At 45.6% G+C, this 57,671-nt stretch carries 44 protein-coding genes, 1 tRNA gene and 3 pseudogenes (2 of these 48 cut by a window edge); 37 read left to right on the top strand and 11 right to left on the bottom strand.

Annotated elements, in window-relative coordinates; all coding sequences use genetic code 11:
- The 7 genes from ACTQ50_RS03540 to ACTQ50_RS03510 form a co-directional block, all read left to right on the top strand.
- Window positions 1-871, top strand: partial view of a SpaA isopeptide-forming pilin-related protein gene (locus ACTQ50_RS03540; protein WP_441482988.1) — the 3' end only. Its footprint begins 13,160 nt before the window's first position; the window shows 871 of its 14,031 coding nt (coding positions 13,161-14,031); its start codon lies off the left edge, out of view; its stop codon occupies window positions 869-871.
- 137 nt (window positions 872-1,008) lie between these two features.
- The gene (locus tag ACTQ50_RS03535; RefSeq protein WP_441482987.1) at window positions 1,009-3,123 is read left to right on the top strand and encodes a SpaH/EbpB family LPXTG-anchored major pilin; all 2,115 of its coding nucleotides are present in this window, start codon (window positions 1,009-1,011) and stop codon (window positions 3,121-3,123) included.
- Window positions 3,124-3,278: 155 nt separating this feature from the next.
- Entirely contained in the window at window positions 3,279-4,145 is an 867-nt protein-coding gene (locus ACTQ50_RS03530) for a class C sortase (RefSeq protein ID WP_441482986.1), read from the top strand.
- Window positions 4,146-5,243, top strand: coding sequence for a class C sortase (locus tag ACTQ50_RS03525; protein ID WP_441482985.1), 1,098 nt, complete (start codon window positions 4,146-4,148; stop codon window positions 5,241-5,243).
- A 35-nt stretch (window positions 5,244-5,278) separates the two neighbouring features.
- Window positions 5,279-6,235 (top strand): AAA family ATPase, encoded by a 957-nt coding sequence (locus ACTQ50_RS03520; protein WP_441482984.1) that lies wholly within the window; start codon window positions 5,279-5,281, stop codon window positions 6,233-6,235.
- The gene (locus ACTQ50_RS03515; RefSeq protein WP_441482983.1) at window positions 6,228-7,277 is read left to right on the top strand and encodes a DUF58 domain-containing protein; all 1,050 of its coding nucleotides are present in this window, start codon (window positions 6,228-6,230) and stop codon (window positions 7,275-7,277) included. Before ACTQ50_RS03520 ends, ACTQ50_RS03515 begins: the two co-directional genes overlap by 8 nt.
- Window positions 7,210-9,750 carry a transglutaminase-like domain-containing protein gene (locus ACTQ50_RS03510; protein WP_441482982.1) on the top strand — a complete coding sequence of 847 codons (2,541 nt, stop codon included), beginning with the start codon at window positions 7,210-7,212 and terminating at the stop codon, window positions 9,748-9,750. The genes ACTQ50_RS03515 and ACTQ50_RS03510 overlap by 68 nt, the downstream gene beginning before the upstream one ends.
- A gap of 364 nt (window positions 9,751-10,114) precedes the next feature.
- On the opposite strand, the pseudogene tnpC reads toward ACTQ50_RS03510, so the two are convergent.
- Window positions 10,115-11,212 (bottom strand): annotated as a pseudogene (tnpC, locus tag ACTQ50_RS03505) (IS66 family transposase); the annotation flags it as partial.
- Between the two features lie 265 nt (window positions 11,213-11,477).
- Between tnpC and ACTQ50_RS03500 the strand changes: the two are divergent.
- The 8 genes and pseudogenes from ACTQ50_RS03500 (at window position 11,478) to ACTQ50_RS03465 (ending at window position 20,244) form a co-directional block, all read left to right on the top strand.
- Window positions 11,478-11,675 (top strand): type II toxin-antitoxin system PemK/MazF family toxin, encoded by a 198-nt coding sequence (locus ACTQ50_RS03500; protein ID WP_441482981.1) that lies wholly within the window; start codon window positions 11,478-11,480, stop codon window positions 11,673-11,675.
- 264 nt (window positions 11,676-11,939) lie between these two features.
- On the top strand, window positions 11,940-13,226 hold the full coding sequence (locus ACTQ50_RS03495; protein ID WP_441482980.1) for an IS110 family transposase: 1,287 nt from the start codon (window positions 11,940-11,942) through the stop codon (window positions 13,224-13,226).
- A gap of 742 nt (window positions 13,227-13,968) precedes the next feature.
- Window positions 13,969-14,151 (top strand): annotated as a pseudogene (locus tag ACTQ50_RS03490) (tyrosine-type recombinase/integrase); the annotation flags it as partial.
- Window positions 14,152-14,644: 493 nt separating this feature from the next.
- Window positions 14,645-16,360 carry an McrB family protein gene (locus tag ACTQ50_RS03485; protein ID WP_441482979.1) on the top strand — a complete coding sequence of 572 codons (1,716 nt, stop codon included), beginning with the start codon at window positions 14,645-14,647 and terminating at the stop codon, window positions 16,358-16,360.
- Between the two features lie 119 nt (window positions 16,361-16,479).
- Window positions 16,480-16,695: a hypothetical protein gene (locus ACTQ50_RS03480; RefSeq protein WP_441482978.1), complete on the top strand. Its 216-nt coding sequence runs from the start codon at window positions 16,480-16,482 to the stop codon at window positions 16,693-16,695.
- The gene (locus tag ACTQ50_RS03475; protein ID WP_441482977.1) at window positions 16,689-17,834 is read left to right on the top strand and encodes an McrC family protein; all 1,146 of its coding nucleotides are present in this window, start codon (window positions 16,689-16,691) and stop codon (window positions 17,832-17,834) included. The genes ACTQ50_RS03480 and ACTQ50_RS03475 overlap by 7 nt, the downstream gene beginning before the upstream one ends.
- A 38-nt stretch (window positions 17,835-17,872) precedes the next feature.
- Entirely contained in the window at window positions 17,873-19,213 is a 1,341-nt protein-coding gene (locus tag ACTQ50_RS03470) for a DnaB-like helicase C-terminal domain-containing protein (protein WP_441482976.1), read from the top strand.
- Window positions 19,214-19,227: 14 nt separating this feature from the next.
- Window positions 19,228-20,244 (top strand): hypothetical protein, encoded by a 1,017-nt coding sequence (locus tag ACTQ50_RS03465; protein WP_441482975.1) that lies wholly within the window; start codon window positions 19,228-19,230, stop codon window positions 20,242-20,244.
- 251 nt (window positions 20,245-20,495) lie between these two features.
- On the opposite strand, the gene ACTQ50_RS03460 is transcribed toward ACTQ50_RS03465, so the two are convergent.
- From ACTQ50_RS03460 to ACTQ50_RS03450, 3 genes are all read right to left on the bottom strand, one after another.
- Window positions 20,496-21,875 carry an aldehyde dehydrogenase gene (locus tag ACTQ50_RS03460; RefSeq protein WP_441482974.1) on the bottom strand — a complete coding sequence of 460 codons (1,380 nt, stop codon included), beginning with the start codon at window positions 21,873-21,875 and terminating at the stop codon, window positions 20,496-20,498.
- Between the two features lie 96 nt (window positions 21,876-21,971).
- Entirely contained in the window at window positions 21,972-23,189 is a 1,218-nt protein-coding gene (locus ACTQ50_RS03455) for an iron-containing alcohol dehydrogenase (RefSeq protein WP_441482973.1), read from the bottom strand.
- 15 nt (window positions 23,190-23,204) lie between these two features.
- The gene (locus ACTQ50_RS03450; protein ID WP_441483041.1) at window positions 23,205-23,345 is read right to left on the bottom strand and encodes a DUF6783 domain-containing protein; all 141 of its coding nucleotides are present in this window, start codon (window positions 23,343-23,345) and stop codon (window positions 23,205-23,207) included.
- Between ACTQ50_RS03450 and ACTQ50_RS03445 the strand changes: the two are divergent.
- The 6 genes and pseudogenes from ACTQ50_RS03445 to ACTQ50_RS03420 all read left to right on the top strand — a co-directional run.
- Window positions 23,283-23,438: pseudogene (locus ACTQ50_RS03445) on the top strand (DUF6783 domain-containing protein); the annotation flags it as partial. The gene ACTQ50_RS03450 and the pseudogene ACTQ50_RS03445 overlap by 63 nt on opposite strands.
- Window positions 23,439-23,661: 223 nt before the next feature.
- A complete protein-coding gene (locus tag ACTQ50_RS03440; RefSeq protein WP_441483040.1) occupies window positions 23,662-26,550 on the top strand; it encodes an NYN domain-containing protein in 2,889 nt (962 codons plus the stop codon).
- A 96-nt stretch (window positions 26,551-26,646) separates the two neighbouring features.
- A complete protein-coding gene (gene greA, locus ACTQ50_RS03435; protein WP_295309243.1) occupies window positions 26,647-27,147 on the top strand; it encodes a transcription elongation factor GreA in 501 nt (166 codons plus the stop codon).
- A 478-nt stretch (window positions 27,148-27,625) separates the two neighbouring features.
- Complete coding sequence (locus tag ACTQ50_RS03430; protein WP_441482972.1) at window positions 27,626-29,395, top strand: Na/Pi cotransporter family protein; 1,770 nt, start codon at window positions 27,626-27,628, stop codon at window positions 29,393-29,395.
- A 246-nt stretch (window positions 29,396-29,641) separates the two neighbouring features.
- Entirely contained in the window at window positions 29,642-30,328 is a 687-nt protein-coding gene (locus tag ACTQ50_RS03425) for a response regulator transcription factor (protein WP_441482971.1), read from the top strand.
- Window positions 30,325-31,659, top strand: a complete 1,335-nt coding sequence (locus tag ACTQ50_RS03420; RefSeq protein ID WP_441482970.1) for an ATP-binding protein — start codon at window positions 30,325-30,327, stop codon at window positions 31,657-31,659. Before ACTQ50_RS03425 ends, ACTQ50_RS03420 begins: the two co-directional genes overlap by 4 nt.
- A 121-nt stretch (window positions 31,660-31,780) precedes the next feature.
- Here the strand turns inward: ACTQ50_RS03420 and nagB are convergent, their stop codons facing one another.
- Window positions 31,781-32,506, bottom strand: a complete 726-nt coding sequence (gene nagB / locus ACTQ50_RS03415) for a glucosamine-6-phosphate deaminase (protein WP_441482969.1) — start codon at window positions 32,504-32,506, stop codon at window positions 31,781-31,783.
- Window positions 32,507-32,879: 373 nt separating this feature from the next.
- Here nagB and ACTQ50_RS03410 point away from each other — a divergent pair, with 373 nt between their 5' ends.
- The 4 genes from ACTQ50_RS03410 to ACTQ50_RS03395 all read left to right on the top strand — a co-directional run bounded on the left by ACTQ50_RS03410 (window position 32,880) and on the right by ACTQ50_RS03395 (window position 36,677).
- On the top strand, window positions 32,880-33,806 hold the full coding sequence (locus tag ACTQ50_RS03410) for a nucleotidyltransferase family protein (RefSeq protein ID WP_441482968.1): 927 nt from the start codon (window positions 32,880-32,882) through the stop codon (window positions 33,804-33,806).
- Window positions 33,807-33,845: 39 nt separating this feature from the next.
- Window positions 33,846-34,928: a phosphotransferase enzyme family protein gene (locus ACTQ50_RS03405; RefSeq protein ID WP_441483039.1), complete on the top strand. Its 1,083-nt coding sequence runs from the start codon at window positions 33,846-33,848 to the stop codon at window positions 34,926-34,928.
- A 104-nt stretch (window positions 34,929-35,032) separates the two neighbouring features.
- Window positions 35,033-36,049, top strand: coding sequence for a UDP-glucose 4-epimerase GalE (gene galE, locus ACTQ50_RS03400; protein ID WP_441482967.1), 1,017 nt, complete (start codon window positions 35,033-35,035; stop codon window positions 36,047-36,049).
- A 19-nt stretch (window positions 36,050-36,068) separates the two neighbouring features.
- On the top strand, window positions 36,069-36,677 hold the full coding sequence (locus tag ACTQ50_RS03395) for an HAD family hydrolase (RefSeq protein WP_441482966.1): 609 nt from the start codon (window positions 36,069-36,071) through the stop codon (window positions 36,675-36,677).
- A gap of 68 nt (window positions 36,678-36,745) precedes the next feature.
- On the opposite strand, the gene ACTQ50_RS03390 is transcribed toward ACTQ50_RS03395, so the two are convergent.
- A tRNA-Phe gene (locus ACTQ50_RS03390) sits at window positions 36,746-36,818 on the bottom strand.
- 245 nt (window positions 36,819-37,063) lie between these two features.
- Between ACTQ50_RS03390 and ACTQ50_RS03385 the strand changes: the two genes are divergently transcribed.
- The 5 genes from ACTQ50_RS03385 to ACTQ50_RS03365 all read left to right on the top strand — a co-directional run bounded on the left by ACTQ50_RS03385 (window position 37,064) and on the right by ACTQ50_RS03365 (window position 41,540).
- Window positions 37,064-37,948 (top strand): NAD(P)/FAD-dependent oxidoreductase, encoded by an 885-nt coding sequence (locus ACTQ50_RS03385; protein WP_441482965.1) that lies wholly within the window; start codon window positions 37,064-37,066, stop codon window positions 37,946-37,948.
- A gap of 107 nt (window positions 37,949-38,055) precedes the next feature.
- A complete protein-coding gene (gene trxA, locus ACTQ50_RS03380) occupies window positions 38,056-38,358 on the top strand; it encodes a thioredoxin (protein ID WP_118582321.1) in 303 nt (100 codons plus the stop codon).
- Between the two features lie 4 nt (window positions 38,359-38,362).
- The gene (locus ACTQ50_RS03375; RefSeq protein WP_441482964.1) at window positions 38,363-40,093 is read left to right on the top strand and encodes a B12-binding domain-containing radical SAM protein; all 1,731 of its coding nucleotides are present in this window, start codon (window positions 38,363-38,365) and stop codon (window positions 40,091-40,093) included.
- 132 nt (window positions 40,094-40,225) lie between these two features.
- Window positions 40,226-40,930, top strand: a complete 705-nt coding sequence (locus ACTQ50_RS03370; protein ID WP_441482963.1) for an AIR synthase-related protein — start codon at window positions 40,226-40,228, stop codon at window positions 40,928-40,930.
- A 109-nt stretch (window positions 40,931-41,039) separates the two neighbouring features.
- The gene (locus ACTQ50_RS03365; RefSeq protein ID WP_441482962.1) at window positions 41,040-41,540 is read left to right on the top strand and encodes a tRNA (cytidine(34)-2'-O)-methyltransferase; all 501 of its coding nucleotides are present in this window, start codon (window positions 41,040-41,042) and stop codon (window positions 41,538-41,540) included.
- A 265-nt stretch (window positions 41,541-41,805) separates the two neighbouring features.
- Here the strand turns inward: ACTQ50_RS03365 and ACTQ50_RS03360 are convergent, their stop codons facing one another.
- From ACTQ50_RS03360 to ACTQ50_RS03350, 3 genes are all read right to left on the bottom strand, one after another.
- The gene (locus ACTQ50_RS03360) at window positions 41,806-43,311 is read right to left on the bottom strand and encodes an ATP-binding protein (protein ID WP_441482961.1); all 1,506 of its coding nucleotides are present in this window, start codon (window positions 43,309-43,311) and stop codon (window positions 41,806-41,808) included.
- Entirely contained in the window at window positions 43,308-44,009 is a 702-nt protein-coding gene (locus tag ACTQ50_RS03355) for a response regulator (protein WP_441482960.1), read from the bottom strand. The genes ACTQ50_RS03360 and ACTQ50_RS03355 overlap by 4 nt, the downstream gene beginning before the upstream one ends.
- Window positions 44,010-44,163: 154 nt before the next feature.
- Window positions 44,164-46,545: an endonuclease MutS2 gene (locus tag ACTQ50_RS03350; protein WP_441482959.1), complete on the bottom strand. Its 2,382-nt coding sequence runs from the start codon at window positions 46,543-46,545 to the stop codon at window positions 44,164-44,166.
- A gap of 190 nt (window positions 46,546-46,735) precedes the next feature.
- Between ACTQ50_RS03350 and ACTQ50_RS03345 the strand changes: the two genes are divergently transcribed.
- The 4 genes from ACTQ50_RS03345 (at window position 46,736) to ACTQ50_RS03330 (ending at window position 52,358) form a co-directional block, all read left to right on the top strand.
- A complete protein-coding gene (locus tag ACTQ50_RS03345) occupies window positions 46,736-47,683 on the top strand; it encodes a 3'-5' exoribonuclease YhaM family protein (RefSeq protein ID WP_441482958.1) in 948 nt (315 codons plus the stop codon).
- A gap of 5 nt (window positions 47,684-47,688) precedes the next feature.
- Entirely contained in the window at window positions 47,689-49,065 is a 1,377-nt protein-coding gene (gene rlmD, locus ACTQ50_RS03340) for a 23S rRNA (uracil(1939)-C(5))-methyltransferase RlmD (RefSeq protein WP_441482957.1), read from the top strand.
- 251 nt (window positions 49,066-49,316) lie between these two features.
- On the top strand, window positions 49,317-50,984 hold the full coding sequence (locus ACTQ50_RS03335; RefSeq protein WP_441482956.1) for a DUF6020 family protein: 1,668 nt from the start codon (window positions 49,317-49,319) through the stop codon (window positions 50,982-50,984).
- Window positions 50,985-51,011: 27 nt separating this feature from the next.
- On the top strand, window positions 51,012-52,358 hold the full coding sequence (locus tag ACTQ50_RS03330) for an MATE family efflux transporter (protein ID WP_441482955.1): 1,347 nt from the start codon (window positions 51,012-51,014) through the stop codon (window positions 52,356-52,358).
- Between the two features lie 52 nt (window positions 52,359-52,410).
- Here the strand turns inward: ACTQ50_RS03330 and ACTQ50_RS03325 are convergent, their stop codons facing one another.
- A complete protein-coding gene (locus ACTQ50_RS03325; protein WP_441482954.1) occupies window positions 52,411-53,667 on the bottom strand; it encodes a helix-turn-helix transcriptional regulator in 1,257 nt (418 codons plus the stop codon).
- Window positions 53,668-53,932: 265 nt separating this feature from the next.
- On the opposite strand from ACTQ50_RS03325, the gene ACTQ50_RS03320 reads away from it, so the two are divergent.
- Together ACTQ50_RS03320 and ACTQ50_RS03315 are read left to right on the top strand one after the other, a co-directional pair.
- Window positions 53,933-55,090, top strand: coding sequence for a glycoside hydrolase family 5 protein (locus tag ACTQ50_RS03320; RefSeq protein ID WP_441482953.1), 1,158 nt, complete (start codon window positions 53,933-53,935; stop codon window positions 55,088-55,090).
- 91 nt (window positions 55,091-55,181) lie between these two features.
- The gene (locus tag ACTQ50_RS03315) at window positions 55,182-56,567 is read left to right on the top strand and encodes an MFS transporter (RefSeq protein WP_441482952.1); all 1,386 of its coding nucleotides are present in this window, start codon (window positions 55,182-55,184) and stop codon (window positions 56,565-56,567) included.
- Window positions 56,568-56,846: 279 nt separating this feature from the next.
- Here ACTQ50_RS03315 and ACTQ50_RS03310 read toward each other — a convergent pair whose 3' ends face one another.
- Window positions 56,847-57,380: a PadR family transcriptional regulator gene (locus tag ACTQ50_RS03310; RefSeq protein WP_441482951.1), complete on the bottom strand. Its 534-nt coding sequence runs from the start codon at window positions 57,378-57,380 to the stop codon at window positions 56,847-56,849.
- 247 nt (window positions 57,381-57,627) lie between these two features.
- On the opposite strand from ACTQ50_RS03310, the gene ACTQ50_RS03305 reads away from it, so the two are divergent.
- Window positions 57,628-57,671, top strand: the 5' end (the start) of a protein-coding gene (locus ACTQ50_RS03305) for an L-lactate MFS transporter (RefSeq protein WP_441482950.1). 1,189 nt of this gene lie beyond the right edge of the window; 44 of the gene's 1,233 nt are visible here — the first part of the coding sequence; it begins with the start codon at window positions 57,628-57,630; the stop codon falls past the right edge of the window.

Raw genomic sequence — 57,671 nt, 5'->3', positions numbered from 1 at the left:
TGGAAATTGGAATCCGGTCTCACTTAGTGGTATTACGGATGCAGATGGACAATGGACCACGGATGACACTGGGGCAGTGACCTTTAAGGGAGATAACTTTACTCCTGGTACTTATAAGTTGGAAGAAGTTTCAACCCCGGAAGGCTATAATCTCATTGCGGGACCACTGACCTTTATCATTGACCAGTCCGGAAAGGTGACAGAGGCAGCAGTAGGAAATGACTCGTTGGCTGGTTTGGCAGGAAACTCTTGGAACGCTAAGAATTTCACTATTACAAATCCTGCAGACGGAAAGCCGGGTGAGATTACTCTGAATGTTTCCAATGCAGCTTATACTGATCTGAAAATTATTAAGGAAGGATCGGACGGAGTACTTCTTAATGACGTAGAATTCCGATTAGACTATTGGGATGGTACGCAGTGGCAGTATGTAAATCTGGACAACAATGGAAAAGCAGTTGTAACAAACCATGTTTTAACATCGGGTGGAATAGAAAATGCAAAACGAACAACGGATACGAATGGCATTGTCATTTTCTCCGGCTTGCCTAATGGAAAATACCGACTGACCGAGCTTAAAACATCCCAGGGCTACAATCTGCTCAGTGCACCATTGGAAATTGAGATTGACCGTAACGGCGAGATTTACAAGGTTTCCTATAATGGCGGTACGGAACTGAATCTGACAAGAGAATCAGGAACGAACACCATATCCTTGACCGTCATCAACCAGAAAGGCTTTGTCCTCCCGGCTACCGGTACAACAACTCCACAGCTTCCAAAAGCAGTACTTGGATGGATTGCTTTGATGGAAGGTCTGGTGCTGTATCAATATCAATTACGTGGCAAACGCCGCAAAAGGAAGGGGTGATACTATGAATAGTCAGATACAATTACAACACATCCTTCTGTGGCTTAGCTACAGTGGCCTGCCCCGAATACGGGCAAGCCACAGCACCGGACATTCCGGAGCAAACAACCCAATATTACAAAAAGGAAACGATAAAAATGATGAAAATAAATGTAAAAAAAATGGTTGTTTATTTGTTTATGTTTGTCATGGTTATGACAATGCTTCCCTGCGTGGCATTAGCGGAAGATCCTGATCCTGCGTTGATTGATGAAACTAAAACAGGATCTATCACTGTAACCAAGTATGCAAACACAAATTCATCAGCCATTAAAGGTGACGCAACTGGTACGCAGAGTGATCAACCTACTGATCCAAACTATAAGACTTTACAAGGTGCAGAGTTTGTATTAGTAAAGATTTATGACGCAAATACTGTAATGAATTATTATAATGGTAAAGAAGATGCTTTAATTTTGAATACAACAAAATTGGTGGAGGATAGTTCTGGATGGAAGTACAACAGTAGCGCAGTTGATAGTAGTAACGTTAAGAAGGGGACAACAGATGCTAACGGTAAACTTATATTTTCCAATCTTCCTTTCGGCATCTATATCTTAAGAGAGATTACCGCCCCTGCTCAAATTACCGTTCCTTTGGCAGAGGACAGTCTTATTTCCATTCCTATGGTTAATACACAGTATAAAAGTGGTGGCGGAAGTAATAATAATGGCAACGCAGCATGGATGTATGATGTCTATGTTTACCCTAAAAACCATGAATCTAGCGGTACCGTTGAACTAATCAAACAGGATCAAAACAATCACAAGTTGCAGAATGTCGTATTTGAATTGTATAAAAAAGAGTTTCAGTCGAATGGTGAACTGACAACAGAAGATTGGAAAGATGTTACTACAACTACCGATAATGGTGGAGCATCTACGACTCTTACACTCAAGACGGATGCAGATGGTAAGATTACGTTGGCAAATTTGCCTGCAGGACTGTATGGAACTCAGTATAAACTGGTTGAGATTTATCAGGCAGGTACTTCACCTGAGGGATACATTATCAACAGTAATCCATTGTACTTCAAGGTGAACAAGGATAATACCATTTCATGGAATAACCCTTCTGGAGAGAAAGGCGACTGCAATAACACAAATACAGGTGTAATAGGTACAACTACGTCGACGACAGACACCAAGCTTACCATTACCCTCCGCAACGAGATACCTTCTCTGACCAAAAAGGTACATGAAAACGAACCTGGAGCAGGCTGGAAGTATGACGAGCAGTACCGTCTGGACGATGAGATTACCTATCGCCTGATTGCTTATGTCCCCAATAATGTTGCTGAACTTGGCACTTATGAAATTAAGGATATCCCTCAGATTGGAATTACTGATAGTGATACCAGTACTGACTACACCGTTACCTTTGGTAATGATCCTGATACATGTAATGTTGCTTTGGATACAACGGAATATACTAGGGAAAAAATTCCTGCCGACAGTTCCAATGGGCAAGGTTTTAAACTGACGCTTACCGCCTATGGTAAAAATGCGACTGCCGGCAAATACATCCAGATTGTCTACAAAGCACATATGAATGCCAGCGCAGTGATCGCAGGAAACGGCAACGGAAACACCGCAACTTTGACCTATTCCAAGTTTATTGGCGGTGGAACAGGAGACTATACTATTACTGACGAAGCCAGAGTCTATACCTATCAGTATCAGATCACCAAACGTAAGGATACTGATACTGGAGATTTAATACCGGGCGTGCAGTTTGAATTGCTGAATGCTAGTAAAAATAATATGTCTGTTATAGCATTGAAAGATCCTGGTGTATACCGTTTGGCTCTAGCTGGTGAAACTGGAAGCACAACGCTTACTACCGCTAACGATGGCACCATCCTGATTAAGGGTTTGGAAAACGGTACCTACTACCTGAAAGAAACCAAGACCATTGATGGATATAACCTCCTGAGTGCGCCTTTCCAAATTGACCTAAGCGTATCTGAGACACCAACATGGAATCCAGACACTGGATACACCTCCACAGGACGAGTTGTAAAGAGCTATGGAAACTCCACCACCTACAGTCTAGCTGATGCAAAAGGTACCAGTACCATCATCAACAAAAAAGGCTTTGTCCTTCCTCAGACCGGTGGTATGGGCTATCTGCTGTTCTGCACAGCTGGTATTCTCCTGATCGGAGGCGGTGCGGCTCTGATTTTTGGCGGACGCAGGAAGAAAATCCGCTAGTTCCGGATATATGTAATCGGGAATGACTCTGGGGCGAACGTGCAATAGAGTTTTATCGAAAAAATGATATGAACAGTCAGGGTAATCATGATAACGGATATAGTTCCATTCCGTACTTTCATTTGATACCCTGACTGTTGTCAAAGGAGATTTTTATGACAAAATCCAGACAAATCGTGATTCTTTTTGCGGTCCTGATGATTCTGACAGGTACCGCTATTTTTTCTTATCCCTTTATCAGTAATGCGTTGGAAAACCGAAATGCAACGGTGGCGGTTCAGGAGTATAATGAAACTGTCAGTACTCTTAAGCAAGAAGAGATTGATGCTATCAAAGAGGCAGCCAAGACGTATAACGATCAGCTGGAAAGCATTTTAAATAAAAACGCCCAGGGTGAGGGTATCATACAGGACAGCTACATCGACCTGGTGCAGTTAGGGGATGCGCTGGGCTATATCACGATTCCCAGAATCGATTTGAATCTGCCAATTTACGAGGGCATCGGTTCTGATGTACTGATGCATGGAATTGGGCATTTGACGGAGACCAGTTACCCCCTGGGCGGTGAAAGTACCCATTCTGCTTTGTCCGGACATCGGGGGATGGCAGAAGCGGAACTGTTTACCAACCTGGATAAGTTGGAACGGGGAGATCGGTTCTATCTGCATATCCTGGATGAAGTGCTGGCTTATGAAGTAGATCAGATTTTGGTTGTTGAGCCGGATCAGGTGGAAGCACTGGAGATTATTGAGGGAGAAGATCTGTGTACGCTGATCACATGCACACCGATCGGAATCAATTCTCATCGTCTTCTGGTGCGTGGGACACGTGTGGAATACGAGGGAGAGGAAACGGCCGGTTCTAATGTTCTGTATCAGAATGTTCATACAGGTACGGCGGTTCGTCGTCTGGTGGAGATCTGGCCTTGGCTGACACTTGCTGCCATCCTTGCCATTGGAGCGGAGGCATTTCTGATGCTGGCACTTCTGAAGCGCATAAGAGAGCAAAAGGAGGATGATTAAATGGCACGGCGCGTTCGGCAATGGATCGGCTTTCTGATTATGCTGGCCGGTCTCGGGCTGCTGGCCGGTCCATTTCTGATTGGAGCCAGGGGAGAGAGGATCCAGGAGCAAGTGGTGGATTCCTTTTATCAGGAGATTGACCGCTCTGGTGTCAATCCGGCTGCGGAAGAAAACACATCTGAGGAAGAGATATCGGAGAAGGACTCACCTGAAGAAGAAACATCTGATGAGACGGATATACCTGAGGAAGAGGAGACCCGGCCTGCCAAGGAGAATCTGGATGCCTTCCATCAGGCGGCAAAATCCTATAATAACTCCTTGTCTTCCTTTGGGCAGGATGCTATGATGAGCCGGGGGGATGTGGAGAAATTCGCCCTTTGCGCCCTGGACTATGGATTCTCAGAAAATATCATCGGAACGATTCAGGTTCCACGGATGGAAATTGAACTGGGGATGTATCTGGGAGCCAATTCCGAGAATATGGCGAAGGGCGTGGCGATTTTTGGCATGACATCATTGCCTCTGGGAGAGGAAAGCGAAAACGTGGCGATTGCCGGGCACCGGGGCTGGAGCGGTACACCTATGTTTCGCGATATCCAGAAGCTGCAGATAAATGATCCGATTTATATCACGACGCCGTGGAAAACACTGACCTATCGGGTATGTGAAATCAAAATCGTCACACCGGAGGATAACACCTGGTGCAAAATTCAGCAGGGCAGAACCCTGATTTCGCTGATGACGTGCCATCCCTATGGACATAACTATCAGCGCTATATCGTCTTTGCCGAGCTTTGTCAGGAGGAGAAGCCCTCTGAGGAAGAAATCATCGAGAATAACATCCAAAGCTATGATTCCTCACCCAGAGCAGTCAAACTGGTCAATTCTGATGGAACAAGCGAGACGGTCATGGTCGATCCGGCGACCATACAGCCTGACGGCAGCGAATACGGTTCGGTTATGTCAAATTTCGTTATCCTGGCGGAGGATAAAATGAAAATAGCCGCAGGGGTCGCTGCTGTGCTGGTGGCACTAATGGGCATCCGGCTGACGGTTCAGACCCTTCGCGATTTCCGGAAAAGACAGAAGAAAGGCTAGAAAATGGCCGTGTAACGATGGAAGGAGAGAGATCTATGAATCAGAATGAAAAAGCCGCACGAATCATCCGGGAGGTTTCCAAAGCGATTATCGGCAAGCATGAATGTATTCGTACCATCCTGTGTGCGATCCTGTCCGGTGGCCATGTGTTAATTGAGGATATCCCGGGCGTAGGAAAAACGACTCTTGCACTGGCCTTTGCTGCGGCAATGGGGCTGGAACAGAAGCGTATTCAGTTTACGCCGGATGTTCTGCCTTCCGATATTACCGGGTTTTCCATGTATCAGAGAGAGCAGGAGAAATTTGTTTATCAGCCCGGTGCCATTATGTGTAACCTGTTCCTGGCAGATGAAATTAACCGAACTTCCCCGAAAACTCAGTCCGCGTTGTTGGAGGTTATGGAAGAAAATGCGGTCACAGTGGACGGTGTCACCCGACCGGTACCTTCACCCTTTGTGGTCATTGCTACGGAAAATCCAATTGGATATACAGGTACCCAGATGCTTCCGGAATCTCAGCTGGACCGGTTTCAGGTCTGCATCGTTATGGGATACCCCGGTAATGACGATGAGATCGCTATTTTGAAAGCACAGGCAACGAGAAGAATGCTGCAGTCTGTCCGGCCTGTAATCAACAAACAGGAACTGCTGGAAATGCAGGAAGAGGTGAGCCGGGTAGTGATTTCGGATCCGATTTATCAATATATGGTCAGTCTGTGCGCCGAAACCCGGAAACATCCGGGAATTGAACTGGGACTTAGCCCCCGCGCAACTCTGGCCCTGGCGTCAATTGCAAGAGCCAATGCGTATATTCAGGGGAGAAATTATGTGATTCCGGGAGATGTAGCGGATATGTTCCCATATATAGCGGTTCATCGGCTTCGCCTGTCGACGGAGTCTAAGATGAATCACTGGAAAGCGGACGATATTCTGAAGCAGATTCTGGAGCATGTGGAGATGCCTCTGCCGGAAAGGATGAAATTCCGTGGTTAAGTGGTGGAAGCCTGTTGCGCTTATTTTTATAACTTTCATTTTTGCGGTGTCGCTGAAAAATGATTTTGTGTATTTCCTGCTTGGGTTTGAGATGATGCTTTATCCGGCTGCGTTTTGTCAGGTTCTCTGGCTGTCCGGAAAGGTAAAAGTACAGATCATAATCCCTGATTCGAGGGTGTTTCGGGGGGAAACTTTTCAGGTGCGTGCGGAACTGACGAACAGCAGTCGGTTTCCGATCCCGCAGCTGATGGTGCGGCTTGCGGTACGGGTGTTCCCGGAAAAGGAGGAATTGCTCCTCAAGGGAAAACTTATGCTTGACAGCAGGGAACAGGGCTGTCTGTGTTTTCAAATGGACAGTACTCACTGTGGCTGTCTGGAGATCCGGGCTGACCGGCTGATCGTCACTGATTTTATGGGAGCGTTTCAGCGCAGCTGCAAAATTGACAGCGAAAAGAAAGCTATGATATTTATTATGCCGGAAACTTCGATGGAAGGCCGGAGCTTTCCGGAGGTACAGGGCATTTTTAAGGATGAGGATGGAAACAGTGATAAACGGGGGGATGACATTCTTGATGTCTCAGAGATCCGAAGCTATCAGGAAGGAGATCCTCTGAAGCTGGTTCACTGGAAGCTCTCTGCACGGTGGGATGAACTGATGGTACGGGAAATGGTGGATCCTGCTGAGAGGCTGACATGGTTATACCTGAATCTGCAGGAAACTCCCAATCAACCCGGGATCCGGCGAAATCCGGATGCCTGGGATCATTTTGTGGAAACCGTTGCTGACGTGTCGGCGATGCTGCTGAAAACGGAAAAGCGGCACATGGTGCTTTGGATCGACAGCTTAGAAAGCAGGATCATGCGCAGCAGTGTGTCCGATGAAGTGAGCCGGCAGGAAATGCTGTGCAGGCTTTTGCTGACAGATACTTTCCTTACAGGGGATGATTCTCTGCTTCTAAAGGAGTTATACTTAGATGAAACGAAAGGCACATGTATCGAAATCAACTTACAGGGCAATCTTGTCCATTCAAAAAAGTCGTGATGAACCTTCGGGTTTATTTATTTCTGACCGCTTTTTTCAGCCGGAAAAGGAGCACAACCCTCATCATCTGCTTTGGTTTTTAGCGGATGTTTTTCTGCTTTCATGCCTTATGGGCGGACTGATGGTTCTGTTTTTCGCCGGTTTTTCTGTTCCGGTTTCCCTGTGGGTTTTTCCTGGCCTTCTCTTTCTGTGTATCGGGACAACAGCCCTGTTTCACAGTTCCTGGTGTCTGCGTCACCGGCTGGCGACAGGAATTACACTTCTCATTTTATATCTTTTTCTGTTGTTCCTCTGCCAGGATGCTTTTTTCACAGGCGTGCGTCAGTTTGCTGCTCTGGCGGGTGAGACTCTGAATCGTACATATAACGGGGAACAGGATCTTGCGGCCGCTGCAGGCGGCGATGAGGCAGGAATTTTTTTGATGCTTGCATCGATACCGGTTATGTTGTGGCTGGGGGTATCCCTGTTTCAGAAGAATTCCTTTCTGATGGCCGGTCTGCTGCTGTTTCCCCTGCTGGCTTTACTGGCTCTCTGCGGCGCTGCAGATCATGTGACGGCCCTGTTTCTCATGCTTCTCGGAATCGTGCTTTCCATGGCATTTACAGGACCAAAACGGCAGCATCGCATGTGGGGCGGAGCGAATCGGCAATTAAAAAAAGAAAACCAGATCCGTTTTCAGTCTGTCCAGAAAAAAAGCGCAGCAATTATGCTGAGTGCTTTTCTGCTTCTGTCTGTGCCGGGATTTTTCCTGGTACGGCCGCTGTTATCCGTTTCTCTGAAACCCGCCCGCCAGGTCTCTCTGGAGATACAGGGCAGATTTCTGACGAAGATGATGAAGCTTTTGCCGCAGATCAGTGCCGGTGAGTGGAATCTGAATGCAGAAGCAATCGGCGGCGGTGTGCAGGATGGCGCGATCGACAGCAGGGAAGGGTATCTGCTGGAAGAGGTAGAAGATCTGCGTCTGACACTGAGTACCAAACCGAAGGAGACCATTTTTCTGAAAGGTCACATTGGTACGGTCTATGAAAATGGTGCATGGGAGAATCACTACGGCACTACGTTTGACGGTGCGGCAATGAACTGGAATACGGAAGGTTCGCCCAGACTGTATATTCAAAATCTTCCGTTTCTTAGAACAGCCTATGCCCTGGCACAGGGAGAGTCCGAGGATCCGGATGTGGCTTCGGCAATGTCTGTATTTTCGGTTGAACCTGCGGAGATTCTGGTTGAGAGGATAAATGCAAATGATACCTATACCTATCTGCCTTATGGTACTTATCTGAATGATTACTATGAGGTGAATTTGGGGGATGGAGCGGTCGCTGGTCAGTCGGAGCAGGAAGACAGATTTTATTTCTTTTTTCGGGAGGATATGGAGAAGATACTGTCTGTGTGGAATGCGCTGGAAGATACCGGCAATGTGCTAGACAGGGTGGAGGAATCCTATCGGGCTTTTTGTGAAACAAATCATCAGACGGACTGTCCGGGTATGGACACCTTGCAGAAAGAAGTTGAGGATGTGATTGCGAAAAACCGCTGGAGTGCCGATCAGGATTTCGATGAGATCACCTCCTGGATTCGGCAGTACCTGGCGAAGAATTATCAATATCAGCTGAAACCGGAATCTGTGCCGGAAGGCAGGGATGCGTTAAAGTACTTTCTGTTTGAAACCAAATCTGGAAACAGTGTTCACTTTGGGTCTGCGGCGGTGGTTTTGTACCGCATGTTCGGTATCCCGGCAAGATATGTGGTGGGTTATGAGATCCCGGAATCTTTGTTTTCTGTACAGCCTGACGGAACCTATACGGCTGTTGTTCAGGGAGATAATGCGCAGGCATGGGCAGAGATCTATATCCCCGGGATCGGATGGACGCCGGAGGATATGACTCCGGGGGTGATTGGAACTTATGAGGAGGTCGGCCCCGGCGGTGAGAGAATAGGGGTATCCGGAGAGGAGAGCAGTGAGACGGAGACAGAAGCTGATACGGGCACGCAGGAAGCCGCGGCTGACAGTGAAGATGAGGACAGCCTTCGTTCTGGTTTTGGCGGACTTTACTTTAAACAATATTCTGTAGAAGAGATCATTACTGTATTGATGTATATTGGACTGGGAGTACTGCTTGTGACCGGACTTATATGTTCCGGGAGATTTTTTTGCAGAACGTTTGGCTATGATCCTTTTCACAGATACTCCCGGGAGCAGTGTCTGGTTTTTATCTTTCAATCTTTCTATGCCCGGATGCGCAGGCTCGGACTGCCCCGGAATGCAGACAGTCAGTCAGAGGCATTTCTTTTATTTTGCGAAGCAGAATTGAACAGGAGATGCCCGGAAGCTGTCAGTTTGCTTCGGCCGTCTGTTGACAAGCTGTACCGCAGCTGTTTTGGGGAGAAGCCGGTCTCAAAGAGTGATATTTCAGTAATGCGCAGGATTCTTCGTGCGAGCTATAGGACCGCATCCCGTCCCGGCCGGTAAAAAATTGGGAAGATCAGAGCGGATTTACTAAGAAGTTTACCAGATTCCAGAGCATAATTGCAGCAGGTTATGCCGGCTTATGCCGTACCGTTTTTGTAAAAAAGAAAAATTCAGCTAAAACAGTAAAACAGGAGGGTTTTTTTTACCCCTCCTGTAATACTTACCGGATATTGCAAACGTTTTTCATAATTCCACATAGATCAGGATTTCCCTCCTTCCCAGGTAAGCGCTTAATTTCCGACCGTTAGTTAACCCCAGGGCCTTTGCTCAAAAAGTAAATTTTTACTACGCAAAAATGCCCCAGTTGGGGTTAGCCAACGGAAGCACATTGACAATTCATATACGGTTCAACCAACAAAGGCTGCTATTCATTGTTTTGGCTGTCGACACGGTGCTGGATTTCTTCTTTGACTGCTCCATTCCATGGAGCAAGCTGATCCAGTTCTTCATCTGTCATCCTCTCGTTTGGCTGATGTTCAAACAGGAAATTAAGATAATGGTAAACGTTCACTTTGTTTGCCTTCGCCATCTCCACCATGGTGTATGCCATGGCACTTGCCTGGGCTCCTGCCGGGGTATCGCAGAACAGCCATCCCTTCCTTTCAACTACAAACGGGCGGATACTGTTCTCACTCAGGTTGTTGGAAAAACTGCAGCGCCCATCTTCCAGATAGGTTGCAAGGCACTCTCTGCGGTTCCGGATATAGGTTACCGCTTTATCCATTCTGGAGTTACGGATCGGATTCTGCTTATCAAGCCACGACAAAAAGCCTTCAATAACCGGCTTCTCCTGAACAAGCCGCGCTTCCTTGATGGCATCGAACGTTTTATATTTCTGTCGGATCTTATCCTCTTTGTCGAAAAGCTGGTTGACATACATGACTCCCTGTACCGGGGGCTGCGTGTAATCCAGCTGCTTACCCTTTGGTATTGCATCAATCAGGTATCTGCGGATATGTGCCCAGCATGCCAGCCGCTTTGCGGTCTTTACTTTATTGTAGCCGCTGTAGCCGTCACACATGAGATATCCCTGGAAGCCATCCAGGAAATCCACAGCCGTATCACCGGCCCGTGTTTCCGAAGACTTGTAAATGATGATCGGGACATCACCATCTTCGCCACTTCGGAAAAGCCACATGTAGGACTTTGTCTGGGCGCGGCGCTCCGGTTCATGCAATACCTGCACGGGCGTCTCATCAGCCATCGCAAAGCTTCTGGCAAGAAGTTTCCGGTGAAAGTACTCGTACATTGGTGTGAAAAATGCCTCTGTGTTTTTTATGGTCCAGTTTGCCAGTGTGGCACGGCTGACCTTTGCACCCAGACGGTCCAGATCCTGTTCGATCCGGTATAAGGGCATTCCGTTACAGTATTTCTGGTAAAGAACCCAGGCAACCGTAGAGGCAGATGCCATTCCATACATCATATGGGCTTTTCCATCCTTGCCTTTGACGATCGTCGGTATGAACTGTCGGAGCCTGCGTGCGGGAGCATTTGGGTTGTGATCTGGCGAATGCAGTCAGATAGGTTATTATTCCCTGCCTGCGTCAGCAGGATAAACGATTCGGGGTATCGAGGATAAATAGAATCGAGCGAGCACTGTTTAATAATCGAAAATTGGCTATAGAGGTTATGCGGCAGAGTGTTCATTTTGAATGTCTCTGCCGTATTCCTGTGTAGCTGATAATGGATGCTTTACGATTAAATTTCAGGATGGGAGGAACGAATAAATGAAAATTGAAAGAGGCGATATCCTTATGGTTAATTTGGGACAGGTTCCGGGTACTTCCCTTCAGAGTGGAATCCGTCCGGTAGTGGTTGTCAGCAATAACAAAGCGAATACATACAGTCCGGTGGTAACGGTAGTGCCGTTTACTTCAAGGGTGTACAAAAAGCATACGGTTAATATGTCGCCTGGTACATCCTAGAGTCAGTGCAGCTCTGTCCTTGTTTCCGTCTGGGTGATCTGCCAGAGATTTGATCACCTCGTATTTTAGTTGTTCGTTCATTGTAAGCATAACCTTTCTGATAATGATTTCCTCCTGTTCGTTATAAGTCGCAAGGAGCTTCCTGTATAATTCAAGTATAGGGAATTCCAAGAAAGAAGGTTGAGAAAAAAATACCTCAGAGTAAAATAAGATTACTGACTTTGCCGGTTAGTAAAAATCTTATTGAACAGAGAGGTATCTGAAATGAATTATAACACACAGAACGAAAAAATTGCATCCATTACTGAAAAAACTTTGATTGTTGGTATTGATGTCGGAAGCGAAACTCATTACGCCAGGGCTTTTGACTGGAGAAATTATGAGTATAGCAAAAAGCCGCTGGAGTTCAGTAACACAGAATCCGGATTCCTGGCTTTGAGAGCGTGGATGGAAGATATCGCAGAAAAACATGGCAAAACTACTGTGATTCCCGGAATGGAGCCGACCGGTCATTACTGGTTTGCGTTAGGGAAATTCCTGCAGGACAGCGGAATGAAGCCGGTACATGTGAATCCCCATCATGTCAAGAAATCGAAGGAACTGGACGACAATAACCCCAACAAGAATGACCGCAAAGATCCCAAAACAATTGCGGCACTGGTCAATGAGGGGCGTTTTTCCTATCCATATATACCCACCGGCATTTATGCAGAGATCAGGAGCCTTTCGAACCTGCGTTTCCAGACGCAGGAAGAACTTACAAGGATCAAGAACCGGATTGCAAGGTGGTTTTCCATCTACTTCCCGGAATATAAAGATGTCTACGTAGATTTGAAAGCGGTCAGCGGAAGAATGGTGTTGAAGGCAGCTCCGCTGCAGGAGGATATCGTAAAGCTTGGGGCAGAAGGTGTGAACCAGATCTGGAGAAATGCGAAGCTGAGAGGCGCTGGAATGAAGAGGGCAAAGACCCTGGTATCCGTTGCAGAGCATAGCATTGGGAGTAAGGAAGCGCCGGAAGCAGCGAGAATCGAATTAAAAAATCTTCTGAATGACATGGATGTATATGCAGCAAGGCTGGAGGAACTGCTCCGGAGTATAGAAGAAAAACTAAAGGAGATCCCATATATTGATAAGCTGATGGCGATCAAAGGGATCGGGTTGGTTACAGTCAGTGGTTTTATTGCAGAAGTTGGGGACATTGGACGTTTTGATAATCCCAAACAACTGCAGAAAATGGCGGGATATGCGATCGTGGCGAATGATTCCGGTAAGCATAACGGAGAAAGCCGGATCAGCTACCGCGGGCGGAAGCGCCTGAGATATGTGCTGTATGAGGCGGCGATATCGCTGATTGGAAAGAATGCGGAGTTCCGGGAAATACATGAATATTATCGGGGCCGAAAGGAAAATCCGCTGAAAAAGATGCAGTCAGTGGTAGCGATAGCCTGCAAGGTTATAAGGATATTCTACGCGATCCTCACAAAAGGTGTAGATTATGATGCGGAGAAACTGATAGGAGACATCAGAAGGCCGCAGATGCAGGCAGCATAACACCCAGAGACAAAACAGGTAATGTCCCTGCTACAGTTGAATTGAGCCTTTAGGAAACAATTCTGAGAGTTGAATTCAGCTGTGGCAGGAAAGCTGAAAAGTATGAGGAACAGGCCGGAAAAACGTCCACCGCAAGGTGCTGGTTTGAGGAGCATACAGAATAGGTCAGTAAAACTTAAGACAAAGAATGAGCCAGTAGTCGGCAGGAATAATTACCATAGGGCAAGACCCTGACAAGGAGCTAAGCTGACACCCTGGTTATGGACAGGCGGGACGAAGGAAGTTAGGACCCTGCAGAAATGCGGGTGATCCTGGTAGACACGGGAGGTTCGCTGCCGTAGATGGATGGGTATACACAAGGCCATGTAGAACGGAAAACCAAGACGTTTTACTTCGTGTACCCAGAACCAGCTATTTTCGTACCAGATACAGAGAAATGCCCATCCCAATGGCTCTTTCTTCTGAGATATTTATTGATAGTATATCGAAAAAACCTTGATTTTCAAGGAAAAAAGACTTGACTTAATAGGGAGGATATTTTACCACATCTGGGATATTTTCAAATGTGGTATACTGAGACATTATCATAAATGGCTTATATATTTTTAGGGCAGAGATAAAATGTTCTGGACAAGAGCGATTTTGTGGAAGATAATAAAAGTGCTGGGGTACCTGATTGGAATGGTCAGGTACTATCCGGCAAGAAAAAAGAAATATTTTTTTTGTCCCATACTTGACACGTCCACACATGCTGCGGCACACCTACATCACCAATCTGATTTACAAAGGTGTTGATCCAAAGACGGTGCAGTATCTGGCAGGCCATGAGAACAGCAAAACGACTATGGACATCTATGCGAAAGTAAAGTATAATAAACTTGAGGAATTAAGCAGCGTTGTGAATGCTGCATTCGGGCTGCGTTAAAATGCACCAAAAATTTCGCGATTTCGTGGGTTTACCTATGGGTTTACTGAGAGAGGAAAGCCCGAAAACCCGCATGAATACTGGACTTTTCGGATCAAGGTCAGGTGAATACGGTCTCAAAGCCGCTCGTCGCGCTCCACAGTTCTCCAAACGATAATCAGTTCTTACGAATTATTATATGGACATATTTCCCTCGGAATCAACATGGTTCCGGGGGATTTTTTGTACTATAAAATAAGAAGCAAGACACTATATCAACTGGCAATTTCATCAAATTGTTAACGAGATTAAAAAAATTGCCAGATTTGAATGTAGCAATTATAATCCATATAGGAATGATAGTAAACCTTTTCGCGAACAGTTTGATATGGGCTTTAAATATAAAAAACAAACAGATGAAAGAGATCCTAAGAGTATATGTATATATATTGAAAAAAATCCTCCGGAAACCAGAGCCTGCATTTATGTATCCTTGAGCATTAGACCAAGTGCTATGGATAAGAATAAAAAGGTGAATATTCCTAAATATAAGAAAGAAATCGAGAAATACTACAAATTCCTGGATTTAAATTATGATAAGGAATTTTTTCATTATGTAGTAAATTATAATTCTGGTAGTGAGAAGTGCAACGCTAAAATCCATCATGAAATCTATGATGGAGATACGGTAGATGTAGAGGAATTTAGTGAAATAAATAGGTTAAATAATGTGAACAAAGTTATTGAATTATGCCACATTATAGATGATGCAAATGGAACCAAATCAGAAGAAGAAATTTCCGAGGAAGTGAAAACTGCGGTAAAGAAATTGCTTCCGTATTATGATTACACGCTTGGAAAACCGAATTCGAAAGCTGTTTTAAAAGAAAGCTCGCCAGAAATTCCAGAAGTTCAGCCAGATAAGCCTGCAGAAGAAAACGCTTCCCAGGATACCTCTCAGGCGGATTCAGCAGAGAAGTCCGCTGAGAAAAGCGCGGAATCAGAGTTTGCTTGTCCATTTGACCATAATCTTATTCTTTACGGTCCTCCAGGAACAGGTAAAACATACAAAACGGTTTATTATGCTCTATCAATATGTACCGGTGCAAGCATAGAAGAGGTTTTACGAGGAGAACACTTGGGCTACGAGGACGTGAAGAAAGAATATGACGAGTTGGAAAATGAGGGCAGAATTTGTTTTACCACCTTTCATCAATCCTATAATTATGAGGACTTTGTGGAAGGAATCCGTCCTGTTCTGAATGAGAAGAGTTCAGAGGAAAAACCAAACGAAGAACCAAACGAAGAACCAAACAAAGAACCACATGGAAAACTGAACGAAGAGCTAAATGAAAAACCAAGTGAAAAACTCGAAGAAAATACAGCTGCCCAGTCCTTGAAATACAAAGTCGAAGCTGGAATTTTCAAGAAATTCTGTGAAGAAGCAGCAAAGAATAAAAAGAAAAACTATGTATTCATCATAGATGAGATCAACCGCGGAAATGTTTCCGAGATCTTCGGAGAGCTGATGACGTTGATCGAGACCAGCAAGCGTGACACAGCATCTGTAATTCTGCCAAATTCAAGAGAGCCCTTTACGGTTCCTTCCAATGTATATATTATAGGAACCATGAACACAGCAGACCGTTCCCTGACTGCTCTTGACGCGGCGCTTCGCCGTCGTTTTTCTTTCGAAGAGATCATGCCGGAGCCGGAAATGCTGCGTGAAATGAAGGCTGACAGCGTGCTCTACGAGGATATAGATGGTCAGACTGGCAAAGTAGATGTGGTGAAAATTCTGGAAACCATAAACAAAAGAATTGAGTTTTTACTGGACCGGGATCACACTATCGGACACGCTTATTTTAATGAAATGTGTGGGGAAAATGCCACTATGGAGAACCTGGAAAAAGTATTCCGAAACAAAATTTTCCCACTTTTACAGGAGTATTTCTTCGATGATTATGGAAAAATCCATATGATCCTGGGAGACAATGGAAAGCCTTCCAAATACCAGTTTGTGCAGAAAAAGTACCTCACAAAAAACGACTCAGCAAACGAAAATGAATATAGAAATCCCTTCATGGAAGACTATGACAGAACTGGTTATGCAGAGGATATCTACGAGCTTCCAGAGATCCGTTATGAGATTAACTGGGAAGCATTTCAGTATCCAGCGAGCTATGTCTGCATTTATCAGAAATATGCAGAAACACTGGCTGAGAATTAAGGCGGATTGTTTGTTGCTGACCATGAGCAACATTTGCTGGTCACGAAGTGAACAGCTGTGATTTTTGTCTGTAATAGGATTCAGGATAGTCGCAGACTTATAACAATTAAGGAAAAGACATGGAAAAAATACTTGAAGTAAAAGAATACGATCAGATCACCTGCAATGAACGGTATCGGAATTCTTCCAAATATAAGTTCCTGGAGGAGAAATTCTACCAGGAATTAAGAGACTACATAGAGAAAGTAACCAGGAATTCGGATAGCTATGTGAACCAGTCTTTTGGAAAAAAATCAGCGGTTCCAGAGCAGAGGAAGGCAAGCCCTTCATGCTGATCCATCAGGAATCCGGTGTGGGAGAAGTGATAGAAGCCCGGAATTTTGTAGGCCTGATCCAGCTGGAAAGTGGTATGAGAATCCAGATCCTGCCCAAAATAGAATTCGGTACAGGAGCGGACGAGACCAGGGAAGTCCTTCTGAAAATGCTGAAAGAGATGAAAAATTTCTCCGGCTGGAAGCTGTCAGCAGCAAAACTGGCAAGCGGTTCTACCAACCTTTATGACATTTTTATCGACATGTATCTTCAGGAAGCAAAGCTGCTTGTAAAGCGGGGATTGCGTTCGGATTATGAAAAAGTAGAGGGAAATCTGAAAAGCTATAAGGGAAAATTGCTGGTCTCCAGACAGCTCAGGGAGAACCTGGTACACCAGGAAAGATTCTATGTAAGATACCAGAAATTCACCCAGAACAGGGCAGAAAACCGTCTTATAAAAACCACATTATTAAGGCTAAAAAAGGCCGCTTCCAGGGAGAAACAGATACAGGAAATCCGAAATCTTCTGCCCGTTTTTGAAGAGATTCCGGTATCCTCTAATATCCGGAATGATTTTGAAAAAGTAAGAGCAGACCGGAATTCCAGGGAATATGAACAGATCATCCAGTGGTCCAAAGTGTTCCTGGAAGACGAAAGCTTTGCCTGCTTTTCCGGGAACGAAAAGGCAAAGTCCCTGCTTTTTCCAATGGAAGAACTATATGAAAATTATGTTGCCTGCAGGCTGAAAAAGCACAGGGGAAATACATGGAAGGTTTCCCCACAGGATGGTGGACATACTTTGTTTGATTCCCCGAAAAGGTTCCAGATCCGTCCGGATATTGTGTTAAGAAGAGAGGACAAATGCGTGATCCTGGACACCAAATGGAAGCTTCTTGAGGACAACCAATGGAACAATTATGGGATCAAAAGTGCGGATATGTATCAGATGTATGCCTATTCCAAACGCTATAAAGCCCAGGATATCTGGCTGCTTTACCCCATGACAGAGTGGATGAAAAAGCAGGAAAAAATCGTGTACGATTCTGGTGCAGAGGATGCTGGATTCCCTACCAGAGTCCACATTTTCGGAGTGGATGTGGCAGATATAAATGGAAGCCTGGACAAGTTACTGACGGCCATAGAAGCTGAGAAGGGAGCCTGATGGAGTCCCAAAAAGAATCAGGAGCGGAGAAACTACAAGTGGAAGAAAAGAATAGTAAAGAAAATAATATTGCAGAAAATAAGCCAGTTTCCTATATTTCTGTGGCAGAAAAACTGAATCTGTTCCGCCTAGGAAAAATTCAGACGGTAGAACATTATCCCACGGGAATCCGCCAGCTTGATGAAAGACTGGGCGGAGGCTTGTACTCCGGTCTCATCTTTCTTGGCGCCCGCCCTGGCATGGGAAAGAGTACCCTGGTGCTTCAGATCGCCTCTGAAGTGGCAGCAGGAGGAACCCCGGTACTGTTTTACTCCCTGGAAATGCCTGCAATCCGAATCGAATCCAAAATCCTGAACAGAGCGATCCACATGCAGAATCCGGAGGCAAAGATCACTTCTGACTGGCTGCTCCGCGAAGAGAATGCAGATAAAAAAGAGGAATGGGAGCTGGTTGAAAAAGTACAGAAAAATATGGGTCCCAGGTATGAAAACCTGTATATCAAGGAGCGGGATAAGATCTCTTTTTCCGCAGAAGATGTTGTGGCAGATGTGGAAAAATTCATGGAAGAAACAGACAGTAAACCAGTGGTATTTGTGGATTATCTGCAGATCTTATCTGCCTGTGCGTCCACAAGAGGTACAGCGGATAAGCAGAGAAATGATGAGAATATTAACGTATTAAGCAGTCTTTCCAATAAATATGATATGGCTGTTTTCGTGATCAGTTCCCTGAACCGTGAGTCTTATCGAAATGCCCAGAAACCCATTCAGCTGGATTCCTTTAAGGAGACCGGCGGTATCGAATATTCTGCCAGCGTGATCCTGGGATTGCAGCTGCGGAACGTTGAGATTGTGGGAGCAATGCATGAATCTGCCATGTCAGGCCCTGTGAGAAAACTGGAGCTGGTGTTTTTAAAACAGCGTTATGGAATGACGGGAACAGGCGCTAATGTGGCACTGGATTTTTATCCGGCAAAGGATCTGTACCTGGAATATGGAGCAGAAGAGAGTGGGAGAGTGAAGGCAGAAACACCGGCGGAGGCAGAAAAATTCCCGGGAGCAAGAAAGTCAGTGGAGGCAGAAACACCGACGAAGACAGAAAAATTTCTGGGAGCAAGAAAGTCAGTGGAAGCTAAAATACCGACAGAAGTAGATGAAATTTCGTTGACAGCGCCTCTGGAAGAGAAATCTGAGGGGATAAAATTAGAGAGAAAACATTCAGAAAAGAATAAAAAATCAGCTCATTCCACGGGAAAAGCAGATTCGAATAACAGGGAAAAGCCAGAAACCCAGCAGAACGAATTTGTCCCGGAGGATGAATACAGCAAGGCATTATTCGAGAAATTTATGAGTATGCCAGACAATCATGACAACGATTAAAAGGAGCAAATGCAATGTGGCTGCCGGAAAATACATACATTAATATATGCAAGCTGGCCCAGGAGATTTTCAAAAATCACTATAAAACAGGCTGCAAAAATACCATAGAAGTAGGCAGCAGGCATAAGTCCATGACCTGTACTTATATCCTGGATATGCCGGAAGAACTGGCAAAAAAGGGCTTCAATTATTTTGATAGTGTGGTCCATGATGCCATTTATACCTTGCAAAGATGTGGAAAAGAAAGGATCACCCTTACCGATATTTTGCGTATTATGGCATATGACAATTCTCTCCGGCTGTATTATCAGAAGGAGAAACCCCAGAAGCGTGAACTGCGGCTGCGTGAATCTGTGGAAAAACTTATGGGGACGGGAATCGCCATTGAGTTTAAAGATGAGGTAAGAAAGAGAAACCTGACAGATGCAGAAGGGAAACTTCTTTCCGGTATTCTGGTGGGAAAAATGGTACCTCTTGAAGCTGATGACGATGGGAAAACCTTCTGGTTTACAGAGGGGAAAAGCCTTCCTGTTTTTCAGTATGCAGAGTATATCAGGCAGATTATTTCAGTGCCAGGTGCACTGATGGCACCAGAAAAATATCCTTTTTCCAATACAGATGAAGTGATCCTTTTGCGGAGAATTTTGATCCAGAGACTTGAGGTTATGGCGAATGAAAAGAACCACTTAAATGGGAATAAAATCCGCTATTATGGAGCTGGTAAGGAGGATGGAATCCTGCCGCTACTGGGTATCCGGAAGGAGAATTTTGCCCAGGAAGAAGTTGCCCTGCGGGGGTCCTCCAGGGTTCGGTATCAGAGCCGTGGATGGAAAAATAAGGTGCATGAGATCCATAAAAAGGTGCAGATCATTCTGGATGCATACAAAAAAATGGGATATATTGAAGACTATCTGCCTCTTAGAAATGGCGTTCGGGAGCTGGTAAGAGGCGTTGAAATTACCGGTGAAATACATCGGGAAAGTATAAGAAATGAGAAGAAAATCCCGGAATCTGATGAAACAGATTTATGATATACGGGTGATGTTATAATCTATGAAAGTATTATGAAGGCGGACATGTTTTACGGATAGATAGTAAAACATGTCCGCGTGTTATATTAATGCTACCAGTATCAAAAGGTCAAAAAGCCTTTTTCAAACATGCTCTAGCACAATAAGGTTTTTGAACTTGGTGCACGTCCAATATGAGAAAGTAGCAATTTACGTAGTGAATCAGCAGATTTCCCATATTGGGAGGATTGCGTGAGCAGCTAGCTGCAATTTTATTTCAGAAAAATATGGATCAGCTTATCATAAATCCCTCTGTAAGGCTGATAACGCATAGGCAGATCAATCCATGTTTTTTTATCTACAATGCTCTTATAATGAGAGAAGGTCTCGAACCCTTTTTTTCCATGGTAGCTTCCCATACCGCTTTCCCCGAAGCCGCCGAAAGGCATTTCGCTGGTGGCAAGGTGGATGATCACATCGTTGATACAGCCGCCGCCAAAGCCGCATTCGGAGGTCACTTTTTCACAGACGGCTTTGTCCTGGGCGAAAATGTAAAGAGCTAGAGGATGAGCCATGGAGTTTACCTTACGGATCACTTCGTCGATAGAATCAAAGGTAAGGATCGGCATGACCGGTCCGAAAATTTCTTCCTGCATAACCGCATCTTCAAAGGTTACCTGATCCATGACGGTAGGCTCAATCTGTAAAGTTTCCGGACGGACGCTGCCGCCGCAGATAACTTTTGCAGGATCGATCAGGTTCTGAATGCGGTTGAAATGCTTTTCATTGATGATCTTTCCGTAATTTTTGTTATCCAGAGGAGATTTGCCAAACTGCCTGCGGATCTGTTTCTGGATCTGTTTTAAAAGCTCATCTTTTACTTCCCTGTGACAGTAAATGTAGTCGGGAGCCACGCAGGTCTGTCCGCAGTTCAGATATTTGCCAAAAACAATACGTTTGGCAGCAAGCTTGATGTTTGCAGATTTGTCTACAATGCAGGGGCTTTTGCCTCCAAGCTCCAGGGTGACTGGGGTGAGATGCTCGCTGGCATGGCGCATGACTTCTTTTCCCACAGCCTGGCTGCCTGTGAAAAAGATATAGTCGAAGTGCTCCTGAAGAAGACAGGCGTTTTCCTGGCGTCCACCCATGACAACGGCTGCAAATTCCTCAGGGAAACATTCGCGGACGATCTCGCAGATGATCCTGCTGGTGGCAGGAGAGTAGGCGCTGGGCTTTAATACTGCAGTGTTTCCTGCGGCGATAGCGTCTACCAGCGGATCAAAGGTGAGAAGGAAAGGATAGTTCCACGGGCTCATGATCAGGGTGACGCCGTATGGGGATGGCTTCATGTAGCTTCTGGAATGGAACTGGGCAAGTGGGGTGTGCACTGTTTTTTCTTTGGAAAGAGAGCGGATGTGCTTCAGCATGTAGGTGATCTCGCTGAGAACGAGACCGGATTCGCACATGTAGCTCTCGAAGCTGCTTTTTCCAAGGTCGGCTTTTAAGGCGGTATTGATCTGCTCCTGGTGGGACTGGATGGAGGCTTGCAGCTTCTTCAGGGCATTGATACGAAACTCAATGTCCAGGGTAGCGCCTGTGTAAAAATAGTTCCGCTGTCTGCGGATGATTTCCTGGATTGTGTCCTGAGTCATGAAAGTATCCTTTCTGAATTTGTATTCATCAATTTAAGAGTCAAATAGTTTACATAATGTAAGCGGCTGAGAAGTCTTGGAAAAAAAGTACCGATATTACTGAGCTGGGGTTTCTTCTGGCATCAGCATATAATAAAATTTCTCCAGCTCCTGCGCATCCATCAGCACTGGTACCGGATACAGGGGATTGGCTTCTTTGTCCGCATAATGGGACAGTTTGGGGATGTCTTCTTCCTGGATTTCCGGAATGGTATCGCCGATTCCGAAGCGGGCCTTCATATCCTTAATGGCCTGGATAAAGCTTAATGCAGCTTCCTCTTCCGGCGTTTCTTTGGTGGCAGTGCCAGCGGCAACTGCCAGGGCTGCCAGCTTCTTGTAGATGGTTTTTCCGTATGCTTCCAGAACATAAGGAAGAAGTACGGCGTTGGCGAGTCCGTGTGGAACGTTGTACTGTCCGCCAAGGGAATGGGCAACTGCGTGCACATAGCCGACATAGGATTTGGTAAAAGCGCAGCCTGCAAAATAGGAGGCGCGGAGCATATTCCGGCGGGCTTCTTTATTGGTACCGTCGGTGTAGGCGGTGTCCAGATTTTCATAAATCAGCTGTACTGCGTCCAGGGCATTTTTCCTGGTTCCTGGTGTGGTGGAATTTCCAATATAAGCCTCCACTGCGTGAGTGAGGGCATCCATACCTGTGGTAGCGGTAATAAATGGCGGAAGGCTTAAGGTAACCTTCGGGTCTAGCACTGCGTAGCGGGGAATCAGCGGGAAGTCGTTGATTGCGTATTTATGCCTGGTCTCGGCGTCTACAATGACAGCAGCCAGTGTAGTCTCGCTTCCGGTTCCAGCTGTGGTAGGGACTGCGATAAGAAGGGGAAGTTTTTTGTGGACTTTCAGGATTCCCTTCATTTTTGCAAGAGACTGGTGCGGTTTGGCAACTCGGGCACCTACTGCCTTGGCACAGTCCATACTGGAACCGCCGCCGAAACCGATGATCGCTTTGCAGCCTCCGGTATGGTAAAGTTCAAGGGCTTCTGCCACATTTTCGGTGGTAGGATTTGCCACTGTTTTGTCATAAAGGATATAGGAAATGCCGTTGTCTGTCAACGTTTTCTCCAGGCGGTCAGTCAGACCAAGCTTATGAATTCCGGCGTCTGTGATGATCAGCACGTTTTCGCATTTTTTCTTTTTTAATACATCAGGGACTGCCTTCAGGCTGCCGATGATCTCCGGATTCCGGTAGGGCAGAAATGGCAGGGCAAATTTGAATACATTCTGAAAAATCCGGCAGTATAGTTTCTTTAAGGGATTCATGGTATTTTCTCACTTTCATAGCTTAGAGCCTGTTTGAAAAATCATTCCCGCAATCTGCACGCCCCAATTTGCGGTATATTTCACCCGAATTCGGTTGCCGTAGCCCGCTACGGCGCCCTCATCCGGGTAAAATCTCCCAAAAATTGTGACGCACATCTTGCTGAAAGCATTTTTCAAACATGCTCTATTATACTTTTTTTATCACGTATGAATTATATCATGTTGTCAAATATTGTAAAGATAAAATAATTTTAAAATCAAAACAATATAAAACGAGATTATGCGCAATATTTCAAGTGCTGTGTCTCGACTGACGCTTCCTGTTGTGATATACTAAAAAGGTATTTTGTGCAGGAATCAGAGTGTGTCAAACTTTTTTCAGAAATAGTTTGGGAGGCGAGGTCACTGCACTTTCGAACGAGGAGGCGTTTACGTGAGTGAACAGTCAGAAAAAAGAAAGAAAAACATTTGTATGGGGCTGCTGGCACATGTAGATGCGGGAAAAACTACATTGTCAGAAGCGCTTTTATATTTAAGCGGCAAGATACGAAAATTAGGCAGAGTGGATCACAAGGATGCCTATCTGGATACCTCACCACTTGAGCGGGAACGTGGAATTACTATTTTTTCCAAGCAGGCGGTGTTGGAATTTCCGGAAACAAGAGTTACCATTCTGGATACACCCGGACATGTGGATTTTTCTGCAGAGATGGAGCGTACCCTGCAGGTATTGGATTATGCAGTTCTGCTGATCAACGGTGCGGACGGGGTGCAGGGACATACCGTGACTTTGTGGAAGCTGTTGGAGCAGTATGAGATTCCTACCTTTATTTTTGTAAACAAAATGGACCAGGATGGAACGGATCATGACGTACTTCTTGCAGAACTAAAGAAACGCTTGCATGAGAATTGCATGGATTTTTCGGAAACTGGAAATGCAGATGGTAATTCGCCATCAGAAGCACTGGCTGGGGAAAAAGAGCCGCAGAATTTGACTGCGGAGAAATTTTCAGATGAATTTCTGGAAAGCCTTGCCATGTGTGACGAGGAACTGCTGGAAAAATACCTGGAGACTGGGGATGTGTCAGAGGAAGAGATTACCAGCCTGATCGCGGATCGGAAGGTTTTCCCCTGTTATTTTGGCTCTGCCCTGAAAATGAACGGCGTAGAGGATCTGATCCGCGGACTGGATCGGTACACCAGATGTCCGAAATATCCAGAGGCTTTTGGCGCGAAGGTCTACAAGATCGCCAGGGACGATCAGGGAAACCGCCTTTCCTATATGAAGATCACAGGCGGGGCACTGAAGGTAAAAGAGCTTCTTACCACCAGTAAGGGAAATGTAGCAGCCGGGGACGAAATCTGGGAGGAAAAAGCCGACCAGATCCGGATTTATTCCGGCGCCAAGTTTGAACTGGTGAAAGAAGCACCAGCAGGAACGGTGTGCGCAGTAACCGGTCTTTCCCATACTTTTCCAAGTCAGGGACTTGGGGTGACGGAGAATTCCAATATGCCGGTGCTGGAGCCGGTGCTGAACTATCAGATCATTTTGCCGGAAGGCTGCGACGTGCATCAGATGCTAAAGAAGCTGAAAGAACTGGAGGAGGAAGATCCCCAGCTTCACATTGTGTGGGATGAGCAGCTGGGGGAAATCCATGCCATGCTTATGGGAGATGTGCAGATTGAGATCCTGAAAAGGCTGATCTGGGAGCGGTGCCATGTGGCGGTGGATTTTGGAACAGGAAATATTGTATATAAGGAAACCATTGCGGCACCCGTGGAAGGCGTGGGACATTTTGAACCTCTGCGCCATTATGCGGAGGTGCATCTTCTGCTGGAGCCAGGAGAGCCGGGAAGCGGAATGCAGTTTTTTACAGCCTGCAGTGAGGATGTGCTGGACCGGAACTGGCAAAGACTGATCCTTACCCATCTGGAGGAAAAGGAGCACCGGGGTGTGCTCACTGGGGCACCGATCACAGATATGCAGATCACGCTCCTTACCGGCCGCTCCCATCAGAAGCATACAGAGGGCGGCGATTTCCGCCAGGCCACATACCGGGCTATCCGCCAGGGGCTGAAAAAGGCGCAGAATGTGCTTCTGGAGCCTTATTATGAATTCCGGCTGGAAGTGCCGGTGGATGTGGTTGGGCGTGCCATGACGGATATCCAGAAAATGCAGGGAACTCTTCTTCCTATGGAAACTGAGGAGAATACTGCTATTTTGAAGGGAAAAGCGCCTGTTTCGACTATGCGCGATTATCAGAAGGAAGTAATTTCTTATACAAGAGGAATGGAAAGGCTGTTCTGCAGTCTGAAAGGCTATGAGCCTTGCAAAAATCAGGATGAGATCGTGGAGCAGATTGGCTACGATTCAGAGAGAGACCTGGATAATCCTACTGGATCTGTATTTTGTGCCCATGGAGCAGGATTTGTGGTGCCATGGTATGAAGTGGAAGAGTATATGCACCTGGATACCGGGATTATGGCGGAGTTTGAGGATGATCTTAGTGGAGAAGACTTGGATGATATGGAAAAAGGCTTTTCTAGTGCTGGAAATGCTTCGAGTGGAACAAGAATTGCTCAAAATGATGAAAATTCAGCACGCAGTGGAGCTGGCCGTGCAGGAACTTCCAGAAATACATCCGGAAGTGGAGGACGAACTGCAAACGGCTACCAGCCTCCGAAATCCGCCTACCGTGGAAGCTATGAGGATGACAAAGAACTTCAGGCTATTTTCGAGCGAACCTTTGGCCCGGTGAAACGGGAGCGCATGTCTTCCTATAAAAAAGTGGTAAGTGCCCCATCCTATTCGGGCAGCAGTTCTCCCAGAAAAAGAGATCAGGAAGAATACCTTCTTGTGGATGGCTACAACATTATTTTTGCCTGGCCAGAGCTGAAAGAACTGGCAGATGCGGATGTCCGGGCAGCACAGACTAAGCTGATGGATATTCTCAGCAATTATCAGGGATATAAGAAATGTACGCTGATCCTGGTATTTGATGCCTACAAGGTAGAAGGTCACCAGGAGGAAGTGCTGACCTATCATAACATCCATGTGGTGTATACCAAGGAAGCGGAAACTGCCGACCAGTACATTGAGAAAACCGTTCATAAGATTGGAAGACAGCATCAGGTGACGGTTGCTACCTCCGATGGCCTGGAACAGATCATCATTATGGGACAGGGCGCCAACCGTATTTCCGCAAGAGGCTTGAAAGAAGAAATCGAAGAGACCAGAAAGCAGCTCCGCCAGGAATGGCACCAGCACCGCCAGTCAAGCCATACCTATCTGTTTGACCATGCGGATGCGGAGACGGCGAAGCTGATGGAAGAAGTAAGGCTGGGTAAGAAGAAATTATAAGAATTAATGTTTGCCATTGGCAATTTGACAAACTCTTTGCCATCTGTTAAGGTAGTGGGCAAAGTGGTGTTGCAGCTATAAAGGAGATGTATAAAAATGAGAGAGAAGCTCACCGAAAAAGACGTAGAGAAAATTGAGCAGGAGATTGAGCACCGCAAGCTGGTTGTCCGCAAGGAGGCCATCGAGGCGGTAAAGGAGGCCAGAGCTCAGGGCGATTTAAGTGAGAATTTTGAATATTACGCAGCTAAGCGTCACAAGAACCAGAACGAAAGTCGTATCCGTTATCTGGAGAATATGTTAAAAACCGCCACCATCGTTTCTGACAAATCCAGCAGTGATGAGGTGGGAATGGATGATATTGTGGAGGTTTACTTCGAGGAAGATGACGAGATCGAGAAATACAAGCTGGTCACCTCTATCCGCGGAAACTCCATGGAGAACCGGATTAGCATTGACTCCCCAATCGGCATGGCATTAAAAGGCCATAAGGTTGGAGACAGAGTAGAAGTAAAGGTAAATGACAACTACAGCTACTTCCTGGAAATCCGCTCCATTGATAAGACTCATTCTGAGGAAGAGGAAATCAGAGGATTTTAAGTTACTGGCCAGGCCATGAAAGGTAACAATTCTAGAAAAAATCCAGATTTTATCAGTAGAGCCGCAGGGCCAGAATAGATTAGAAAACTTTGATGAGAAAATCCCTCATGAAATATGCAGCAATAATTGTAAAATTATCCTTCATATTTCATAGGGGATTTTTTTGCTCATGTGGATTTGAATCGGAAAAGCAGAATCCATTTGTAAAATGCCATTATGGCTTTGTAAAGAAGTTCTTTTGAATGTAAAATTTGGAAACCCCAGTAAAATCAACCTTCGAACAAAGATTTTACATTTCTAACCGCCAGATTTAACATTACTTTTGTAAAGAAAATCCCCCAAATGTAAAGAATTTTACACAGATTTAACATTGCCCTCACCTGAAACTTTACATAGCTCACTTATATTGGATTCGTAAACAAGAGAAATCAAGAACCCAATAAACTTTTAAAAGGATAAAAAAAGGAGAGGAAACGTAATGGATTTTTTTAGCATTCTGACAATGGTCGGAGGACTGGCAATGTTCCTGTATGGAATGCAGGTCATGGGCGACGGCCTGGAAAAGCTGTCCGGCGGCAAACTGGAAAAAATTCTGGAAAATCTTTCATCTAACCGTGTGAAAGCGGTTCTGGTTGGTGCAGCAGTGACTGCCATCATCCAGTCGTCATCGGCCACCACCGTTATGGTAGTCGGTTTTGTAAACTCAGGAATCATGCACTTATCCCAGGCAGTTGGCTTTATTATGGGAGCAAACATTGGTACTACGGTTACCGCATGGATCCTCAGCCTGGCTGGAATTGAGAGCTCCAACTTCTTTGTAAGACTGTTAAACCCAAGCTCATTTTCCCCGATTCTGGCACTGATCGGAGTGATCTTTATCGTATTTCTTCATGATGAAAAGAAGAAAGACATTGGAAACATTCTGGTTGGTTTCGCAGTATTGATGTTTGGTATGAACACCATGAGTGGTGCAGTAAAACCTCTGGCACAGGTACCGGAGTTCACAAACATCCTGCTGAAATTCTCCAACCCGGTTTTAGGTGTGCTGGCTGGTGCGCTTCTCACCGCCATCATTCAGTCCTCCTCAGCTTCAGTTGGTATTCTTCAGGCTCTCTGTGTAACTGGTGCAGTCCGCTACGGAACCGCATTTCCGATCATTATGGGACAGAACATTGGAACCTGTATCACAGCTATGCTTTCCTCCATCGGAGCAACCAAGAATGCAAAACGTGCAGCAATTGTTCATCTGTACTTTAATATTGTAGGAACCATTGCCTTTATGGTAGTTTTCTATGTACTCAATGGATTTTTACATTTTTCATTCATCAACGAAGTGGCAGGACCTGCAGGAATCGCTATCATCCATAGTGCATTTAACATCATCGCAACTGTTGTACTTCTCCCATTTGGCGATATGCTTGTAAAAATGGCATGTGCAACTGTCCGCGACACCAAAGAGGAAAAAGTTATTTCCGCAGAAGATCAGGAGTTTATGATTCTGGAGTCCCGTTTCCTTAGCAATCCTGGTATTGCTATTGAGCAGAGCAAAACAGCAGCGAAAAAAATGGCAGAGCAGTCAAGAAATGCCCTGAACCTTTCCTTTGGACTGCTGGATCATTTCCAGGAAGAAACCGCATTCCGTGTAGAAAAGATTGAGGCCAAGGTTGACCGTTACGAGGACGAGCTTGGAACCTATCTGATCAAATTAAACCAGAAGGATCTTTCCCTGGAGGACAGCCACAGTTTGTCTATTATGCTTCACTGTATCGGCGATTTCGAGCGTATTTCTGACCATGCCCTCAGCATTATGAAATCTGCGAAAGAAATTTCTGAGAAAAACACCAGCTTTTCAGATAAAGCGGTACAGGAGCTTCATGTAATGGAAAAAGCAGTGTCCGATATTGTAGACAAAGCCTACAATGTTTTTGCAAACCAGGATGTGCATCTGGCAGAAGAAATCGAGCCACTGGAAGAAGTAATCGATGAGCTCAGCCGTGAACTGAAACGACGTCATGTAAATCGTCTTCGTGCAGGAGAATGTACCATTGAGATGGGCTTTGTCCTTTCCGATATTACAACCAGCCTGGAGCGAATCGCAGATCATTGTTCCAACATCGGCGTCTGTGTGACTCAGGTGCGTGAGGATCTTTATGATACCCACAGCCACCTTGACACTGTAAAAAATGCGCCGGGAGAGCATTTCCACCACGAACTGGAAGTTGCCCGTGTGAACTATATGCTTCCGTAAAAGGAAAAATAAACGTTGCCAGTTGTTGCGCCGGGACAGAGTTTCCCGGAAAGCAGCAGCTGGTAACGTAATTTACAAGGATAAATGAGAAAATTTCGCAGTTTGTTTTTCGTTATTTTTACTGTGACTTTACATTCGCATACTTGTATAAGAAGTAAAAAGCACGTATACTGAGAAATAATGGTTATGATATACGAGCAATGTGAGAAGTGAGATTAGTAAGACGCGGGAGGAGAGAACTGGAAAATGATTTTTTGTGTTGAAGATGATAACAACATTCGTGATCTTTTAGTATATACGTTGGAGACAACCGGATTTCATGCAAGAGGGTTAGTAGACTCCCAGGAACTGTGGAAAGCTCTTGCAGAGGAAGAACCGGAGCTGATCCTTCTGGACATCATGCTTCCAGGGGAGGACGGCTATTCCATTTTGGATAAATTGAAGAAATCTTCCGGAACCAGAGATATCCCCATTATCATGGTAACGGCCAAGGAAGCGGAATTTGACAAGGTACGTGCCCTGGAATCCGGAGCAGACGATTATATTACCAAGCCTTTTGGCATGATGGAATTTATAGCAAGAGTGAAAGCAGTGCTTCGCCGAAGCAGCCGCCATGGAGATGACAGAGAGCTTAGCTGTGAGGAACTTCGTATTTTCCCAGGACGTCATCAGGTATTCTGCAATGACCAGCAGGTGGAGCTTACCAGAAAGGAATTCGAACTCCTTCTTTATCTGATGGAAAACAGAGGGATCGTTATGACTCGTGACCAGATCCTGTGTCATATCTGGGGCTATGATTTTGACGGCGAGACCAGAACCGTGGATGTGCATGTGCGGACCCTCCGCCAGAAGCTGGGAGATACTGGCAGACTGGTAGAAACTGTCCGGGGCGTAGGCTACCGAATGGCAGATAAGGGAGGCAGCCAGGGATGAAAAAGAAAATCCTAAGTCATACCAGTACGATGATCATTCTCACAGTTATCCTTACCTTTATCGCAGCCAGCTTTGTGATGTACGATAAGTTTAACAGCGCCATGAAAAAAGGTGTCCGGGATGAAGCAGAATATGTAAAAGTGGGAATGGAAGAAGCTGGAGAAGAGTATTTAAACGGAAATGTGGGAAAAGCCACAGATACCCGTATTACGCTTACTGATGCAGAGGGAAATGTGCTCTATGACAATGAAGCAGATGCTTCAAAGCTTCCCAATCACAGTGACCGTCCGGAATTTATCCAGGCTATGGAAAATGGCCAGGGCGAAGTGGTACGTTATTCAGAAACCCTGTCACACCAGACGTTCTATTATGCTGTGAAGCTGGAGGATGGAAAAATCCTTCGTCTGGCGAAAACCACAGACAGTGTGTTCCATACCTTGTTCAGCAGCTTTATCTGGCTGGGTCTTTTGATGATATTGATCATTCTGGTGGAAATCGTGCTGGTGCAAAAGCAGACACAGAGTCTGATCGAGCCGGTGAACAACCTGGATCTGGAGCACCCGCTTTCCAATGTGTGTTATGAAGAGCTGCGTCCGTTATTAATGCGTGTAGATCAGCAGAACAAGCAGATCGCCAGCCAGCTTGAGGAACTGAAAAAGACAGAGGCTGTCCGAAGAGAGTTTTCCGCAAACGTTTCCCATGAGCTGAAGACACCTTTGATGTCTATTTCCGGCTATGCGGAGCTGATGATGAACGGAATGGTGCGCCCGGAGAATATTGCAGATTTTTCTGGACGAATTTATAAAGAAGCCAACCGTCTGGGAAATCTGGTGGCGGATATTATCCAGCTGTCACGCCTGGATGAGCAGCAGGATGAAGTGGTTTCCATGGAGAGTGTGGAATTGGACGAGCTGGCAGAAGATGTGGTAAATAATCTTCAGGATCATGCGAAAAAGAAGAATATTTCGCTGGAATACCATGGCATTTCCGTAACGGTTCAGGGCGTACGCCATGTCCTTTACGAAATGCTGTACAATATAGCGGACAATGCAGTCCGTTACACTAATCCTGGCGGACATATCCACATTTATGTGGGAAAAAGAGGGGGAAAGCCCTTCTACCGGGTGGAGGATGACGGAATCGGAATTCCAAAATCCGAACAAAAAAGAATATTTGAACGATTCTACCGGGTGGACAAAAGTCATTCCCGGCAGACCGGAGGAACCGGTCTTGGCCTGTCCATTGTAAAGCATGGTGCAACCCTGCACCACGCCCAGATCAATGTGGACAGCGACCTGGGTAAAGGGACAAAAATGGAGCTGCTTTTTTAAGCAGCTCCATTTTCATACAATGATTTACGAGAACAGCGAGTCAAAGGCCTGTGCCTGCACAAGATATTGACGACTGCTGCAATAACGAACCAAACCTGCAAAGCATGTTTTATCCTGCTAATTACAGTTCGCTCAGTGCATCCTCATCCGCCACAATGATCGCATTCGGATGGAACTGAAGAATGGAAGCCGGGCACTGTGGAGTAACCGGTCCCTTGATAGCTGCTGCAAGAGCTTTGGCTTTGTTCTTGCCGTTGGCTACAAGGAGAACGGTCTTTGCACTCATAATATTGCCGGTTCCCATGGAATAAGCCTTACGCGGTACATCCTCTTCGCTTGCGAAAAATCTCTTATTCGCCTGGATGGTAGCCTCTGTAAGATCTACGCAGTGTGTGCCAGCCTCGAAATGATCATCCGGCTCATTGAATCCGATGTGGCCGTTTGGTCCGATTCCAAGAAGCTGCAGATCTACTGTGCCAATGTTCTTAAGCAGGGTATTGTATGCTTCACAGCATGCCTCTGCGTCCAGATTGGTTCCGTCTGGAACATAAGTATTCTTAATATCAATATTGACTCTGCTGAACAGATTCTTGTTCATGAAGTAACGGTAGCTCTGGTCATTGGATCCGTCCAGTCCCACATATTCGTCCAGATTCACGGATTTTACATGGGAAAAATCAAGGATTCCCTCTTCATACATAGCAGCCAGCTGATCGTAGGTACCCACTGGGGAAGAACCGGTAGCAAGACCAAGAATACAATCCGGCTTGGATAAGATAACGCCGGCGATAATGGTAGCTGCGGTACGGCTCAGCTCTTCGTAATTCTTTACTTTTATAACTTTCATTTTACCTCTCCTTCTCTGTCAATAAGTGAATATGATCACTTTAACAGGGTGCAAAAAAATGACGGCATTATCAGAATGCTGTCATGTAAAAACCCTGCCCCTGTATCTTGAGACAATATCAGTATACCCTATATTTGTGCGAAACGCCATAAATATTTCTGCTTTTTTTTGCCTTTTTTGGTGAAAACTGATTGCAGGTTTCGAAAACTCATCTATTTTTCTGAAACAATAGGTCTTATAAAAATTGACAAGAAGCAGTTTGTCTGTTACCATCAAACTATATGCAGTTTTGTTTGCATATGCTTTGGTACAGGCAATATTGTAATTTACATAAATATCCAGTTCCTGGATAAAAATGGGAGGTAAAAGAGGAATGAAAAAGCCAGCATTAGTAGTTATGGCAGCAGGTATGGGAAGCAGATACGGCGGCCTGAAGCAGATTGACCCTGTTGATAAAGATGGAGATATTATCATTGATTTTTCCATCTATGATGCGATTCAGGCAGGATTTGAGAAAATCGTATTTATTATAAAGAAAGAGAATGTAGCAGATTTCCGTGCAGCTATCGGAGACCGTATGAGTAAGCACGCTGAAGTTGTGTTTGTATTCCAGGATCTGCATAATCTGCCGGAAGGTTTTGAGGTTCCGGAGGGACGTGTGAAACCTTGGGGAACCGGTCATGCCATCATGAGCTGTATGGATGTGATCGACGGACCATTTGCAGTCATCAATGCAGATGATTATTATGGACGCCACGCATTCCAGATGGCATATGACTTCCTTACACAGAACCAGGACAAAGACGGTGTTTACCAGTATATGATGGTTGGCTATAAGCTGGAGAACACCCTTACCGATAACGGTCATGTAGCCCGTGGTGTATGCGTGACAGACGAAGAGGGATACTTGAAAGATATCAATGAGCGTACCCACATTGAGAAGAGAGACGGGGGAGCTGCTTACACAGAGGATGACGGTGCTACCTGGCATGAGCTTCCAATGGACGCAACCGTATCCATGAACATGTGGGGATTTTCTGCAAGTATTCTGAAAGAGCTGAAAGACAGATTCCCGGCATTCCTGAAAGAGAACATTGAGAAGAATCCGCTGAAATGCGAGTATTTCCTCCCATTTGTAGTAGATGAGCTTCTTGGCGAGAAGAAAGCAACTGTTAAAGTCCTGAAATCCATGGATAAATGGTACGGCGTAACTTATAAAGAGGATAAGCCGGTTGTAGTAGCAGCAGTCCAGAAGATGAAGGATGAAGGCATGTATCCGCAGAATCTGTGGGAGGATTGATAAGTGGAGAAAACAAAAGATGCAAGCCGTCAGGAACTGATGGAAGTGATCGACAGCTTTGATTTTGGCGGAGAGCTTGAAGAGGTTGGCATATTTGGAAACGGTCATATTAATGAGACTTACCTGGCAGTCTTTTCCAAAGGAAATGAAAAGAAGCGTTACATCCTCCAGAAAATGAACCGTCAGATTTTCCAGGATCCGGTTGGCCTTATGGAAAATATCAGTGGCGTTACTTCCTGGCTGAAAAAGAAAATTGTGGAGAATGGCGGAGATCCGGAGCGTGAAACTCTAAATATTGTAAATGACCGCGCAGGTGCTCCTTATTTTGTAGACAAAGAGGGAGAATACTGGAGAGCTTATCTGTTTATTGAAAATGCTACCTGTTTTGACCAGGTGGAGAGCGATGAGGACTTTTACCAGAGTGCACTGGCTTTCGGTAATTTCCAGCGTCTCCTTGCGGACTATCCGGCAGAGACTCTTCATGAGACCATTCCAAATTTCCACAATACAGTGAAACGTTTTGCTGATTTTAAGAAGGCTGTGGAAGAGGATGCCTGCGGACGGGCAGCAGATGTTCAGAAAGAAATCCAGTTTGTGCTGGAAAGAGAGCAGCTGGCCCATACTCTGGTAGATCTTCAGGAGGCTGGCAAACTGCCTCTTCGTGTAACACACAACGATACCAAGCTGAACAATATTATGATTGATAATGCCACCCATAAGGGAATCTGTGTCATCGATCTGGATACGGTAATGCCGGGACTTTCCCTGAATGATTTCGGTGATTCCATCCGTTTCGGTGCAAGTACGGCTGCGGAGGATGAGCAGGACATTTCCAAGGTATCCTGCGATCTTCATCTATTTGATGTGTATGTAAAGGGCTTTCTGGAGGGATGCGGCGGTGCCCTTACGGATCTGGAAGTGGAGATGCTTCCAATGGGCGCCATCCTTATGACTTTTGAGTGTGGAATGCGTTTCCTGGCAGACCACCTGGAGGGAGACCATTATTTCCGCATCCACCGTGAAAATCACAATCTGGACCGTGCCAGAACCCAGTTTAAGCTGGTGTGGGACATGGAACAGAAATTATCTGAGATGAAAGCTATTGTACAAAAATATAAATAGTGGTATGCTAAAGCAGGCAGGTATAAAACATATCTGCCTGGGTACCAATAACGAATGCAAAGGATACATATTGGAACTTTGCAGCAAACGAGGAGGAAAATATCATGGCAATTTTAGTAACAGGCGGTGCAGGATACATCGGAAGCCACACTGTTGTAGAACTTCAGAATTCCGGTTATGACGTAGTAGTTCTGGATAATTTGTCAAATTCCAGCGAGAAGGCTCTTGACAGAGTTTCCAAGATCACAGGTAAGCCGGTTAAATTTTATAAGGCAGATATCCTGGACAGAGAAGCCCTTGACCAGATTTTTGACAAAGAAGACATTGACTCCTGTATTCATTTTGCCGGACTGAAAGCTGTTGGTGAGTCCGTAGTGAAGCCATGGGAATATTATGAGAATAATATTGCAGGAACCCTGACTCTTGTAGATGTAATGAGAAAACATGGCGTTAAGAATATCATCTTCTCTTCCTCTGCAACTGTATATGGCGATCCGGCACAGATTCCGATCACAGAAGAATGCCCGAAGGGACAGTGCACCAACCCATACGGCTGGACCAAATCCATGCTGGAGCAGGTTCTTACAGACATTCAGAAAGCAGATCCAGAGTGGAACGTAATGCTGCTTCGTTACTTCAACCCGATCGGTGCCCACAAGAGCGGAACCATCGGCGAGAATCCAAATGGTATCCCGAACAACCTTATGCCATACATCACACAGGTTGCTGTTGGCAAGCTGAAAGAGCTTGGTGTATTCGGCAATGACTATGACACTCCGGATGGAACCGGCGTGAGAGATTATATCCACGTAGTGGATCTTGCAAAAGGTCATGTAAAAGCTCTGAAGAAGATCGAGGAGAATCCTGGTCTTGCAATCTACAACCTTGGTACAGGTAAAGGCTACAGTGTTCTTGATATTGTGAAGAACTTTGAAGCAGCTACAGGTGTGAAGATCCCATACGTGATCAAACCACGCCGTGCAGGAGATATTGCTACCTGCTATTGCGATGCTTCCAAGGCTGCTAAGGAGCTTGGATGGACTGCAGAGAACGGCATCCGCGAGATGTGCGAGGATTCCTGGAGATGGCAGAGCAATAACCCGAATGGTTATGAAGATTAATTTTAAAGGATAAATACATATGATTCAGAATCTGATTTTTGATGTTGGAGATGTGCTGGTGGAGTATCGCTGGTTTGAGATGCTGACCAAGGATTATGGTCTTTCGGAAGCTGAGGCGAAGCGGATCGGCGGGGAAATGTTTGACAATGAGATCTGGGTACAGGGACTTGACGGCGGAAGGCTGAGCCTTGAGGAAGCCATTCACCAGTATGAGCTGAAGTATCCGGCGGATGTGGACGTGATGGGCTGGTTCCTTCGAAACGGAGAGCAGATGGCTGTAAAGCGCCCGGAAATCTGGGACAAGGTTGCAGCATTGAAGGAAAAAGGGTATAAGATTTACCTGCTTTCCAATTACTCAGAGGAGCTGTTCCATATGCATACCAAGGGAGCGAAATTCCTGGATGTGCTGGATGGCGGAGTGGTTTCCTACCAGGTGCATGCTTTGAAGCCAGACCGGGAGATTTATGAGATCCTTCTGGAGAAATATAACCTGAAAGCAGAAGAGTGCCTGTTTTTCGATGACCGCGCCGATAATGTGGAAGGCGCGAAGAAGGTGGGAATCCAGGCGATACAGGTGACATCAAGAGAGATGCTGAACGAAACATTAGATAAAATGCTCACAGAATAAATGAGGCCGCCCCTCCGGGGGCGGCTTTTTCTAACTGGACAAGAGTATGTAAAAAAAATACAAAAAAATGCCCAGAGCCGGAATCGAACCAGCGACACGAGGATTTTCAGTCCTCTGCTCTACCAACTGAGCTATCTGGGCATTTATAAGTTCTTCAAACTTACAGTGCATATAATAGCACAGAAAACATTCACACGCAAGAAAAATTTTCAAAAATCTGTAAATTCAAAAAACTCAGCGAACAACATACATCCTTTTCCTTGTAAAAACCATGCCTTGCTTTTCATATATACTAATGTTAGAATGGCAGTAGCCTGAAGGAAAGATCATGGTGGGATATTGCCAGGAATTTCTTACAGGCAATCTGACGAAAGGCAGGTGAAGCTATGGAAAAAGTGATCATTATCGGTGCTGGACCGGCGGGGATTTCGGCGGCTTTGTATGCAGCAAGGGCGAATATGGATCCGCTGGTGATCAACAACGGTATTGGAGCTTTGGAAAAAGCTGAGAAAATAGAAAATTATTATGGTATGGAACACCCTGTTTCCGGGAAAGAATTATTTGAGACCGGGATTGCCCAGGCGAAGGCACTTGGCGTAAGGATCCTGGAGGCTCAGGTTCTGGGAATTGGCGGATTCGATACCTTTCAGGTGAAAACTACAGTTGGTGACTTTGACACCATCAGCGTGATCCTTGCTACCGGCAGTAAGCGGAAAGCTCCTGCGATTCCTGGAATCAGGGAATTTGAGGGAAAAGGCGTCAGCTACTGCGCAGTATGCGATGCATTTTTCTACAGAGGAAAAGACGTGGCTGTACTTGGAAACAGCGACTTTGCTCTTCATGAAGCAGAAGAACTGGCTCCTATGGCTGGTTCTGTTACAATCTATACAGATGGAAAGAAACCGGAATTTTCCAAGGAAGCTCCTTTTGCTGTGAATACCATGAAAATCCAGTCCGTGGAGGGCGATGAGAAGGTGTCCGGACTGCGGCTGGTTTATGAGCCAGAGAAATTTGCTCCTGCAGACGGCGTTTTCGTAGCACTTGGAACTGCAGGAAGTGCAGAGATGGCCAGACAGATGGGCGCGGCCCTCACCGAGAAGGGCAATATCAAGGTAAACGAAAAGATGGAGAGCACCATCCCCGGGCTCTTTGCAGCAGGTGACTGCACAGGCGGACTTTTGCAGGTAGCGAAGGCCGTTTACGACGGAGCCCAGGCTGGGATCAGCGCCAACCAGTATGTGCGAAAGAAAGAGCAGAAAAATGCAAATTGACGGCTGTTTTTTCGTGAAATGTATAACTGTGAAGATACGAAACAGTTACATTGGGAACATGAATATAAATTCAGAACTGGAAATGAAATAGAAAGGATGAATCAATTATGGCAAAAGTAATCACAACACAGAATTTTGAAGAAGAAGTATTAAAATCCGAGAAACCATTTCTCCTTGATTTCTGGGCAACCTGGTGCGGACCATGCATGCGCCAGGGACCGATCGTAGAGGAATTAGGTGAGGAAGGCTACGCAGTAGGAAAACTGGATGTAGACCAGAATATGGAGCTGGCACAGCAGTTCCGCGTTATGAGCATTCCTACCCTGATCATTTTCAAAAATGGAGCAGAAGCACACCGTCTGGTTGGACTTACCGACAAAGAAGAATTAAAGAAGCTTCTGGACGAATAAGCGGATGAAGATATTACTTGCAGCGTGCAATGCCAAATATATACACTCCAATCTGGCTGTTTTTAACCTGAAAGCCTATGCGAAGGAGTATGACAGCCATGTGATTTTAAGGGAATACACCATCAATCAGCTGAAGGATGATATCCTGAAGGATATTTACAGATGCCATCCCGATGTGGTGTGTGTATCCTGCTATATCTGGAACATTACCTTTGTGCGGGAACTGATGCAGGATCTGCGGAAGATCCTGCCAGAAGTTCCGTTCTGGGCCGGCGGTCCGGAGGTGTCTTATGATGCGGAAGAATTTCTGAAAAAGAATCCGGCATTTCAGGGTGTTATGCTTGGGGAAGGGGAGGAAACTTTCCTGGAACTGACAAGGCATTATGTGGACAAAAATATTTCTCTGGAAGAGATAACCGGTCTTGTGTACCGGAAACCGGACGGTACCACTCAGAATAATGGCTGGCGTCAGATCATGGATCTTAGCAAGGTGCCTTTTGCATACGAAGATCTGAAGGATTTTGAAAACCGGATCATTTATTATGAAAGCAGCCGTGGCTGCCCTTTTTCCTGTAGTTACTGTCTGTCCTCCGTGGACAAGAAGCTGCGTTTCCGTGATCTGGAACTGGTTAAGAAAGAACTGCAGTTTTTTCTGGATCACAAAGTGCCCCAGGTGAAGTTTGTGGACAGAACCTTCAACTGCAAGCATGATCACGCCATGACCATCTGGCAGTACATAAAGGACCATGACAATGGAATCACCAATTTCCATTTTGAAATATCCGCAGACCTGTTAAAGGAAAACGAACTGGAGCTGATGCGCACCATGCGTCCGGGACTGATCCAGCTGGAGATCGGTGTACAGTCCACAAATCCGGACACCATTCGTGCAATCCACCGTACCATGGATTTTGAAAAGCTGACTGGAATTGTAAATAAAATTCACAGCTTTAAGAACATTCATCAGCACCTTGACCTGATCGCTGGACTTCCATATGAGGATTATGACAGCTTCCATAAGTCCTTTAATGACGTGTATGCACTGCGTCCCCAGCAGCTTCAGCTTGGATTTTTGAAGGTTCTGAAAGGATCCTACATGAAAGAGATGACAGAAGAGTACGGAATCGTACACAAGGAATTGGAGCCCTATGAGGTATTGGGAACCAGGTGGCTGCCCTATGAGGACATTTTGCGTTTGAAAATGGTGGAAAGTATGGTAGAACTGTACTATAATAGTGGACAGTTCCAGAATACCATTGCCTGTGTGGAGCCGTTGTTTGAGGACGCTTTTACCTTATATGAGAAGCTGGGACAGTTTTATGAGAAAAAAGGTTATTCGGAGATTTCCCATTCCAGAATGCGCAGATATGAGATTCTGCTGGAGTTTGTAAGAGAAGAACTGGAAGCGCAGGAAGCTGCAAAGCAGGCAGCAAATCAGGAAGTGACAGCAGGAAAAACTGGGCCTGATAGCACGTGCATGAATTCTGTAACCTGGGAAAAAGCAGCAGACAGCATGATCTACGATCTGTATCTCCGCGAAAACCTGAAAAGCCATCCGTCCTTTGAGATGGACCAGAAGCCTTATGAGAAGGCAATCTGGGAATACCGGCGTCAGGAGAAAGTGCCGAAGACAGCGCACATCGAAGTGTTCCGGGATGGCAGAATATTGTTGTTTGATTATGAAAACAGGGATCCGCTGCTTCACAATGCGGCGGTGAAGGAAATCAGCCTGTAAGAAAGGGAGTATATTATGGGAATGTTTGATCCAAAGAAAAGAAAACTGGTTACAGCGATTATCGCAGTAATCCTGGTACTGGCCATGGTTGTGCCTACCGTTATTTCTCTTCTTCTGTAAGGAAACGAGAAGATGAGACTTGGACAAGCGGCTATGGAGGCTTTGCAGGCAGAAATCTGCGGGCTTCTTACGCCTGGAAATGAGCTTGTGGTGGCAGGAGCTGTTGCCCTTGAAGGAACGGTACAGATCGCAAAGGCGAAGCATGATATTTTAAGAGAACATTTTTCTGAAAGCTTTCTCCGAAATGCGGGTGAGCTGAGAGACGTTTATGGGACAGTGAAGGAAAACGGGGAAAGCTGTGCGCCTGTTGGAAATAAGGAAGACTGCTGTGGGGAAACGATGGCAGCAGGTGGAAAACTTAGTGCCCCGATTACTGGTAAGGTGGAAGACTGTGCTGCATGGAAAGCGGCGAAGGCAGCTGGCGCGACAGCACTCTATGCAATGGGAGAGGGCGGCTTTTTAAGTGCACTGTGGAAGATGGCGGAAGCATCCCAGGTAGGACTGGAAATGGACTTTACGAAAGTGCCTATCCGCCAGGAAACTATTGAGATCTGTGAGATTTTTGACATCAATCCATATAAGCTGAATGCCAGGGGCGCCATCCTGATCGGAATTCCGGCAGGAGAGGCATTGGTGCAGGAGCTTCGCAGACTGGGAATGATGGCAGCTGTGATCGGTCAGACCAATGCAGGAAATGACAGAATGCTTTACTATAATGGAAATGGCCGATATCTGGAACGTCCTGGGAAGGATGAAATTTATAAAGTTTTGCCTTAAAATACAAAGTGAAAGAATAAAAAGTTTTAGAAGGACAGCATTTGTTATCTGTGTTGTTTACAAAAACGAATGCTGCTTAAATTACTGTGAGTACAGGAGCTGAAAATAAATGGGAACATTAAACATTGTACTTCATGAGCCGGAGATTCCGGCAAATACAGGAAATATTGGACGTACCTGTGTGGCCACAGGTACCAGACTCCATCTTATTGAGCCTCTTGGTTTCTCTTTAAGTGAGAAAGCCCTGAAGCGTGCCGGGATGGATTACTGGAAGGATCTGGATGTGACAACCTATCTGGATTACGAGGACTTCCTGGAGAGAAATCCGGGAGCAAAGATCTATTATGCAACGACGAAAGCACCTCAGACCTACGCAGATGTAAAATACGAGGATGACTGCTTTATTATGTTTGGAAAGGAAAGCGCCGGAATTCCGGAAGAAATTCTTCGGGACAACCAGGAAACCTGCGTGCGGATCCCAATGGCCGGCGAGACCAGATCCTTGAATCTGAGCAATTCCGTGGCGATCATTCTCTACGAAGCCTTCCGCCAGCATGGCTTTGAGCACTTGAAACTGGAAGGGCATTTGCGGAAATATGACTGGAAATAGAGTGGGAGAGGTTTTATAGTCTTCACGGCAATATATTTCAAGATGTATAGAAAAAGAGTTACTGTTCACTCCGTTCACAGCAACACGCTTCGCGATGCACAGAAATCATGCAAAGCATGATTTCGCGCCGCTATTCTCGGGTTTTCTGTGAGCTTTGCTTACAAAAAACACCTCGCGGAACATCAACTGTGAACAGTAACGAAAAAGACCTACGGCATAGCAGAAATTCTGCATATGTTGTAGGTCTTTTGTAAGTTATGAATTTTTATTTTACTTTTTTCAAAGTAAAAATAAACTCCGTTCCAACCCCTTCCGTACTGATCACATTAATATTCTGATTGTGCGCTTTAATGATCTCTTTTACAATAGAAAGTCCAAGTCCCGTTCCCTTTCGGTCTTTTCCACGGGAGGTGTCGGTTTTGTAGAATCTGTCCCATACCTTGGACAGACTCTCTTTGGGAATTCCCACTCCATGATCCTTCACAGAAACAAAAACCTTATCATTCTTTACAGAAGTTTCCATAATGATGGAAGAATTGTCATTACTGAATTTGATCGCATTGTCCAATAAATTGTACAGTACCTGCTGGATCTGTTCCATGTCGGCTTCCACGAAAAGCTCTTTTCCATAGAGCAGCAGTTCCAGATCAATATTCTTTTTCGAACAGGTTCCCTCGAAGGTATTGGCAGTATTTTTTATGACATCATTGATATCAAACCGGCGGATGTTCATCATCCGTTTCCGCTCATCCAGATCGTTTAATACCAGAAGGCTTCGTGTCAGTTTTTCCAGACGGTCAGCCTCATGGGAAATGATATTTAAGTATTTATCCTGTAATTCTGGTGGAATGGTACCATCCAGGATCGCTTCCACATAGCCCTTGATGGAGGTAAGGGGAGAACGGAAATCATGGGAAACGTTGGCGATAAAGGTTCGCTGGTATTCTCCATTCTGATTGATCTTGTCCGCCATGTAGTTTAAGGTATTGGCAAGATAACCCATTTCATCCTCTGATTTCACTGGAATGCGGTAGCTTAAGTCTCCGTTGGCATACTCGGAAGCCCCCTTGATGATCTGCTGCATGGGAATATGGACCCATTTCTGATAGCAGAGCAGAAGCAGTCCGCACAGTGCGTACACAGCCAGGAAAACCATCTGGAGGATGCCAAGAAGTCCGCTGCGCTTCTGATAAAGCTGCTGCATGTCATAGTGGTAGGTGACATATCCCTCTGTGGTTCCCCTGTTTTCCACTGGAACAACCACGTTTAAATGTGGGCTGGAAAAATATCCATAAAAATTACTGATCTTGTACTGGGCATTAAGCCAGAAATCCAGGTCAGAATCCGGGATGGAAACGGTATCGGAAACAGAAGCTGGTTCTGTAGATGCCTCCTTATCAGAGACATGATCTGTATCGGAAGTCCCGTTGGAAAAATCGGGAGCAGACGCTGCATGGCTGAGGCTGTATTCCAGATCGGAGGATTGCACCAGCACATGAAAATCCTCATCCAGGATCAGAATCCCGGCTCCCTCTCCGGAAGCAAGAATATCTGTGATCTTTTCCAGTCCGTCGGTATCTCCATCTGCAACCTGCTGCCGGGTGATTTCATCAGAGGCAAATCTTACAGCGCTGTCATGGAGCCTTGCCCCCACTTCGCCTTCCAGGTAAGTCTCCACAAAATGGGAGCCTCCGGCTGTGGCGAAGAGGAAGCTTGCAATGCCAATGAGAATGTAGCTGGCGATCAGCTTACTGTGGACGGTTTTTCTCATTCGCTTTTTACCTCAAACTTATAGCCAATTCCCCAGACTGTGGAGATAGACCAGCTTGGATGATCCTTGATCTTTTCACGGAGACGTTTGATGTGAACATCTACCGTTCTGGTATCGCCAATGTACTCATATCCCCAGATGTGATCCAGAAGCTGTTCTCTTGTAAATACCTGGTTTGGTGAAGATGCCAGGAAGTAAAGAAGCTCCAGCTCCTTCGGCGGCATATCCACCTGTTTTCCCATATAGGTAACAGAATAATTGGTAAGATTGACTGTAAGGTCCGGGTAAGTGGCGCATTTCTCATCGCTTACCACAGTGGTCTGCTTGGGCTGGAAACGGCGGAGTACAGCGCGGACCCGGGCAACCAGTTCCTTGGAATCAAATGGCTTGATAATATAATCGTCGGCGCCCAGTTCTAATCCCAGCACCTTGTCGAAGGTTTCGCCTTTGGCGGAGAGCATGATGATGGGGACGTCTGAGGTGTGGCGGATCTCGCGGCATACCTGATAACCGTCAATTCCCGGAAGCATCAGATCCAGAAGGATCAGGTTGGGATGGAAGGTCTGAAATTCTTTTAAGGCCAGTTCGCCGTCGTTTACGATCTTTGTTTCGAAACATTCTTTGGTAAGATACAGAGAAATCAGCTCTGCAATATTGTTGTCATCATCGACAATGAGGATTTTCTGTTTAGCAACCATAGTTCGTTTCTCCTTCTAAAATTTATAGTAAAGTCCTGAAATGTGCCTGAAGAAGCACATCCATGAAGGCAAAACTTCTAGTGGCTTGTCACAAGAAGTTTTGCTTTTCTATGCATTGCGAAGCATGTAACTGTGGCGGTTCTGAACAGTTACGTTATTTCTTAAACTCTACAATTGTAACACCTGCATCACCCTCGCCAAATTCCGCCAGGCGGAAATCAGCCACATGCTTCTGGCGACGGAGATAGTTATGCACACCCTTTCGCAGTGCGCCGGTACCTTTACCATGTACAATACGCACACTCTTCAGGTGGGCCAGATAAGCGTCGTCCAGATATTTGTCCAGCTCGGCAACCGCCTCATCCACTGTTTTTCCAAGGAGATTGATCTCTGTGGAAACGCTGGTGGACTTGGACATACGGATCTTGCCTGCGCCTGTGCGGGAAAGTCCGGGGGTGTTGATAACCGGCTCGTCTACAAGCTCCAGGTCGGAAATGTGGACCTTGGAACGGATAATACCCATCTGTACGAACAGGAAGCCCTTGGAATCCGGATGACTGCTGACCGTTCCCTTCAGATTCATGCTGAGTACTTTTACGGTATCGCCAAGGGAAAGATCCTTTGGCTTCAGCTCTTTCTTCGGCTTCTTCACAGTGGTATTCATGGACATGCCCTTTTCAGCCTTGTTCATGCGGTTTCGAAGATTCTGGCGCTCTTTTTCAATGGCTGCAGTATCCACATGATCCTTCTGGAATTTGTGGAACATTTTCATGGTCTGGTCCGCATATTCCTTGGTGTCTGCCAGGATCTTTCGGGCTTCTTCGTTGGCTTCCCGTAAGATCCGCTCTTTGCGCTCATCCAGCTTCTCCTGCTTGGACTCCAGTTCCTGCTTCAAGGAAGCAATCTCTGCCTTATAACGCTCCACTTCCTGACGTTCGTTTTCGATGATCACACGGCTGTTTTCCAGGGAGGTAAGGACATCCTCGAAGGACTCGTCCTTCTGGCTGATCTGCTCCCTGGCGCGTTCAATGATAAAGTCCGGAAGACCAAGCTTGGAAGAGATGGCAAAAGCATTACTCTTTCCAGGAACACCGATCAGGAGGCGGTAAGTAGGACGTAAGGTTTCTACATTAAATTCACAGCAGGCATTTTCCACCCCGTCTGTAGAGAGGGCGTAAACCTTCAGCTCGCTGTAATGGGTGGTTGCCATGGTGCGGATGCCCTGTTCGTGCAGGAAGGACAAAATGGAGATGGCGAGGGCTGCACCCTCTGTAGGGTCAGTACCAGCGCCAAGCTCGTCGAAAAGCACCAGAGAGTCCTGGTCGGCTTTTTTCAGGAAGGACACCACGTTTGTCATATGGGAAGAAAAAGTACTGAGAGACTGCTCAATGCTCTGTTCATCCCCGATATCGGCATAGACCTCATGGAAAACAGAGAGCTCAGAACGGTCCAGGGCTGGAATGTGAAGTCCGGCCTGTCCCATCAGGGTGAGCAGTCCTACTGTTTTCAGAGAAACCGTTTTACCGCCGGTGTTTGGTCCGGTTACTACAAGCAGATCGAAATCTTCCCCAAGACGGATGTCAATGGGAACAGCCTGTTTCTTCGGGATCAGAGGATGGCGGGCCTGTTTCAGGTGAATGCGTTTCTCTGTATTGAAAATAGGCTCTGTAGCGTTCATATCTAGGGCAAGTCCAGCTCTTGCAAAAATGAAGTCCAGCTGGATCATAATGTCCAGGTCTGCGCGGATGGCATCTATATTCTGGGCGGTCTGTTCGCTTAAGGTGGCGAGAACGGCTTCGATCTCTTTCTGTTCCTGAAGCTCCAGCTCACGGATGTCGTTGTTCAGTTTGACAATGGCCAGAGGCTCAATAAATAAAGTAGAGCCAGTGGAGGACTGGTCGTGGATCATACCGGGAACCTGTCCTTTGTATTCGGCTTTTACCGGGATACAGTAGCGGCCGTTTCGCATGGTGATAACGGAATCCTGCAGGTAATTGCGGGCACTTCCGTTTACCAGGGAGGCCAGCTGGGTGTGGATGCGGTCGTTGGCAACCTTCATGCTGCGGCGGACGTGCATCAGGCCGGCACTGGCGTCGTCGCTGATCTCATCCTGGGAGAGGATGCAGCGGCGGATCTCGGAAGAGAGGGGAGTCAGTGGCTCCAGGCTCTCGAACATACCGTCCAGGGAGTCTTCCCTTGCATCTCCACGTTCATTGCGGGAGTATGCTTTTACCCGGTTGGTATTTTCCAGAAGTCCGGCAATGGCAAGGAGCTCGGAGATCCCAAGGGAGCTTCCGATCTCCAGCCGTTTCAGGGAGCCGCGCACGTCTTTGACGCTTCCGAAGGAGATGTTTCCTTTCTGGAAAAGGCGGGTGAGGGCGTCCCTGGTCTGGGTCTGCATATGGCGGATCTCATAAACATCTTCAGATGGCAGAAGGTGTCTGCACAGGTCTTTTCCCATCTGGGAGGAGGCCTTCTCTGTCAGCTGGTCGATGATCTTGTAGTATTCAAGTGATTTTAAAGCTTTTTGATTCATAATTTCTCCTGTAAATAACAAATCTGAAAATCATATTTACTGTACTCCTTATTGTACATGATTTCCAGGGACTTGAAAAGGAAAAAGTGGGGAGAAATTCATAAATTGTTCATAAATGTTTGGTATGATATTAAAGATTGTAATGTCTGGGAAAAACCAGACGTGTCTTTTTTAGAAAGGGAAGGAAATTATGCGTTTTTTAAACGAGTTACATGAGGGCGACCGGATCAGCGGTATTTATCTGTGCAAGCAGAAGCAGCCAGCTGTGACCAAGAATGGCAAGCCTTATGAGAATATTATCCTCCAGGACAAGACCGGAGTGATGGATGGCAAGATCTGGGATCCCAATTCTCTGGGAATCGACGATTTTGATGCCCTGGATTACATTGAGGTCATGGGAGACGTGACCAGCTTTGCAGGAGCCATGCAGCTGAATATCAAGCGCGTGCGCAAGGCAGGAGAGGGAGAGTATAACCCGGCAGATTATCTTCCGGTAAGCGAGAACAGCACAGACGACATGTACACCCAGCTTGTGGCCATGATCGGTACTGTGAAGAATACGTACCTGAATACACTTCTGAAGAAATTATTTGTGGAAGACCAGGAATTCCTGAAATCCTTCGAGGAGCATTCCGCAGCCAAGACTGTACACCACGGCTTTATGGGCGGACTGATGGAGCATACCTTAAGCGTTGCCAAGCTTTGCGATTACATGGCATCCGCTTACCCGGTGATCAAGCGTGACATGCTGATCACAGCAGCCCTTCTTCATGACGTGGGCAAGACAAGAGAGCTTTCCTCATTTCCACTGAACGATTACACCGACGAGGGACAGCTTCTGGGACACATTATCATCGGTGCCCAGATGATCCACGACCTGGCGAAAGAGATCCCGGATTTTCCTCTGGAGCTTGAGAACCAGCTGGTACACTGCATCCTGGCCCACCACGGCGAGCTGGAATACGGTTCTCCCAAGAAACCGGCTATGGTAGAGGCAGTAGCCCTGAATCTTGCAGATAATACAGATGCCCGTATGGAGACTCTCACTGAGATCTTCGCAGCAGATAAGAGCAAGAAGGAATGGCTTGGATACAACAGATTGTTTGAATCAAACTTAAGAAAGACAGGAGAATGGTAATCTTTATGGAATATCGTAAGAATGATATTGTTACGTTAAAGATTGAAGATTGCGGAATTGACGGTGAAGGTATCGGAAAGGCTGATGGCTTCACCGTTTTTGTCAAAGACGCAGTGATCGGAGACACAGTTCGCGCAAAGATCATGAAAGCGAAGAAAAATTACGGTTACGGAAGACTGGAGGAGATCCTTACCCCATCCCCTGACCGTGTAGAGCCAAAGTGCCAGTTCGCAAGACAGTGCGGCGGCTGTCAGCTGCAGGCCCTTTCCTATGAGAAGCAGCTGGAATTTAAGACAGCCAAGGTACGGGGGCATCTGGAACGGATAGGCGGATTCACAGACCTTCCTATGGAAGAAATCCTGGGAATGGAGCAGCCCTTCCATTATCGGAATAAGGCCCAGTTTCCAGTTGGTAGGTCAAAAGATGGCAGGATCATCACAGGTTTTTATGCAGGACGCACCCACAGCATTATTGAGAACCGTGACTGTGCCCTTGGCGTAACCCAGAATAAAGAGGTGCTGGACCGCGTGATCGCCCACATGGAGAAATTCCATATCCAGCCCTATGATGAGACAACAGGCAAGGGCCTGGTGCGCCATGTGCTGATCCGTTATGGCTTTTTCACAGATGAGATGATGGTCTGTCTGATCATCAACGGGGAGAAGCTGCCCGGGGAAGAGGCACTTGTAAAATCCCTTCGGGAGATCCCCCAGACCACCAGCGTGATGGTAAATGTGAATAAGAAGCGAAATAATGTGATCCTTGGAGAAAAGGTTCGTCTTCTCTGGGGACAGCCTTATATCACAGATAAGATCGGGGAGATTTCCTATCAGATCTCGCCGTTGTCCTTTTTCCAGGTCAATCCTTACCAGACCGGACGCCTTTATGGAAAAGCACTGGAATATGCAGAGCTTTCCGGCAATGAAACGGTGTGGGATCTGTATTGTGGAATCGGAACCATTTCCCTGTTTCTGGCACAGCAGGCGAAGATGGTACGGGGGGTGGAGATCATCCCTGCTGCCATTGAGAATGCTAAGGAGAACGCACGGCTCAATGGATTTGAGAATACGGAGTTTTTCGTGGGAAAAGCAGAAGAAGTGCTTCCAGCGCAGTATGCCCGCACTGGCGAGCGTGCCGATGTGATCGTGGTAGACCCGCCGCGGAAGGGCTGTGATGAGACGCTGCTTGCTACCATTATCGAAATGCAGCCAGACCGTGTTGTCTACGTAAGCTGCGATAGTGCAACTCTTGCAAGAGACCTGAAGTATCTTTGCGAGAGAGGCTATGAGCTGAAGAAGGTCTGCCCTGTGGACATGTTCCCGAATACCGTGTCGGTAGAGACGGTGGCACAGCTTGAAAAAAGGGAGGATGGAAGTCTTTGAAGAAATTGCTGAAAAGTAACATTGCAGTTTTGGGATATGCGCTTTTAACCTGTTTTTTCTTTACCTTTAACGTCAGCTCCGGGTCGATCATGCTATTTACAAGAAGCAATCTATCCCTTGCAAGGACCAGCATATTTTTATTGCTGTTTGTAAGTTACCATGTGATCATCCGGAGATTTCCCCAGGGTTACCCTGTAGGATTTCATATAATAGCAATTTTACTCAGCTGTTTTTGCTCCTTTGCATCGGTTATGGGAATGTTTTATTCTACTGCACCACGAAGAGGGGCTGAAGTTAATTTTGTAAATGTGATCACGAAAAGCTATGGGGCACTTATAAAATTCACCATTGTTTTTCTGGGAGGCGTACTGTTTTTCTACCTGTTTACAGGAGCTGTTGGAATCCTGGGAAAATCTATGAAACAGCATTTTTTCCCCAAGAAGCTTTACGAAAAATATGGAAGCTTCGAAATCCCATACGTGGAGCGTTTTTTTTCTTTTCTTCTGGGGGAAAAAAGCTTTTTGAAAACTGCAGTTTTTATAGCGGTCTGCTGGCTTCCTCATTTCATTGCCCGTTATCCGGGAATTGTGACTGTGGACAGTGAGATCAGTCTTCTTCAGTATTATGGAGTGACAGAGTATACCACACAGCATCCGATCATCTATATGCAGCTTTTAGGGCGTTTCGCAGATCTGGGAAACTGGCTTGGAAGTGTGAGCCTGGGCTTATTTTTCCTGCTGTTGATACAGTGTGTGATCCTTTTGCTGGCAATGACTTATATGGTGGATACCATGAAGAAATTTCATATGCCCGCCTGGCTTTTGAATACCACGCTTGTGATCATTGGTTTCGCCCCTTGCTTTACTGGCTATATTGCAGCCTTTGTAATTGATGTGTTCTATGATGCGTTTATTGTTCTTTTTATCATTGAACTTGTGTGGTACCTTTTTAAACCGGAGGTTTATTTTAGTTCCTGGAAACATCCTGCATGTACCATTGCTGCTGTGTTGGGAATGTTTTTTAGAAAGAATGGAATTTATGTGGTAGCTATAGTTTTGCTTTTTGTGGCTGGAAGAGAGCTCTATATGATTCTTCACAAGAAACAAAGCATGCGGGCGGCGCTTATGTTCCTGGCATTTTTATTTCTTCCAATGTGTGTCGGAAAAATAAATGATGCAGCTCTTTATAAAAAATACGATGCAAAGAAAATTTCCACCCGTGCGATGCTGGCAATTCCGCTGCAGCAGATCGGAAGATATGTATTGAATAATAAGGATGACCTTACGGACGAAGAAATTGCTTCCATTCAGGCAGTTATGACCTATACACCGGAAGAATATGCAGAGAAATATCGTCCATATAATATGGATGGAATAAAGTGGGGATTTAATGATGATGCCACTTCTGAAGAGCTGAAAGCTTTTTTCCAGACCTGGTTCCAGCTTTTTATGAAGCATCCGGATACGTATATCAATGCTACTTTAAATCAAAATTATTGTCTGTTCAGTCCACTGAAGGATAATATAAAGTATTATGACAGTACCAGGGAATCGTTGCTGGAGATTGATAAAGTAGATTTTTCGGAGGTTTATAAGCAAAATAACGGAAATGGAATTTTGAAAAAGCTTACAAAGGAATATTACAAGAGATTTTGTGACATTCCCCTGTTTGGACTTTATGTAAATCAGGGAATTCTTGACTTCCTGCTTCTTTCCATATGTCTGTATTGTCTGTTTGATAAAAATGGAAAGCTTCTGGTAGTGTCGCTTCCGCTGCTTCTGACTCTGGCGGTCACCTTTGTTGGTCCGGCAGCTCACGGACATCCAAGATATACATTTCCTATTGCATATGCCATGCCGTTATTTTTCGGACTTTATCTCGGTGAATGGGGATGCGGGGCCAAAAAGAAAAAATTATAAAATTGAAAATTAAGGATAAAAAATAGAATGGACGAACAGAATAAGAATAAATTCTATCAGAAGCTCTGGAGCCTGATGCTGCCCATCGTGTTGCAGAATCTGATGCTTGCGCTGGTGGCGGTAGCGGATGCGTTTATGCTTGGGGGAATGGATCAGAATTATATGTCTGCAGTTTCCCTGGCAACCCAGATCCAGTTTATCCAGAACATGTTTCTGTCTGCGGCAACTGCCAGCCTTGGCATTCTGGGTGCGCAGTACTGGGGAAAAGGGGATGTTAAGACTTTAGATGAGATCTTCTGTATGGCTCTGAGACTTTGTGGACTGGTATCAGTGGTGTTCTTTGGGGCATGTGTTTTTGGCGGCAGATATCTCATGTTGATTTTTACCAATGAGAGTGTGCTCATTGATTACGGTGTAAGTTATCTTAGAATTGCTGGATTTTCCTACCTGCTTACCGGAATTTCCCAGTGTTATCTGGTTATTATGAAAACCAGCGAGCATGCCAAAACAACTGCAGCAATCAGCTCAGCGACAGTATGTATCAACATTGTGCTGAATGCAGTATTCATTTATGGGGCTTTTGGAATTTCCTCAATGGGGGTAAGAGGTGCAGCACTTGCAACTCTCATTGCCAGGATCATTGAGCTGACCTGTTCTGTGGTGGTATCTTACAGAAACGGTTACATTCATCCGCAGATGAAATTCCTGTTTCACAGAAACAAACAGTTGTCAAAGGATTTCACCAAATGCGCCATGCCTCTTCTTGGCGCTTGCCTGTTCTGGGGAATTGGATTTACCTCTTATTCCTCCTTTATGGGACACCTTGGCGTGGATGCGGCTGCAGCCAATTCTGTGGCAGCCGTGGTGCGTGATGTGGTGTGCTGCTTAAGTGCCGGAATTTCCGGTGCAGCTGGAATTATGGTTGGAAATGAGCTGGGAGCTGGAAATCTGGAGAGAGGAAAGGAATATGGAATCCGCCTTTTGAAGATTTCCGTTGTGTGTGGAATTGTGGCAGCAGCACTGATGTGCATTGCGGCACCGGTCATTTTGCATTTTGTGAAGCTGACTCCGCAGGCGACTACATATCTGAAGGGCATGTTTGGTGTCATTGCTTTTTATATGATCGGAAGGGCGATCAATGACGTTACCATCAACGGCATCTTTGGTGCTGGCGGTGATACCCTGTTCGATATGTACAGCCTTGCTGTATGTATGTGGTGTCTTGCCATTCCCCTGGCAGCAATGGGAACCTATCTTTTCCACTGGCCGGTAGTTGTGGTATATGCCTGCACCTGCATCGACGAAGTGGGTAAACTGCCCTGGGTGCTTCATCATTTCCGCAAGTATAAATGGGTGAAGGATTTAACCCATTAAAAATTGGATCATTCAGGCGCCTGGTTACCTAGTACAGCGAATATTAAGTAACCTAGCGCCTGTTATTATTTACGCCATAAGCTTCCCGGTACTGCCGCAAAGTCATTCCTGTGTATTTCCGGAAGACTTTGCCAAGGTGACTCTGGGAGGAGAATCCCAGGTAAGTGGCAATTTCAATATAAGAGTAAGGGGAATAGGTCAAAAGGTTTTGGGTCAGTTTTACTTTCTCCTTCAGGATAAAATCTGTGAGGGTGATTTTTTCCTGGGTTTTAAATAATTCGGATAAATAATTCGCATTCAGGTGGAGCGATTCCGCAATATCCTGGATGCGGATTTTTTCGTGTAAATGGCAGAAAATGTAGTCTTTGGCCTGTTCAGTCCAGATGTTCTGTCGCTTTTTTTGCTGGGAGTCTTTCGATTTCAGGTCAGCTACAGCCTGGGCATATTCAATTTCATATTGGCGGATCACAGAATAAATGACTGCGGAATCTGTCATCTCTTCTATTTTCTGAATATACACATCACTCATGGAGTAAGCGATTTCCGGGAGGAGTCCTCCGCGGATGGCGGCGCGGCTGGCCAGTGTCATAAGGACAATTCCAAGATTCTTCGCATTGCGCAGCTCGTTTTTGGCTAACGTGCCAAGCTTTCCTTTGTAATCCTCATTAATGCTTTTCTTCAGCATTTCAATATCCCCGTTTTCAATGCTGGATCCTTCACGGAGTTCCTGGTCATAAGGATTGTGGGGTTCATTCATTTCCTGTCTCTGAAAAACCAGGTTTGAGTAATCTGTCATGATCTCAGTCTTGGACATCCGGGTGGTGCAATTTCGATAGATCAGTTCATCCCGAAGCAAAGTTTTTTCCCGAAAAAGGTTGTGAAGAAGCAGCAGATTGTCGCAGAAAAAATAGAGATGACAGGTAAACAAAGCTGCCATATCTTCATCTGAAATTGCCTGGAGGTTTTTTGCAGGCGGAAGCTGTACGTTCAGCTGCATGGCATTGGAAAGAAGCAGAGGACCAACGAGAAAATGATGCTCCTGCGCAGAGACGTAGCCATACATAAGTTCCTTTTCCCCTGCCTTTACAGAAAAAAGCAAAGGGCAGTGAAGGGATGCATCTTCTGGCTGCGCGGCAAGAAAGGTAAGGAAATCCGAAGTGGAAAGATAATGATCCTTAAGATCACTGCGGACACAGATGGTTTCAATTTGTGACTGGGAAGGCATGGGTTCATTCCCTGTCCAGGTTTTGACAAAGGTATGCAGCTGGTGGGAAATGTGTTCCAGGAGATAATGATAATTGATGTCCATTTGTATTCCTTTCTGGAAGAAAAAAATTCAGGGTTACTGTGTGACCAGAAACATCCTCAATTACGCTTTCCTTAAAATTTTTTAGTCTTTCGCCATTTATATTCTAAAACAAGAATATCACAAAAATAATACTGAGAAAAGTGATAAAACACAAAGAATTATAATTTAAATTCCAGCTCCTGCCAGATAAAATAGCAGATGAAAAAACAAAGCGCGCGTGGATAAAATATAAATCAAGGAATCAGTGAAAGTGAGGAAAAAGCAATTGAAGGTTAAAGGAGTCAATCTTGGAAACTGGTTAGTTTTGGAAAAGTGGATGAGCCCTTCTTTATTTGATGGAACAACCGCAGAAGATGAATATTATCTGCCAACTCAGCTGTCAAAGGAAGTGTACGAGGCAAGGATCAAGATCCATCGTTCCGAGTACATCACAGAGAGAGATTTCACAAGAATTAAATCTATGGGAATGGATGCGGTACGTATTCCGGTTCCGTATTTTATCTTCGGAGACAGAGAGCCTTTTATCGGATGCATCGAAGAACTGGATAAGGCATTTAACTGGGCGGAAAAATACGGACTTCAGATTCTCATCGACCTTCATACTGCACCAGACAGCCAGAATGGATTTGACAACGGAGGAATCAGTGGAGTATGCAAGTGGTCACAGGAGCCGGGTGAGGTAGAATTTGAGCTTACGGTTTTGGAGCGTCTTGCGAAACGATATGGAAACAGAAAAGGTTTGTGGGGAATTGAGATCCTCAATGAGCCGGTTCTGGAGGATATGTGGGAGAACATGCATGTGGCGGAGCGTTACCCGGCAGTTGACCCGGAAAAAGCAAAAGGAACAAAACCAAATACGATGGAGTTCATCCGTGGATTTTATCTGGAAGCGTATGACCGTATCCGTAAATTTATGCCGGAAGAGAAATATGTGGTATTTCACGATGCTTTCCGCTTAAAAGCATGGAAAGATTTCATGAGAGAAGAGAAATACAAGAACGTGGTTCTGGACACTCACCAGTATCTGATGGTTGCAGAGATGAATGGCTGTGAACAGACTGTGGAAGATTATGTAAAAGAGCTGAAGAAGGATATTGCAGAAATGCAGGAGTATTTTCCGGTGATCTGCGGAGAATGGTGCCTGTTTAATTCTCTTGCAGTTGGCACAGACACCAAAGGCGGACAGACTGTATTAAATGGTGTGGAAGGTCTTGCCGAAGAGAAGGTCAGCGCAGAGGAGAAAAAACAGATCTACAATGCAGTTGCAAAGGCTCAGCTGGACGCATGGGATGCAGGAAGCGGCTATTTCTACTGGAGTTACAAGCTGCTTACAGATACCGTAAACACTCCTGGCTGGGTAGGCTGGGACAGCTGGGACCTTGGAAGATGTGTGGACTTCGGATGGTTCCCGATCGAAAAATAGAATCACAATATTGACGGAAAATAAGGACAGAAGGATTTAACTATAGAATTTATATAACAGAAATAACAAAATAAGAAGAGAGGAAAAAGAAATGAAGAACGAAAATATGAATCCGGACGCGAAATTGTCCTTCCTGGAACGTTTTGCATATGGTATTGGTGATTATGCAGGAAACCTTGTTTATTCCGCGATCAGCGCATTCCTGCTGGTTTATTACACAAACGTGGTAGGTGCAAGTGCAGCGGCAGCAGCTTCCATTATTGCAATTTCCAAATTCCTGGATGGAATCTCCGACCTGGCAATGGGCTATATTGTAGACCATACCCACAGCAAATGGGGAAAAGCCCGCCCATGGATCGCAAGACTTTGTATTCCGCTGGCAGTGTGTACAGTGCTGATGTTCAGCGTACCTTCTGCTTTTGCCGGAAAAGTGCAGATTGCATACATGTTCCTTACATATAACCTTGTTTCCACTATTTTCTATACTGGAATCAATGTTCCTTATGCAACTATGCAGGGACTTATGACAATGAACCAGTATGAGAGAGGTCTTCTTGGAAACTTCCGTAATCTTCTTGCTACAGCAGGAACCATGACCATCAATACAGTAGTTCTGAAAATGACCGGTTTCTTCGGCGGCGGAGATGCTTATACACAGAAGGGCTGGACGGTTACATTTGTAATTTTAATGCTTGTATTTATTGTGCTGAATATGTTTATGTTCTTTATCTGTAAAGAGCGTGTGCATGAGGAAAGTGCTGATGGTACAGGAGAGCAGGTATCTTTTGCAAAAGGTCTTGTAGGTCTTGTGAAAAACAAATACTGGATGCTTATGGTTGTAAGCCTTTTCGCTATGTATTTCATGATGTCCTGCTTCTTTGGATCTGCCGTTTACTTTACTATGTACAATATGGGAAGCGACAGCTACTATGCAATGGTTTCCAACCTGCTGTCCATTTTCCAGATCATCACTTTGTTTATTACACCATTTATTATGAAAAAGGTGAGCAAACGCTACCTGTTCATGGCTGGTATGGCGATTGCAACTGTTGGATTCGTGCTTTCCGGTCTGACTACTTCCTACACCCTGATCTGCCTTTCCTCTATTATTAAAGGAATCGGATTTGGCTGCGGCGGTGCCACTATGTTTGGATGCCTTCAGGATGCTATCACCTACGGCGAGTGGTACAACGGATACGGCACAGCTGGAATGGGAAATGCAGCTTCTTCTTTCTGCATGAAGGTTGGCTCCGGTATTGGAACCGCAGCACTTGGCTGGATCCTGGCAGCTGGCGGATTTAATGCCCAGCTTGAGACACAGAGCGCATCTGCACTTGCTTCCATCAACGTAGCATTTGCATGGGTTCCGGTGATTACCTCTGTGATTTGTGTTGTGTGCATGCTTTTCTTTGACGTAGACAAATATTATGGAAAAGTTGTGGAAGATCTTTCACAGGGAAAATATAGAGAGAAATAAAAGGATAGGTGGGCATAGCGAAGTAAATTGCTATTTAGTGTGCTAAGTTCCAGCCAGTGCACAGCATTTGGGCAATGGGTATTACTCCAGCGAACCATTTCAGGCGCGCCCTTAGCGTAGATGAAATCCAGCGCTTACGGAGACTTAGGAGTGACGGCTCTCCGGAACTCCTTAGTCGCAGTTAGCGATTAGTTCATCGTAGCGTTGCGCCGGTGAGTGAGTAATACCCATTGTCCGAATGCGTCCCTCCTGAAGAACTTTTAACCCACTAAATAGCAATTAATTTAGTAAACTAATAGATTTTCTCAGCCACTCAATCATCATTTCTTCACGCATGATTGCTCCCATGAGTACCAGATAGTCTCCGAATTCATCGGAATTGCTGTCTGGTACCTGGGAGAATTTTTTTTGGTTATTTTGGAGATGCTTTAAGCGGGCGGTGTGTCTGTACACCTGCTCTTCCAGCATAAATCTCCGGTCTTCAGGGGAAAGACAGCTGCAGAAAAATATTTTCAGCCGGGAGATATCCTTAGGAGTAGGCTGGGTAGGTGTTTCGGAAGAGAGCCAGGTCATAAAATCCTGCTGCCCTTCCGGGGTAATATGATACAGCTTTTTTTCCAGGCCATTGTCCGAGGACTCCTGATGGTATGTGATACTTCCTTCTTCTGTAAGTTTCTTAAGCTCCGGGTAGATCTGGCTGTGCTTGGCAGACCAGAATTCGCATAAGGTAGATTCGAACTGCTTCATCAGATCGTAGCCGGTCATTTCTTTTTGATTTAAAAGGCCAAGGATGGCGTATTTTAGTGTTCGCATTTTATTTTCGCTTTCGTAAATTTAATTCTATAGACTATCATACCATATAAGAAAAATTTTCCAACTTTTATGGAAAAAAATCTGGTTGCATTTCTTATGAATCTTCATTTTTCACAAAAATAAGTCAAAAATATTGTTAATAATTACATGTAATATTTTATATGTCGTTATTTACATATCGCACAATCTGTGTTAATCTAAACAAGCATTGACAGAAAAATAACAAACAGAGAAAAGGAGAGACAAAATGAACTTAAGCAGAAAACGGTGGAGAACATTGATCGCATGTTG

The sequence above is a fragment of the Blautia sp. Sow4_E7 genome (genome assembly GCF_052116245.1).
Classification (GTDB): domain Bacteria; phylum Bacillota; class Clostridia; order Lachnospirales; family Lachnospiraceae; genus Blautia_A.
This window is presented reverse-complemented; position numbering and strand designations above follow the sequence as displayed.

What these genes read in the sequence shown, in the direction of transcription:
- ACTQ50_RS03375 (WP_441482964.1), top strand. Translation starts at nt 38,363, where the DNA reads ATGAAGATATTACTTGCAGCGTGCAATGCCAAATATATACACTCCAAT.
- ACTQ50_RS03325 (WP_441482954.1), bottom strand. Translation starts at nt 53,667, where the DNA reads ATGGACATCAATTATCATTATCTCCTGGAACACATTTCCCACCAGCTG.
- galE (WP_441482967.1), top strand. Translation starts at nt 35,033, where the DNA reads ATGGCAATTTTAGTAACAGGCGGTGCAGGATACATCGGAAGCCACACT.
- ACTQ50_RS03475 (WP_441482977.1), top strand. Translation starts at nt 16,689, where the DNA reads ATGCTGATCCATCAGGAATCCGGTGTGGGAGAAGTGATAGAAGCCCGG.
- ACTQ50_RS03385 (WP_441482965.1), top strand. Translation starts at nt 37,064, where the DNA reads ATGGAAAAAGTGATCATTATCGGTGCTGGACCGGCGGGGATTTCGGCG.
- ACTQ50_RS03365 (WP_441482962.1), top strand. Translation starts at nt 41,040, where the DNA reads ATGGGAACATTAAACATTGTACTTCATGAGCCGGAGATTCCGGCAAAT.
- trxA (WP_118582321.1), top strand. Translation starts at nt 38,056, where the DNA reads ATGGCAAAAGTAATCACAACACAGAATTTTGAAGAAGAAGTATTAAAA.
- ACTQ50_RS03310 (WP_441482951.1), bottom strand. Translation starts at nt 57,380, where the DNA reads ATGCGAACACTAAAATACGCCATCCTTGGCCTTTTAAATCAAAAAGAA.
- ACTQ50_RS03450 (WP_441483041.1), bottom strand. Translation starts at nt 23,345, where the DNA reads ATGTGCGTCACAATTTTTGGGAGATTTTACCCGGATGAGGGCGCCGTA.
- ACTQ50_RS03525 (WP_441482985.1), top strand. Translation starts at nt 4,146, where the DNA reads ATGGCACGGCGCGTTCGGCAATGGATCGGCTTTCTGATTATGCTGGCC.
- ACTQ50_RS03425 (WP_441482971.1), top strand. Translation starts at nt 29,642, where the DNA reads ATGATTTTTTGTGTTGAAGATGATAACAACATTCGTGATCTTTTAGTA.
- ACTQ50_RS03335 (WP_441482956.1), top strand. Translation starts at nt 49,317, where the DNA reads ATGGGAATGTTTTATTCTACTGCACCACGAAGAGGGGCTGAAGTTAAT.
- ACTQ50_RS03410 (WP_441482968.1), top strand. Translation starts at nt 32,880, where the DNA reads ATGAAAAAGCCAGCATTAGTAGTTATGGCAGCAGGTATGGGAAGCAGA.
- ACTQ50_RS03480 (WP_441482978.1), top strand. Translation starts at nt 16,480, where the DNA reads ATGGAAAAAATACTTGAAGTAAAAGAATACGATCAGATCACCTGCAAT.
- ACTQ50_RS03485 (WP_441482979.1), top strand. Translation starts at nt 14,645, where the DNA reads ATGGATAAGAATAAAAAGGTGAATATTCCTAAATATAAGAAAGAAATC.
- ACTQ50_RS03315 (WP_441482952.1), top strand. Translation starts at nt 55,182, where the DNA reads ATGAAGAACGAAAATATGAATCCGGACGCGAAATTGTCCTTCCTGGAA.
- ACTQ50_RS03360 (WP_441482961.1), bottom strand. Translation starts at nt 43,311, where the DNA reads ATGAGAAAAACCGTCCACAGTAAGCTGATCGCCAGCTACATTCTCATT.
- ACTQ50_RS03465 (WP_441482975.1), top strand. Translation starts at nt 19,228, where the DNA reads ATGTGGCTGCCGGAAAATACATACATTAATATATGCAAGCTGGCCCAG.
- ACTQ50_RS03530 (WP_441482986.1), top strand. Translation starts at nt 3,279, where the DNA reads ATGACAAAATCCAGACAAATCGTGATTCTTTTTGCGGTCCTGATGATT.
- ACTQ50_RS03440 (WP_441483040.1), top strand. Translation starts at nt 23,662, where the DNA reads ATGGGGCTGCTGGCACATGTAGATGCGGGAAAAACTACATTGTCAGAA.
- ACTQ50_RS03420 (WP_441482970.1), top strand. Translation starts at nt 30,325, where the DNA reads ATGAAAAAGAAAATCCTAAGTCATACCAGTACGATGATCATTCTCACA.
- ACTQ50_RS03370 (WP_441482963.1), top strand. Translation starts at nt 40,226, where the DNA reads ATGAGACTTGGACAAGCGGCTATGGAGGCTTTGCAGGCAGAAATCTGC.
- ACTQ50_RS03350 (WP_441482959.1), bottom strand. Translation starts at nt 46,545, where the DNA reads ATGAATCAAAAAGCTTTAAAATCACTTGAATACTACAAGATCATCGAC.
- nagB (WP_441482969.1), bottom strand. Translation starts at nt 32,506, where the DNA reads ATGAAAGTTATAAAAGTAAAGAATTACGAAGAGCTGAGCCGTACCGCA.
- ACTQ50_RS03345 (WP_441482958.1), top strand. Translation starts at nt 46,736, where the DNA reads ATGCGTTTTTTAAACGAGTTACATGAGGGCGACCGGATCAGCGGTATT.
- ACTQ50_RS03535 (WP_441482987.1), top strand. Translation starts at nt 1,009, where the DNA reads ATGATGAAAATAAATGTAAAAAAAATGGTTGTTTATTTGTTTATGTTT.
- rlmD (WP_441482957.1), top strand. Translation starts at nt 47,689, where the DNA reads ATGGAATATCGTAAGAATGATATTGTTACGTTAAAGATTGAAGATTGC.
- ACTQ50_RS03330 (WP_441482955.1), top strand. Translation starts at nt 51,012, where the DNA reads ATGGACGAACAGAATAAGAATAAATTCTATCAGAAGCTCTGGAGCCTG.
- ACTQ50_RS03355 (WP_441482960.1), bottom strand. Translation starts at nt 44,009, where the DNA reads ATGGTTGCTAAACAGAAAATCCTCATTGTCGATGATGACAACAATATT.
- ACTQ50_RS03500 (WP_441482981.1), top strand. Translation starts at nt 11,478, where the DNA reads ATGAAAATTGAAAGAGGCGATATCCTTATGGTTAATTTGGGACAGGTT.
- ACTQ50_RS03520 (WP_441482984.1), top strand. Translation starts at nt 5,279, where the DNA reads ATGAATCAGAATGAAAAAGCCGCACGAATCATCCGGGAGGTTTCCAAA.
- ACTQ50_RS03495 (WP_441482980.1), top strand. Translation starts at nt 11,940, where the DNA reads ATGAATTATAACACACAGAACGAAAAAATTGCATCCATTACTGAAAAA.
- ACTQ50_RS03455 (WP_441482973.1), bottom strand. Translation starts at nt 23,189, where the DNA reads ATGAATCCCTTAAAGAAACTATACTGCCGGATTTTTCAGAATGTATTC.
- ACTQ50_RS03460 (WP_441482974.1), bottom strand. Translation starts at nt 21,875, where the DNA reads ATGACTCAGGACACAATCCAGGAAATCATCCGCAGACAGCGGAACTAT.
- ACTQ50_RS03510 (WP_441482982.1), top strand. Translation starts at nt 7,210, where the DNA reads ATGAAACGAAAGGCACATGTATCGAAATCAACTTACAGGGCAATCTTG.
- greA (WP_295309243.1), top strand. Translation starts at nt 26,647, where the DNA reads ATGAGAGAGAAGCTCACCGAAAAAGACGTAGAGAAAATTGAGCAGGAG.
- ACTQ50_RS03395 (WP_441482966.1), top strand. Translation starts at nt 36,069, where the DNA reads ATGATTCAGAATCTGATTTTTGATGTTGGAGATGTGCTGGTGGAGTAT.
- ACTQ50_RS03405 (WP_441483039.1), top strand. Translation starts at nt 33,846, where the DNA reads ATGGAAGTGATCGACAGCTTTGATTTTGGCGGAGAGCTTGAAGAGGTT.
- ACTQ50_RS03430 (WP_441482972.1), top strand. Translation starts at nt 27,626, where the DNA reads ATGGATTTTTTTAGCATTCTGACAATGGTCGGAGGACTGGCAATGTTC.